General features: G+C 38.6%; 48 protein-coding genes (1 of these 48 running past the window's edge). 42 read left to right on the top strand and 6 right to left on the bottom strand.

Going from position 1 to position 57,671, the window contains the following annotated elements; translation table 11 throughout:
* A partial coding sequence (locus tag KHA95_RS07800) for a transposase (RefSeq protein ID WP_213136950.1) occupies nt 1–812 on the bottom strand: 812 nt, incomplete at its 3' end.
* Between the two features lie 674 nt (nt 813–1,486).
* Between KHA95_RS07800 and KHA95_RS07805 the strand changes: the two genes are divergently transcribed.
* Genes KHA95_RS07805 through KHA95_RS07815 form a run of 3 tightly spaced genes read left to right on the top strand, consistent with a single transcriptional unit; the run spans nt 1,487 to nt 3,347 of the window.
* Nucleotides 1,487–1,681 carry a PLD nuclease N-terminal domain-containing protein gene (locus KHA95_RS07805; protein ID WP_213136951.1) on the top strand — a complete coding sequence of 65 codons (195 nt, stop codon included), beginning with the start codon at nt 1,487–1,489 and terminating at the stop codon, nt 1,679–1,681.
* The gene (locus KHA95_RS07810) at nt 1,678–2,574 is read left to right on the top strand and encodes an ABC transporter ATP-binding protein (RefSeq protein WP_213136952.1); all 897 of its coding nucleotides are present in this window, start codon (nt 1,678–1,680) and stop codon (nt 2,572–2,574) included. Before KHA95_RS07805 ends, KHA95_RS07810 begins: the two co-directional genes overlap by 4 nt.
* Nucleotides 2,571–3,347, top strand: coding sequence for an ABC transporter permease (locus tag KHA95_RS07815; protein WP_213136953.1), 777 nt, complete (start codon nt 2,571–2,573; stop codon nt 3,345–3,347). The genes KHA95_RS07810 and KHA95_RS07815 overlap by 4 nt, the downstream gene beginning before the upstream one ends.
* A 190-nt stretch (nt 3,348–3,537) precedes the next feature.
* Here the strand turns inward: KHA95_RS07815 and KHA95_RS07820 are convergent, their stop codons facing one another.
* Nucleotides 3,538–4,740 carry an MFS transporter gene (locus KHA95_RS07820; RefSeq protein WP_213136954.1) on the bottom strand — a complete coding sequence of 401 codons (1,203 nt, stop codon included), beginning with the start codon at nt 4,738–4,740 and terminating at the stop codon, nt 3,538–3,540.
* Nucleotides 4,737–5,330 (bottom strand): TetR/AcrR family transcriptional regulator, encoded by a 594-nt coding sequence (locus KHA95_RS07825; protein ID WP_213136955.1) that lies wholly within the window; start codon nt 5,328–5,330, stop codon nt 4,737–4,739. The genes KHA95_RS07820 and KHA95_RS07825 overlap by 4 nt, the downstream gene beginning before the upstream one ends.
* Nucleotides 5,331–5,487: 157 nt before the next feature.
* Between KHA95_RS07825 and KHA95_RS07830 the strand changes: the two genes are divergently transcribed.
* The 20 genes from KHA95_RS07830 (at nt 5,488) to KHA95_RS07925 (ending at nt 27,485) form a co-directional block, all read left to right on the top strand.
* Nucleotides 5,488–5,754 carry a hypothetical protein gene (locus KHA95_RS07830; RefSeq protein ID WP_213136956.1) on the top strand — a complete coding sequence of 89 codons (267 nt, stop codon included), beginning with the start codon at nt 5,488–5,490 and terminating at the stop codon, nt 5,752–5,754.
* Nucleotides 5,755–5,786: 32 nt separating this feature from the next.
* Complete coding sequence (gene yidC / locus KHA95_RS07835; protein WP_213136957.1) at nt 5,787–6,548, top strand: membrane protein insertase YidC; 762 nt, start codon at nt 5,787–5,789, stop codon at nt 6,546–6,548.
* A 165-nt stretch (nt 6,549–6,713) separates the two neighbouring features.
* Nucleotides 6,714–7,937 carry an efflux RND transporter periplasmic adaptor subunit gene (locus tag KHA95_RS07840; protein ID WP_349305449.1) on the top strand — a complete coding sequence of 408 codons (1,224 nt, stop codon included), beginning with the start codon at nt 6,714–6,716 and terminating at the stop codon, nt 7,935–7,937.
* Nucleotides 7,921–8,601 (top strand): ABC transporter ATP-binding protein, encoded by a 681-nt coding sequence (locus KHA95_RS07845; RefSeq protein WP_213136958.1) that lies wholly within the window; start codon nt 7,921–7,923, stop codon nt 8,599–8,601. The genes KHA95_RS07840 and KHA95_RS07845 overlap by 17 nt, the downstream gene beginning before the upstream one ends.
* Nucleotides 8,598–9,806, top strand: a complete 1,209-nt coding sequence (locus KHA95_RS07850) for an ABC transporter permease (protein WP_213136959.1) — start codon at nt 8,598–8,600, stop codon at nt 9,804–9,806. The genes KHA95_RS07845 and KHA95_RS07850 overlap by 4 nt, the downstream gene beginning before the upstream one ends.
* Nucleotides 9,807–9,946: 140 nt before the next feature.
* Nucleotides 9,947–10,753 (top strand): GNAT family N-acetyltransferase, encoded by an 807-nt coding sequence (locus tag KHA95_RS07855; RefSeq protein ID WP_213136960.1) that lies wholly within the window; start codon nt 9,947–9,949, stop codon nt 10,751–10,753.
* Between the two features lie 13 nt (nt 10,754–10,766).
* On the top strand, nt 10,767–11,873 hold the full coding sequence (gene menC / locus KHA95_RS07860; protein ID WP_213136961.1) for an o-succinylbenzoate synthase: 1,107 nt from the start codon (nt 10,767–10,769) through the stop codon (nt 11,871–11,873).
* Nucleotides 11,874–12,020: 147 nt separating this feature from the next.
* Nucleotides 12,021–12,446 carry an RbsD/FucU family protein gene (locus KHA95_RS07865; RefSeq protein WP_213136962.1) on the top strand — a complete coding sequence of 142 codons (426 nt, stop codon included), beginning with the start codon at nt 12,021–12,023 and terminating at the stop codon, nt 12,444–12,446.
* 15 nt (nt 12,447–12,461) lie between these two features.
* Nucleotides 12,462–13,226 (top strand): DeoR/GlpR family DNA-binding transcription regulator, encoded by a 765-nt coding sequence (locus tag KHA95_RS07870; RefSeq protein ID WP_213136963.1) that lies wholly within the window; start codon nt 12,462–12,464, stop codon nt 13,224–13,226.
* 4 nt (nt 13,227–13,230) lie between these two features.
* On the top strand, nt 13,231–14,724 hold the full coding sequence (xylB, locus tag KHA95_RS07875) for a xylulokinase (protein WP_213136964.1): 1,494 nt from the start codon (nt 13,231–13,233) through the stop codon (nt 14,722–14,724).
* A 144-nt stretch (nt 14,725–14,868) separates the two neighbouring features.
* Nucleotides 14,869–16,374 carry a sugar ABC transporter ATP-binding protein gene (locus tag KHA95_RS07880; RefSeq protein ID WP_213136965.1) on the top strand — a complete coding sequence of 502 codons (1,506 nt, stop codon included), beginning with the start codon at nt 14,869–14,871 and terminating at the stop codon, nt 16,372–16,374.
* A gap of 11 nt (nt 16,375–16,385) precedes the next feature.
* A complete protein-coding gene (locus KHA95_RS07885; protein ID WP_213136966.1) occupies nt 16,386–17,378 on the top strand; it encodes an ABC transporter permease in 993 nt (330 codons plus the stop codon).
* 53 nt (nt 17,379–17,431) lie between these two features.
* A complete protein-coding gene (locus KHA95_RS07890; protein ID WP_213136967.1) occupies nt 17,432–18,412 on the top strand; it encodes an ABC transporter substrate-binding protein in 981 nt (326 codons plus the stop codon).
* Nucleotides 18,413–18,749: 337 nt separating this feature from the next.
* The gene (locus KHA95_RS07895) at nt 18,750–19,394 is read left to right on the top strand and encodes a class II aldolase/adducin family protein (protein ID WP_213136968.1); all 645 of its coding nucleotides are present in this window, start codon (nt 18,750–18,752) and stop codon (nt 19,392–19,394) included.
* 11 nt (nt 19,395–19,405) lie between these two features.
* A complete protein-coding gene (locus tag KHA95_RS07900) occupies nt 19,406–20,863 on the top strand; it encodes a rhamnulokinase (RefSeq protein WP_213136969.1) in 1,458 nt (485 codons plus the stop codon).
* Between the two features lie 3 nt (nt 20,864–20,866).
* On the top strand, nt 20,867–22,651 hold the full coding sequence (locus tag KHA95_RS07905) for an L-fucose isomerase (RefSeq protein WP_213136970.1): 1,785 nt from the start codon (nt 20,867–20,869) through the stop codon (nt 22,649–22,651).
* Nucleotides 22,652–22,714: 63 nt separating this feature from the next.
* Nucleotides 22,715–24,652 carry an aldehyde ferredoxin oxidoreductase family protein gene (locus KHA95_RS07910; protein ID WP_213136971.1) on the top strand — a complete coding sequence of 646 codons (1,938 nt, stop codon included), beginning with the start codon at nt 22,715–22,717 and terminating at the stop codon, nt 24,650–24,652.
* A gap of 48 nt (nt 24,653–24,700) precedes the next feature.
* Nucleotides 24,701–25,546, top strand: coding sequence for an amidohydrolase family protein (locus KHA95_RS07915; RefSeq protein ID WP_213136972.1), 846 nt, complete (start codon nt 24,701–24,703; stop codon nt 25,544–25,546).
* Nucleotides 25,543–26,475 carry an aldo/keto reductase gene (locus tag KHA95_RS07920; protein ID WP_213136973.1) on the top strand — a complete coding sequence of 311 codons (933 nt, stop codon included), beginning with the start codon at nt 25,543–25,545 and terminating at the stop codon, nt 26,473–26,475. Before KHA95_RS07915 ends, KHA95_RS07920 begins: the two co-directional genes overlap by 4 nt.
* On the top strand, nt 26,472–27,485 hold the full coding sequence (locus KHA95_RS07925; RefSeq protein WP_213136974.1) for a zinc-binding alcohol dehydrogenase family protein: 1,014 nt from the start codon (nt 26,472–26,474) through the stop codon (nt 27,483–27,485). The genes KHA95_RS07920 and KHA95_RS07925 overlap by 4 nt, the downstream gene beginning before the upstream one ends.
* 53 nt (nt 27,486–27,538) lie before the next feature.
* Here KHA95_RS07925 and ilvA read toward each other — a convergent pair whose 3' ends face one another.
* On the bottom strand, nt 27,539–28,807 hold the full coding sequence (gene ilvA, locus KHA95_RS07930) for a threonine ammonia-lyase IlvA (RefSeq protein WP_213136975.1): 1,269 nt from the start codon (nt 28,805–28,807) through the stop codon (nt 27,539–27,541).
* A gap of 154 nt (nt 28,808–28,961) precedes the next feature.
* On the opposite strand from ilvA, the gene KHA95_RS07935 reads away from it, so the two are divergent.
* The 18 genes from KHA95_RS07935 to KHA95_RS08020 all read left to right on the top strand — a co-directional run bounded on the left by KHA95_RS07935 (nt 28,962) and on the right by KHA95_RS08020 (nt 52,684).
* Nucleotides 28,962–29,657 (top strand): helix-turn-helix transcriptional regulator, encoded by a 696-nt coding sequence (locus KHA95_RS07935; protein WP_213136976.1) that lies wholly within the window; start codon nt 28,962–28,964, stop codon nt 29,655–29,657.
* Nucleotides 29,658–30,029: 372 nt separating this feature from the next.
* Nucleotides 30,030–31,403, top strand: coding sequence for an MFS transporter (locus KHA95_RS07940; protein ID WP_213136977.1), 1,374 nt, complete (start codon nt 30,030–30,032; stop codon nt 31,401–31,403).
* Nucleotides 31,404–31,422: 19 nt separating this feature from the next.
* Nucleotides 31,423–32,271 (top strand): creatininase family protein, encoded by an 849-nt coding sequence (locus KHA95_RS07945; protein ID WP_213136978.1) that lies wholly within the window; start codon nt 31,423–31,425, stop codon nt 32,269–32,271.
* Between the two features lie 143 nt (nt 32,272–32,414).
* Entirely contained in the window at nt 32,415–34,142 is a 1,728-nt protein-coding gene (locus KHA95_RS07950; RefSeq protein WP_213136979.1) for a sensor histidine kinase, read from the top strand.
* A gap of 14 nt (nt 34,143–34,156) precedes the next feature.
* Nucleotides 34,157–35,752, top strand: a complete 1,596-nt coding sequence (locus tag KHA95_RS07955; protein ID WP_213136980.1) for a response regulator — start codon at nt 34,157–34,159, stop codon at nt 35,750–35,752.
* A 225-nt stretch (nt 35,753–35,977) separates the two neighbouring features.
* Entirely contained in the window at nt 35,978–37,477 is a 1,500-nt protein-coding gene (locus tag KHA95_RS07960) for an ABC transporter substrate-binding protein (protein WP_213136981.1), read from the top strand.
* Nucleotides 37,478–37,856: 379 nt separating this feature from the next.
* Nucleotides 37,857–39,350 (top strand): ABC transporter substrate-binding protein, encoded by a 1,494-nt coding sequence (locus KHA95_RS07965; RefSeq protein WP_213136982.1) that lies wholly within the window; start codon nt 37,857–37,859, stop codon nt 39,348–39,350.
* 210 nt (nt 39,351–39,560) lie between these two features.
* On the top strand, nt 39,561–40,466 hold the full coding sequence (locus KHA95_RS07970; RefSeq protein WP_249316775.1) for an ABC transporter permease: 906 nt from the start codon (nt 39,561–39,563) through the stop codon (nt 40,464–40,466).
* Between the two features lie 16 nt (nt 40,467–40,482).
* Nucleotides 40,483–41,370: a carbohydrate ABC transporter permease gene (locus tag KHA95_RS07975; protein ID WP_213136983.1), complete on the top strand. Its 888-nt coding sequence runs from the start codon at nt 40,483–40,485 to the stop codon at nt 41,368–41,370.
* Nucleotides 41,371–41,409: 39 nt separating this feature from the next.
* Complete coding sequence (locus KHA95_RS07980) at nt 41,410–42,573, top strand: Gfo/Idh/MocA family protein (protein WP_213136984.1); 1,164 nt, start codon at nt 41,410–41,412, stop codon at nt 42,571–42,573.
* 14 nt (nt 42,574–42,587) lie between these two features.
* The gene (locus tag KHA95_RS07985) at nt 42,588–43,469 is read left to right on the top strand and encodes a sugar phosphate isomerase/epimerase family protein (RefSeq protein ID WP_213136985.1); all 882 of its coding nucleotides are present in this window, start codon (nt 42,588–42,590) and stop codon (nt 43,467–43,469) included.
* A 180-nt stretch (nt 43,470–43,649) separates the two neighbouring features.
* Nucleotides 43,650–45,053 (top strand): DHA2 family efflux MFS transporter permease subunit, encoded by a 1,404-nt coding sequence (locus KHA95_RS07990; protein WP_249316777.1) that lies wholly within the window; start codon nt 43,650–43,652, stop codon nt 45,051–45,053.
* A gap of 464 nt (nt 45,054–45,517) precedes the next feature.
* Nucleotides 45,518–46,759, top strand: a complete 1,242-nt coding sequence (locus KHA95_RS07995; protein ID WP_213136987.1) for a multidrug effflux MFS transporter — start codon at nt 45,518–45,520, stop codon at nt 46,757–46,759.
* Between the two features lie 245 nt (nt 46,760–47,004).
* The gene (locus KHA95_RS08000; RefSeq protein WP_349305459.1) at nt 47,005–48,141 is read left to right on the top strand and encodes an ROK family transcriptional regulator; all 1,137 of its coding nucleotides are present in this window, start codon (nt 47,005–47,007) and stop codon (nt 48,139–48,141) included.
* Nucleotides 48,142–48,566: 425 nt separating this feature from the next.
* Nucleotides 48,567–49,883, top strand: a complete 1,317-nt coding sequence (locus KHA95_RS08005; RefSeq protein WP_213136989.1) for an extracellular solute-binding protein — start codon at nt 48,567–48,569, stop codon at nt 49,881–49,883.
* 70 nt (nt 49,884–49,953) lie between these two features.
* Nucleotides 49,954–50,913 carry a carbohydrate ABC transporter permease gene (locus KHA95_RS08010; RefSeq protein WP_213136990.1) on the top strand — a complete coding sequence of 320 codons (960 nt, stop codon included), beginning with the start codon at nt 49,954–49,956 and terminating at the stop codon, nt 50,911–50,913.
* 12 nt (nt 50,914–50,925) lie between these two features.
* Nucleotides 50,926–51,750, top strand: coding sequence for a carbohydrate ABC transporter permease (locus KHA95_RS08015; RefSeq protein WP_213136991.1), 825 nt, complete (start codon nt 50,926–50,928; stop codon nt 51,748–51,750).
* 4 nt (nt 51,751–51,754) lie between these two features.
* Nucleotides 51,755–52,684 carry an amidohydrolase family protein gene (locus tag KHA95_RS08020; protein WP_213136992.1) on the top strand — a complete coding sequence of 310 codons (930 nt, stop codon included), beginning with the start codon at nt 51,755–51,757 and terminating at the stop codon, nt 52,682–52,684.
* Between the two features lie 157 nt (nt 52,685–52,841).
* Here KHA95_RS08020 and KHA95_RS08025 read toward each other — a convergent pair whose 3' ends face one another.
* Entirely contained in the window at nt 52,842–53,816 is a 975-nt protein-coding gene (locus KHA95_RS08025; RefSeq protein WP_213136993.1) for a nuclease-related domain-containing protein, read from the bottom strand.
* Nucleotides 53,817–53,996: 180 nt separating this feature from the next.
* The gene (gene argH / locus KHA95_RS08030; protein WP_213136994.1) at nt 53,997–55,502 is read right to left on the bottom strand and encodes an argininosuccinate lyase; all 1,506 of its coding nucleotides are present in this window, start codon (nt 55,500–55,502) and stop codon (nt 53,997–53,999) included.
* A gap of 279 nt (nt 55,503–55,781) precedes the next feature.
* Between argH and KHA95_RS08035 the strand changes: the two genes are divergently transcribed.
* On the top strand, nt 55,782–57,671 hold the 5' portion of the coding sequence (locus tag KHA95_RS08035; protein ID WP_213136995.1) for a PIG-L family deacetylase. Its footprint extends 612 nt past the window's final position; 1,890 of the gene's 2,502 nt are visible here — the first part of the coding sequence; the start codon lies at nt 55,782–55,784; its stop codon lies off the right edge, out of view.

A 57,671-nucleotide genomic window follows, 5' to 3' on the forward strand; every position in this document is an offset into this window, starting at 1 on the left:
ACGATTGGACGTCCTACCTGGTCGATGATTTTCTGGACTAGCGGTTCAAGCATATTACTATCGTGAACATTTCCTGGAGTGACGATGTTTGCGAGTACAAATCCCTTCTCGTCCGTAGCAGCGTGAAAAGAATAGGCAAATTGCTTTGTCCGTTCATCCTTAACGTAATAACCACTCTCAGGGTCCGTTGTCGATTCTTTAATCTCCTTGTACTCTTCTGTTTCAAACTTTTCCGGTGGGAATGGTTTCTTCCCGTTCTTTTCACGATCAAGGTTGAGCTCCTCCTGGAGCCTCTTCTCATAAGCTCGCGTCTCTTTACGAACAACCTTCTTCTCGAACTTTCTCTTATTCGCACTCGCTTTAACATGGGTCGAATCAATGAAGACATGATCTGGGCTGAGAAGCCCACGATTTGTCACTTCGTTTAGAACTTTATAGAAAATCTGCTCGAACAGATCAGTATCTGCAAATCGACGGACATAGTTTTTCCCAAACGTGGAGAAGTGAGGAACCTCGGTATGAAAGCCAAAGCCTAGAAACCAGCGATATGCCACGTTCGTTTCAATTTCCTTGATTGTCTGGCGCATGGAGCGGATGCCGAAGGTATACTGAATGAATGTCATCTTGATCAGCACTACAGGATCTATGCTGGGTCTACCGATGGTCGAGTAAAGATCTTCAACTAATGGATAGATGAAGGAGAAATCAATAGCCGCATCTAGTTTGCGAACTAGATGATTTTGAGGAACCAACTGCTCTATGGTCAGCATTTCCAACTGTTCGCGCTCATTGATTTGATTCTTCGTCATCATATCCATCACCTCCTATTTTTAATAAGAAATACCGTTGATTGGAGCGTAGGGCGGCGACTCCTGCGGGAACAGCGCGAGCTGAAGACCCTGGACTGAGCACAGCGAGGGAAGCGGCTGAAGCCGTGCCCGCGGAACGCGTCCGCCCGAAGCGGAAATCAACTTTCCTAGGTTACCACTATTTTAAAAGAAAAAAGACCGTAAGCAAACACCTAAATTTCTGTGTTTGTCTACAGTCTGAAACGCTCATTTAGAGCGTTTTTTTGTTTGGTAGGATTGATTAGAATTTTGAAAGAGCACTGTCAAATGTAAATAACCCTTCAATGTTTTTTTACAGATGCATACCTAGTTGATTAGGGTTAAAGGCGGCGGCCCCTCGATAATGCCTCGCATTCCTCGGTGTGGCGGGCGTGCAGGGAAGCTTATTCAATTGTCCTGCGGGAAGCGCGAGACAGGTAAAAACCTGCCTGTAAGGAACGAAGCCTAAAATCGCCGCCTCGTGTGGCAACGGCTTCGTGAACTTCCGAAGCGCTTCACCGCTCACCCACTGAAAAGTGAAGTGCTTGAAGCGCAAATGTATGTTATTTATTTCAACTATAAAGATAAAAAATATATAGAAAATAGTAAATGTATCTGTTATATTATATATATAACAGGTGTGAGGAAGGTGATATTTGATGATAACGATCAATTGGGGATTAATTGCACCAATTCTTGTTATTCAATTTATACTCATTGTCATTGCTTTCATTGATTTGAAAAGACAAATTCAGACGAATGGACCCAAATGGATGTGGGCGTTAATTATTTTATTTGGTAATTTGATAGGTCCTATTCTTTATTTTGTAATTGGAAGGAGAAAGGATCGATGAATGTACTTGAAATAACAAACCTTTCAAAGCTTTATAAAAATAAAAAGGCAGTCGAGAATATTGAGTTTGTTCTGAAAGAGAAGAAGTGTACTGCCTTGCTAGGTCCGAATGGGGCGGGCAAAACGACGACATTAAATATGATTGCTGGCTTACTTAGTCCAACAACGGGAGGCATTCGTTCACCACTTTTAAATGAAAAGCAAGATCTTCGGACGATGATCGGATTTCTCCCGCAGTATCCTTCTTTTTACGGTTGGATGTCTGGCAAGGAATATATGATGTTTGCTGGTGAAGTATGTGGCTTAACAAAAAAAGAAGCGGAAACGAGAACAGGCTCTCTTTTACAGCTTGTTGGTTTAGAAGAAGCAAAAAATCGAAGAATTAATCAATATTCAGGTGGAATGAAACAAAGACTGGGAATTGCCCAAGCGCTTATTCATAAGCCAAAACTTATTTTACTAGATGAACCCGTTTCCGCGCTTGATCCATTTGGAAGACGGGAAGTACTCGAACTAATGAAAAGGCTAAAAGAGGAGACGACGATTTTATTTTCCACTCACATTTTAAATGATGCAGAGGAAATAAGCGATTACGTTTTATTTATGAATGAAGGCAAACTCATCGAATCTGGCAGTTTAAAAGAGGTGAGGGATAGAAATACGGAGAAGATGTTTAAACTACAATTTTCCCAGAGTGCATCAACATTTGCACCCCTTTTCAGTCAATATGAAATAAATATATACGAAGATACAATGGTGATGAATATTCAAGATGACGAACGTGCGAAAAATGATGTCTTCCAAATCGTTCTTCGTGAGAATTTGCCACTGCTTAAATTTGAACAAAGCAATCCTTCATTAGAAGATATATTTATGAAAGTGGTGAAAAAATGAATCAATTTCTCATTCTTTTCAAAAAAGAAAGGTTGGAGGCCGTTCGGGATATTAAATGGATTTGGATGCCGCTCGTATTTATCATTTTGGGGATTATGGAGCCATTATCGGCATACTATACACCACAAATTATTGAGAAATTCGGTGGATTACCTGAAGGGGCAATCATTGAAATTCCACTGCCGGCGGCGGGAGAAGTACTTGTTCGGACAGCGGGTCAGCTGAATTTATTTGGCGTGCTTGTCATCGTTTTGGCGTTTATGGGAATTCTAGCCAGTGAAAGGAAATCAGGAACTGCCGCGATGGTTCTCGTAAAGCCCGTTTCATATTATGCGTTTGTTTTGGCAAAATGGCTTCATGGGGTCGTTCTCGTTTTCTGTTCTTACATGCTCGGCATGCTTGCGGCTTGGTATTATACGTATCAACTGTTTGAATGGGTTCCAGCATCAGACTTTTTTGCTGGAAGCCTTACATTCGGAATCTGGCTCATATTTATTTTTACACTTACTTTGTTTTTTAGCAGTTGTAGTTCAAAATCCGGAATAGCAGCTTTTGGATCATTGGGCACTGTTATTGTTTTATCGATGATATCTTCATTACTCCCTGAAAAGTTTAAATGGAGTCCGTTTGGATTAACCGGATATGCAAGTGAATTTTGGATGGGGCAATCAGCTTCTGGGAGAATATCGATTACGATGATTGTAACTGTTGCCTTGCTTGCTTTGTTAACAATGTTTTCAATACGTATTTTTAAAAGGAAAGAGCTTTGCTAGTAAAAGATAGTTCATTGCTAGGCAGCTCAACCTGAAGCTAGGACATAATGTAATCGATCAATTCCGTAGGTGAACAACGGAATACCTTTGCGAATATATTTTCCGAGCGCGTGCTTTGCAAAACATTTGAACAATCAGTATAGAAACATACGGTCCTTTGAGTGTTCCAAAGGACCGTGTGCTTTCCTAGTTATTCTGTTAAGCTTTCCACTAATTGATTTTCTTTCCATGTGAGTGTAATGCAAAGACCGATGAACAAAATAAAAGCAGCGAAAAGATAAGGATAGTGGATATTAACGTCAAATAGTATTCCGGCCATTATTGGTCCGACGACCGTACCTAAGCTCGTATAGGTTGAATTCATTCCAGCGACAAATCCTTGTTCTTTTCCACCAGCTTTTGATAAAAATGTCGTCAATGCTGGACGGAGTAAATCAAATGCAAGGAAGATGAAGCAAGCGATCGCTAGCACTGCCAAAAAGCTAGAGATTACGGTAGACGCGACCGCTAAAATGGCACTTATCACTAAGCATAATTGGATCAGCTTCTTTTCACCAAGCATATCTACGATTTTTCCAAACATAAATACTTGCACGACAACACCGAAGATCGAACTGATCGTAATAATGGTTGCAATATCCTTCGGCGTATATCCAAATTTATGATCAGAGAAAAGACTGAACATCGTTTCATATGCTGATAAACCGAAAGCTAATACGAATACGATCATAAAGGCAATAAAGTACCGCGGATGAAGTGATTTTTTTAAATCCCCAATAAAACTAGTTTGCTTCGTATTCGCGGAAATGTCTGCAAGCTCTTCTTTCGTTAATGGCTCTTTTAATATAAATATAGATGAAAGGCAGGATAGAAATGCAATGGCTGCTGCGAAAAAGAAGGGCATCCGTATCCCGTATTCTGCAATAAATCCGCCAATGCCAGGCCCAATAATGAAGCCGGTACTAATAGCGGCAGAAATATAGCCCATCGCTTTTGGCCGCTCCTGAATGCTTGTAATATCTGCAACATAGGCAGTTACACCAGGCATAATAAACGCGGCGCTAACTCCGCCTAAAATCCTTGAGAGATAAAGGATTGTTACGTTCGTGCCAATACCAAAAATAAGTTCTGAAAGACCAAAAAGAAATAAGCCGATAATAATGATTTTCTTTCTGCCGTAACGGTCAACCCATCGACCTGCGGATGGTGACATAATCAGTTGGGCTACTGCAAAAGCAGCAAAAAGATAGCCCATCGTACTTCCAGATAAATGCATCATATTCATAAAGGCAGGCATTACGGGAATAATCAGTCCGATTCCTAAAAACACAAGGAATAAATTGCTTAGAAGGATAATTAATACCATTTTTTGTTCTTTAATTGGTTTTTTCATATATTAGCCCCCTGATATGAAATACCTCTCCAAAACACTGCCCAAGAAGCGGCTAATTTGGTTTGCAATCGATTCTCATCGTTTCCATACACAAGCTCAAGTAATATGGAATCAACGACTCCCAAGAAGGCTAAGGTCGGCGTTATTGCCGTATCTCCAACGATTAAATGAGCATCGATCCAATCTTGAAATTTCGCTTCTAATATTGCTTGCATCTTTTCTTCAATATCCATCACTTCTTGTTCGATTACCTTTTCAAGATGAGCCGGTGGAAAAAAAGACATACGAAGCCAAAATTTTAATTGCTCATTTTTTTGAAAAAGATCGATGAGAAATTTTAGATATCCATACAACACTTCTTCAGGACGACTTGCTCCAACCTTACTGAAATATTGGCGATTTGAAGATAGGTCCATTTCTTTCGCATCATGCAAAACTTGCAGAAAAAGGTCATCTTTTCCTTTAAAATGTGCGTAAATCGATTGCTTTTTCATGCCAACTTCTTCAGCTATAAGTGAAAGGGATGCTCCTTCATATCCATGAATCGTAAAATATTTGAGAGCAGCTTCCTTAATTTCATTGCTTTTCAATCGTATCACCTCAAAAATTAACGAACGTTCGTCAGTTATCTTAACAAAATTAAAAAACATAATCAAGGAGAATATCCGAAAATTATAGAATACAATTTTACTTTTTCACAGAAATATCGTTATAATGTAATGAGACAATAGAAATTGGGTGTTACTTATGTTTGAACTAATTCTCCAAGATTCATATGCTGAATGGATTGTACCACTGACGCTTGCTGTTATTTGGATCCTTAGCTTACAGCTTTTTTCTTTGGGGCATCCTGTTTACACACGTAATAAATCGGATTTTGAACCTCAAATGGCAATCATAAGGATGCCTGAGCATGTGATAGAAAATCCTGATCGACTCGTTTATTTATTAATGAGAACGATTAAAAGAAAAGAAAGTCCAGATGATTCCGAAGGTCCTCATCTTTCTATTTAAAATTCAAATTTTAAAATAGAAAGGTGAATTCATTGAAGAAAAATACGATAATACTAACGATTCTTATCGCTGTTACAGCTCTCTTAGGTGGCTGTTCAGGCGTTGAAAATCAAACAGGACTTTTTTACAATACATTTGTTGCTCCATTTGCGTTTCTCATCCATGAAATAGGGCACTTTTTTGGAGACAATTTTGGATTAGCTATTATCTTTATTACGCTACTGATCCGCCTTGTACTGATGCCGTTTATGTTAAAAACATATAAACATCAGCAAGAAATGAAGGAAAAAATGGCGAAGATTAAACCGGAAATGGAAGAAATTAAAAAGCGTTCAAAAGAAGCAAATACACCTGAAGCACAAAAGCAAGCCCAACAGGAAATAATGGAATTGTATCAAAAGCATAACGTCAATCCATTTAATATGGGGTGCCTGCCTATGCTGATTCAAATGCCCATTTTAACGGGCCTGTACTTTGCCATTCGAAGCTCACAGGAAATTGCGACTCATTCATTTTTATGGTTTAATTTAGGGCACACAGATGTTGTCATGACGATCATTGCTGGCCTTGTCTATTTTGTGCAAGCGCAAGTATCGATGGTAACGATGCCTGAAGATCAGAAGAAGCAAATGCGTATTTTTATGTATATATCGCCCGTGATGATAATGTTTATTTCATTTTCTGCACCAGCGGCATTACCTTTATACTGGGCAGTTGGTGGGATCTTCCTCATTATTCAAACATGGATTGGCAGAAAATATTATCAACAAAAGCCCGTAGAGTCGAATGAATAAATAACAAAAGATAGCCTGAATTACCAGGCTGTCTTTTTTTGACGATTTTTATTTCCAAAAATGTGAAACTTTTGTCATATAAAATACGTTAATATATATAGATACGCAATTTTACTGGATAAATAGAATGAAAACTCAAAAAAAGGGAGTTTAGGGGGAAAAAACGTGAAAAAGGTTTGGATTTGGATTGGTTCAATTGTCGGTGTGTTGGTTATCGCAACATCAATCACTTTATGGGTGAAAAATAAAAATGCACAAATGACAAGCTTTGAGCCAGAAGAGATGGCGATCGTCGTGCAAAAAGCAGCAGAGAGAGAATTATCGGAATCAATTCTTGTTTCGGGAAAGATTGTTCCAGAAGGGGAACAAAAAGTCTATTTAGAGCCTGAAAAAGGAGACATTCTTGAATATAAAGTGGAAGAAAACCAAGAAGTGAAGGTTGGTGACCCACTATTTATCTATGATGCTACGAAGCTTGAAAAAGAATTTGGCCGTGCTGTCCGTGAAAGGGACCTGATTCAAAAAAGAGCAAATACAGAATTGAACCAAATGGCAGAATTGGATAAACGCATTGCCGCTGCAAAGAAAAAAGTAGGAAATCCGAAAGTCGATGAGGAAACGGGTGAGGTCATCGAGGAAGTGACACAAGAAGATGTCAATCAGTTGCTAAATGAAAAAATTCAAATGGAAATGCAATACGAAGGCACAAAGGCGGAAGTTTCAGCAACTCAAGATCAAATTAATGATATTGATGCGCAAATTAAAGAGATGACAGTCGCGAGTAAAATAGATGGAATCATCGTTAAGGTTGAAAAAAATGTAGCGAAAACTGAAACGGGATCAAATGAACCTGTTATACATATTATTTCAAGTGAGCCTTATAAAGTTATTGGTACAATGAGTGAGTTTGATGCGGTGAGAATTCAAGAAAACCAACCGGTTATTATCCGTCCAAAAGTATATAAAGAGCGTGAGTGGCAAGGTGTCGTTGAATCTGTCTCTCAATTTCCAAACGATGAAGGTGGCGGAGATGACTTTGCATACGGTGGCGGTGGTGGAAGTGTAACGATGTATCCATTTAAAGTGGCGATCACAGATGATACATCAGAACTTCGTCAAGGCTTCCATGTTTCGATGGAAATAAATATTAGTGGAGATGAGAAGTTTCTAACGATCCCACATACGGCCATCATAGATGAGGGCGGAATTGAAGTCGTCTACGTTTTAAATGAAGGGATTTTGGAGCGACGTGAAATTCAAACGGGAGCCATGAATGATGAGTTTATTGAAATTACTGAAGGTGTGAGCAATAACGAACTTGTTGTCATCTCCCCTTACGATGGATTGTTCGATGGAATGGAAGTGACCTCCTTTGATGAAGTTGAGTGAAATTACAAAAATTTACGGGAATGGGCAATTGAAAGTTCCTGTTTTGCATGGAATTGATTTGGAGATCGAAGATGGGGAATTCATTTCTATTATGGGACCATCTGGATCAGGAAAATCCACATTGATGAATATAATTGGATTTTTGGATTACCCGACAACAGGAACATATGAATTAAATGGTGAGGATGTTAGCTCCGTTAAGGAGAAAAGCTTAGCAAAATTACGAAACGAGCATATCGGCTTTGTTTTTCAACAATTTTTCTTACTGCCGAGGCTGAACGCTCTTAAGAACGTTGAATCTCCGCTCATTTACTCAGGGGTATCTAAGAAAGAAAGAGCGAGCAGAGCAAAAGAAATGCTCGCTAAAGTAGGATTGGAAGATCGAATGGGGCATTTGCCGAACCAGCTCTCAGGTGGACAGAAGCAAAGAGTGGCGATTGCACGGGCACTTGTGAACGATCCTTCGATTATTTTAGCGGACGAGCCAACAGGTGCACTCGATTCAAAAACGAGCGCACAAATATTAGATTTATTAGTGCAACTGAATAACGAGGGCAAGACGATCATCCTTGTCACACATGAGGAAGAGATCGCTGCCTATTCAAACCGAATTATTACGTTAAAAGATGGATTGATTATAGATGACCGGAGGAAGATGTCATGAATATATGGGAAAGTTTTAAAATTGCCCTCTCCTCCATTTGGAATCATAAAATCCGCTCGATTTTAACGATGCTTGGAATCATCATTGGTGTTGCAGCGGTCATTACGATTGTCGCAATTGGTCAAGGGGCAAAAACACAGTTAACGGAAGATTTATTTAGTACGGATGAAAATGTCATTCAACTATTTTATGAACCTTTGCCGAGTGAAGATGGTTCAGAAATAATGATGTGGAGTGAGCCGGAATTAACATCTTTAGATATTGACGTTCTTGCCGAGGTACCAGGCGTAAAAGCGGTGCTTGCAACGAATCAAGGCTGGGGAACGATGATATATAATGACAAACAGGGTGATTTGGATATTACCGGTGTTGGTCCAGAATATTTTTCAGCAAGAAATATTCAAGTTGTTGAAGGACGCGTAATAAATGAACGAGATAATGACGGTATGAACCGGGTAGTTATGATTGATACAGTTGCGCGAGATAAGTTTTTTAGCGGCACGGAAGAAGTGATTGGCGAAGTCATCGATTTGAGTGACAATCCATATAAAGTCATTGGTGTGTACGAATCGCCAATTCCTGAGCAATATCGTTGGAATGAAAGTGGAGAAATGCTCATGCCAAGAGCTGTCATCTCTATGATGTTTGGCAGTAGAGAAGTTGAGCAATTAGCTGTCATTGCCCAAGATGCCGATACACTTGTAGAAACAGGAATCTTGGCGGGTGAGAAGTTAACGGAAGCGAAAAATCTCGAAGATGGCATATATACGACATACGATATGGGAGACTACCAAGCGGAATATGAGCAGTTTTTAACGATTATTACGTTGTTTATTAGTAGTATTGCGGGGATTTCACTCTTAGTTGGTGGAATCGGCGTCATGAATATTATGCTCGTATCTGTCACTGAACGTACAAGAGAAATTGGACTTAGAAAAGCACTAGGTGCAACAAGAGGGAGAATCTTGTTACAGTTTCTAATCGAGTCAGTAACATTAACTTCCTTAGGAGGATTAATTGGAATTGGCTTTGCTGTATTAGGAAGCATCTTAGTTTCACAATTCTCACCAATAACGGCAATCATAAATCCGATTGTTGTCATCATTGGCGTTGGCTTTTCAGCATTTATTGGAATTATCTTTGGGATCTTGCCGGCAAACAAGGCGTCCAAACTTAGCCCAATTGATGCATTAAGATATGAATAAGGGAAAAAGCTTGTTCAATCGCTTTGATTGGGCAAGCTTTTTATTGTGAATATAAAGGAAAAGTAAATATTTTGTCATTTCATACTAAACATGAAAATATATCTGCGCTATACTTAAAGGAGAATTAGAGGTGAAGCAAAATGATTGAAAATATTGAAATACGCCAATTGCATTCAATTGATGAGATGAATCAGGTTCAGGCTTTGGAAGATCTTGTTTGGCGTGGAGATGCGATCCCATCACATCAAACATTAACAGCGATTAAAAATGGCGGATTGATGCTGGGAGCTTTTATACATGGCGAATTAATAGGCTTTAATTATAGTTTTCCGGGATTTGTCGATGGAAAGGTGTATTTATGTTCACATAATATGGGGATTCATCCAGAATATCGTGGTAAAGGAATTGGTGAAAAGTTAAAGGAGAGACAAAGAAAAACAGCGTTGCAAATGGGATATCATTTAATTACATGGACATATGACCCATTAGAAACGAGAAATGCATATTTGAATTTGTCGAAGCTGCGAGCGGTTTGCCATACATATGTGGAAAATTGTTATGGGGAAATTAATGATGGACTAAACAATGGTCTGCCAACTGATCGTTTTCAAGTCGAATGGTGGATTGATAGCGAATATATTAAGGGAAATACGGAACCAAAGCTGAGTCAATCTGCAATTATTCCCTGGGAAATGACAAGGGACTTTCCACAATTACCTGATTTCGACATCATTCCTATTGAACAATTGATTTATGTGCCTGTTCCAGCTGATTTTCAAGCGTTAAAAAAGATGGATCTTGAGTTGGCGATCGATTGGAGAATGAAAACAAGAAACATTTTTCAAACGTTATTTGATAAAGGATACACAGCCGTAGCCCTTGAAAGAGGCAAAAAAGAACCGGTCCACCATTATAAACTTTTAGACCGATCATTAATACATAAATGAAAAGGTGAAAAAATTGATCATTAAAGAAGTCATTGTGCGTCAATTAAAAATGAAGATGAAATTTGATTTTACAACGAGCTTTGGGACGCTTAAAGATAAAGAGTTTTTATTAGTTGAAGTAAAAGATGAAAATGGAAACAGCGGATGGGGAGAGTCAGGTGCTTTTCATGCTCCATGGTATAACGAAGAAACGATGAAAACGAATTGGCATATGCTTGAGGATTTTCTTATCCCCGCTTTGCTCAATCAAACAATTGAGCATCCAGATGAAGTATCAACACTATTTGCTGATTTTCGCAGAAATTATATGGCAAAGGCAGCAATTGAAACGGCCGTTTGGGACTTATATGCGCGTAACAAAGGTATCCCACTTGCTACTGCGCTTGGAGGAAAGAAAACAAAAATCGAAGTGGGTGTCAGCATCGGGATTCAGGAATCAGTAGACGACCTTCTCAAGATCATCGACCGTCATGTCAACGAAGGATATAAGCGGATGAAAGTGAAAATCATGCCAGGCTGGGATGTCGATGTCATTCGCCAAATTAGAAAACAATTTCCTAATGTCCCACTCATGGCGGATGCTAATTCTGCCTATACGTTAAAAGATATCGAACTTCTCAAAAAACTAGATGAATTTGATTTAATGATGATTGAACAGCCGCTAGCAGCCGATGATATTATTGACCATGCGAAATTACAAAAAGAAATTCGCACACCTGTCTGCTTAGATGAAAGCATCCATTCCTATGAGGATACACGCAAAGCGATCGAACTTGGAAGCTGTAAAATCATTAATATTAAAATTGGCCGAGTCGGTGGATTAACGGAGTCAAAACGAATTCATGATCTGTGCCAGAAGCATGATATCGCGGTATGGTGTGGTGGCATGCTTGAAGCCGGTGTTGGAAGAGCGCATAATATTGCGTTGACGACATTAGGAAACTTTATTTTACCGGGAGATACAGCGGGATCCTCTCGTTATTGGGAAAGAGACATTATCGAACCAGAAGTGGTTGTCGAGGATGGATATATTCATGTTCCCGATCGTCCGGGAATTGGCTATGAGCCGGATGTTGATTTCATTCAGAAACTAACTGTATATGGAAAAGCATTTTCATAAGAGGAGAGCAGTGAGGCCAAGTGCTTCACTGTTTTTATTTTATGACTGAATTTTCATTAGATAAGGATAAATTAGAATAGTGTGTTGTTTTATATTGGTATTTTTGATAAAGTAAAAATAAAACAACAGAAAACAAAGGAGAACAATATGCTTAAACATATTCCAAATAATATTTCGCCTGAATTGATGAAAGTATTGATGGAGATGGGACATGGTGATGAGATTGTGATCGCCGATGGGAATTTTCCTGCTGCGTCCCATACAGAGAGACTTGTTCGTTTAGATGGCCATTCAATTCCCCCTCTTTTGGAAAGCATATTAATGTATTTTCCTCTCGACACATTTGTTTTATGTCCAGTTACATATATGGCAACTCCAGAAGGGGATCCGACGCCGGAAATTTGGAACAAATATGAGGAAATTCTAATCGAATCTGGGGAAGAGAACATTGGAACAGTAGAAATCGATCGATTTGCCTTTTATGATCGAGCGAAAGAAGCATATGCTATTATTTCGACGAGCGAATCAGCTTTATACGCTAATGTTATTTTGAAAAAAGGTGTTGTTAGATAATGGGAGGTGGATGACATGCTTGTAGCTGTCAGAAGAAGAGAGATTCTAGCGACGGTAAAGGATAAAAAAACCGTTCGTGTATCCGATCTTAGTGATAAGTTCCATGTAACGGAAGAAACGATTCGGCGTGATTTAGAAAAGTTAGAATCCGAAGGAAAGCTTTTACGTACGCATGGTGGAGCAATGTCGCTTGAGGGAGAACAAGGAGATTTACCTCATGTCCAAAGGGAAATTATTCATAAAAAAGAAAAAACAGAAATTGGTCGAGAAGCGGTCAAACATATTGAAGAAAATGACATTATTTTTCTAGATGCGAGTTCCACAATTCAATGTGTGGCACGATATCTTCCAAATATCCCATTGACGGTCTTAACTAACTCAATTCCAATATGTGTAGAATTAGCAAAGCATTCCAATATTCGGCTTATCTGTACTGGTGGGACGTTTATGGAATCATCAATGTCATTTGTTGGCCCATTGACGTTAAAAACAATCGAACAATATCATGTGAAAAAATCATTTTTTTCTTGTAAAGGAATTCATTTAGATTGGGGAATTAGTGATTCAAACGAATTGCAGGCATTAGTAAAAAGCAAAATCATGGAACGATCTGAAGAAAAGTTTCTGCTTTTTGATCACTCGAAGCTTGAGAAGAAGGCGTTTGCTACCATTGGGAAAATAGCAGATGTGGATACAATGATTGTTGATTCACTTGCGGATGATGCCCTGCTCAAGATGTATGCAGATCAAGGTGTAAAAGTGATGAAAGCAAGGAGGTAATGAATTGATATTAGCTCATGACATTGGAACAAGTGGGTTAAAGTCAACTGTTTATACACCAGATGGGACATTGTTGGCATCTGTTACATCTTCCTATCCATTGTTTTACGGCAATGAATTTGAGGTGGAGCAGAATCCAAATGATTGGTGGAATGCCCTTTGTCATAACACACAAAACATTATTGAAAAAGTAAATAAAGATGATATAAAATGTGTCTCCTTTAGTGGACAAATGATGGGAGTAGTAGCGGTTGGGGAAAATGGCGAGGTACTTCGTAATTCAATCATCTGGGCGGACCAAAGGGCATATCGTGAATCAGAAAAGCTACTAGATCGTTTTTCTTCAGATTGGCTTTATAGGCTAACGGGAAACCCAACGACACCGTCATATTCTGCCCCAAAAATATGGTGGTTCAAAGAAAATGAACCTCATTTATATGAAAAAACAGTTTGTTTCTTACAGGCTAAGGATTTTCTCATTTTGAAACTAACAGGCGAATTTGTAACGGATTATTCCGATGCGAGCGGTACCGGAATGTTTGATTTGAATGAAAAAGTATGGATGAAGGAAATATTAGATTTTATGGGAATTCCTGAGGAAAAGCTTCCGATGGTTTGTGCTTCTACTGATTGCATTGGGACAATTACACATCAAGCGGCGATCGAATGTGGGCTTCTACCTGGTACGAAGGTAATTGCGGGTGGCGCTGACGGTAGTTGTGCTGCAATGGGCGCCGGGGTGATCGAAGATGAAGAATTATTTTCATACTTGGGTTCATCCGCTTGGGTAGCAAGTGCGTCAGCACAACCCATTTTTGAGCGAGAGCAGCGCACGTTTAATTTTATACATGTTGATAAAGAAAAGTTTATGCCGATCGGAACAATGCAATCCGCCGGTACATCATTTGAATGGATCCGTTCAATAACAGCTTCTAATCAACCTAATTCACTACAATGGATGAATGAACAAGCAGAGCGTTCACCAATTGGTTCGAATCGTCTATTTTTCCTTCCGTATTTAATCGGAGAACGATCCCCTATTTGGGACAAGCATGCGAAAGGTGCTTTTATTGGCTTAACTCCTCAACATGATGCCGGACATATGATTCGTGCTGTGATGGAAGGGGTCGCTCTAAATTTAACTTGGATATACAAATGTTTAGCAGAGCAAAAGACGTTTCGTGAATTATGGTTTTTCGGTGGAGGAGCAAACAGTAAACTATGGCAGCAAATGCTCGCAGATATGACGGGATTGCCATTAAAAGTTCCGCGCTTAAAGGATGAAATCACTGGAATGGGAGCTGCAATCGCCGGGGCTGTCGCGATTGGCGAATTATCCCAATTAGCAGATGCGAAATCATGGATTCAATTGGAGCAAATCATTGAACCGGATGAAAAGCATTTTTCCGTTTATCAGGAGAAATTAGCGGAAATGAAGCAACTCTATGTGGCATTAAAACCACACTTTCATCTCAAAGTGATGGATCAACATAGATGATATTAATTTTGCATATATATAAATTAAAATTTCTGAAAATGTGAAAAATTGCCTTGATTTAGTAAATTAACTTGTATATAATCAACATAAATCAAAATAAACAGAAGAAAAACAAAAGTGTATTTGTTGATAGGGGGACGAGAAATGAGTGATCCACTATTAATAATGAAAAACATCTCGAAATCATTTCCAGGGGTGAAAGCGCTATCGAGTGTTGATCTTGAGTTAAGACGTGGGGAAGTACTCGCCTTAGTCGGAGAGAATGGTGCTGGAAAATCCACACTTATGAAAATATTAACCGGTATCTATTTAAAGGATGAAGGCACAATCACATTTGAAGGGGGAGAGATTGAAATGACCTCCCCGAAGCAAGCTCAGGAAATAGGAATATCAATGATTCATCAGGAACTTAACTTAATGAAAGATTTAACCGTTGCCGAAAATATTTTCATTGGAAGAGAACCAAAAGGGATGTTTAACTTTTTCTTAAAAGATCAGGAGTTAAATGCGAGAACAAAGGAACTGTTTGATAACTTAAATATTGATCTGAATCCAAGAACGAAAGTAAAGGATTTAACCGTTGCAAAACAGCAAATGGTTGAAATCGCCAAAGCATTATCCTTTCATTCAAAAATCATCATTATGGACGAGCCAACAACTGCATTAACGGAAAACGAAACTGATGCGCTGTTTGAAACAATTAATGATCTACGCCGAAAAGGCGTCGGAATCATTTATATTTCCCATCGAATGGATGAACTAAAGAGAATTTCCGACAGAATTACGGTGATGCGTGATGGGACATACGTTGATACACTCAAAACGGCGGAAGTTGAAATGAGCAAAGTAATTCAACTGATGGTCGGACGTGAAGTCTATATTGAATCAAAGCCTTCTTTTTCAAATCAAAAAAGGGACGTCGTTCTTGAAGTGAAAAACGTATCGACGAAATCACATTTAAAAGATATTCATTTTGAACTGAAAAAAGGAGAAATCCTAGGGTTTGCTGGATTAATGGGGGCTGGGCGAACAGAGGTAGCACGTGTTTTATTTGGTGCTGACCCTATTGCGAGTGGAACAATTACACTCCACGGACGCACCGTAAAGCTTACAAATCCAACGACAGCGGTAAAAAACGGTATTGGTTATTTATCAGAAGATCGCAAGCAATTTGGACTGCTTGTCGATATGGATGTGAAATCGAATATGTCGATGACAACGATGAGAAATTATGCAAAGACCGGTATTTTTGTAAGCGATACCAAGATTAAAAAAGCAGCTAATGAATATGTCGATCGCCTTCAAATTAAAACGCCGTCGATCCATCAAAAAATCAAATTCCTCTCCGGAGGGAATCAACAAAAAGTCGTAATAGCGAAATGGTTACTTCGAGACTGTGATATTTTGATTTTTGATGAGCCGACACGAGGGATTGATGTCGGAGCAAAAGGAGAGATTTATAAATTACTAGATGAGCTTGCAGAAAGTGGGAAATCAATTATTATGATTTCCTCCGAATTACCAGAAGTACTGCGGATGAGCCATCGGATCATCGTCATGGCGGAAGGGCGAATTACGGGTGAATTAACAGCAGAAGAAGCTACACAGGAAAAGATAATGGAATATGCGACGAAAATTCATCAAGGGTAGGGGTGATGCAAATGAATCTAGAAACAGTTGTCCAGCCGAAAGGTGTAAAGGAGAAGAAATTATCGTCAGGGGCGATCCAACAGCTTCTAGCTTTTGGAAGTTTACTAGTATTAATTATTTTTTTCTCGCTCGCATCAAGTAGTTTTTTACAATATAACAACTTAATTGGAATTTTGCTGTCAACAGCGGTCATCGGGATTCTTGCGTTAGGAGCTACCTTTGTCATTATCACCGGAGGAATTGATCTTTCAGTAGGAACAGTAATGACATTATCATCTGTTATGACTGGCGTGTTCGTTGTTCAAGCAGGAACACCGATTTGGATTGGAATCATTGGTGGAGTACTAACAGGGGCAGCTTGTGGATTTTTATGTGGAATTGCGATAGCGAAATTAAATATTCCACCGTTCATTGCAACTCTTGCGATGATGATGGTTGCAAAAGGATTAGCGCTCGTCATATCAGGAGCAGCACCAATCTACTTCAGCGATCATCCAGCATTTACGAAGATTTCACTAGGATCGATCATTCCCGGAATCAATGTACCGAACGCCATTTTGATTTTCTTTATTATGGCGATTATTGGTGGGGTCATTTTATCAAAAACAATTCTTGGAAGATATAATTTTGCGATTGGTAGTAATGAAGAAGCAACAAAACTATCTGGAGTGAATGTGAACTTTTGGAAAATAACAATCTATACACTTGCGGGAGCTTTTACTGGAATTGCGGGTGTGTTAATGGCGTCGAGACTAAATTCTGCTCAACCAGCACTAGGACAAGGTTATGAACTTGAAGCGATCGCGGCGGTCGTCATCGGAGGCACATCATTAAGCGGGGGAAAAGGAACGATCGTAGGAACGGTGATCGGTGCGCTCATCATGAGTGTACTTACAAATGGATTGCGCATTATGTCAATTCCACAGGAATGGCAAACAGTTGTTGTTGGATTAGTCATTATATTAGCTGTATATGCCGACATGCTTCGAAAGAAAAAAGATTAGCGGTAGGACGTCTATATTAGACTAACTATATTTTAAAAAAAGGGGAGAAAAGGATGAAGAAAAAAGCTTGGATTTTAAGTGTTATTCTCGTCATGTCTCTGTTTTTAGCAGCATGTAATTCGGATGGTGAAAAAGCTTCGTCAAATGAAGGAGGAGGAGACGGCGATACGTATATTGCAATCGTATCAAAAGGTTTTCAGCATCAATTTTGGCAAGCGGTAAAACAAGGTGCCGAACAAGCGGCTGATGAATTTGATGTGAAGATTACGTTTGAAGGACCGGAAAGTGAATCACAAGTTGATAAACAAATTGATATGCTTCGAGCTGCTCTTGATAAAGGACCGGATGCAATTGGTTTTGCAGCGTTAGACTCAAAAGCATCTGGACCACTTTTGGATGAAGCAAAAAGCAATGACATACCTGTCATTGCATTCGATTCGGGGGTAGATAGTGATATTCCACTTTCAACCGCTTCAACTGATAATAAGGCAGCATCTGCACTTGCAGCAGAAAAAATGGCTGAAGCGATCGGGAAAAGCGGGAAAATTGCTATGGTTGTTCATGACCAAACATCTGTAACAGGTGTTGAGCGTCGAGACGGGTTTAAAGAAAAAATTGAATCAGACTACCCAGACATTGAAATTATTGATATTCAATACGGTGGTGGAGATCACTTGAAATCTACTGACTTAGCAAAAGCAATGATGCAAGCGCATCCAGATTTGAAAGGAATTTTTGGTTCAAATGAAGGTTCAGCAATCGGTGTTGTGAATGCGGTTCGTGAACTAAATAAGTCTGGTGATCTTGTCGTCGTTGGATTTGACTCTGGAAAAGCACAAATTGATGCAATTAAAGATGGTTTAATGATTGGAGCCGTGACGCAAAATCCAGTTGGAATTGGCTATGAAACGGTGAAAGCTGCCGTAGCTGCAATCAAAGGAGAGAGTGTAGAAAAAAACATTGATACAGGCTTCTATTGGTACGACAAAGATAATATGGATGAGGAAGATATTAAAGCGGCTCTTTATGAATAAGCACTAAAACAATAAGGGGCTAGGACATAACTAAAGTGATCAATTCCGTAGGCGAACGATGGAAATAGCTTAGCGTAGGAAATATATGTGAAATAATGCGGCAAGAAAGGCATCGTTGAGGCCGCGGTGTGTTTAAGGAACGAAGCCTAAATTCGCCACATCATGTGACAACGGCTTCGGACCAACATCCTGTTGGCCAGAGGTTCAACAGCCGCACGCGGAAAGCGAAGGTCTATTTCTGAAGCGAGTTATTTGCAGTTGCTAGTGTTCGGATTTTGATTTGATAAATAACTTTTGTCCTAGCCACTTATTTTAAAAGGCGAAAGGAGAATGAATCATGATACAAGTCATTCAAGAGTTAAAAAAATATGCAGCTCGCCTTGTTGATTCTGGGCTCGTTGTTGGTGCCGGAGGAAATCTGAGTATGCGTGATGGCGAATATATGTACATTTCTCCGAGCGGATTTGATTTAAAAGAAATCGAGGATGATCAATGGGTGAAAGTCCATATTGATACAGGGAAAATCATCGGGGATTTAAAACCTTCATCAGAAGTGCTTATGCATCTCGTATGTTTTCGAAAGAATCAGAACGTTAATGCTGTCTTGCACGCCCATCCAACTTATTCGGTTGGTGTATCATCATCTGGTAAAGATATTCCTCCAATATTTCCGGATTTCCCAGCAATGATTAAAAAAATTGGCTATTTGGATTACTTAATTCCAACCACTCATGTGTTAGCCGATGCGGTTGCTGGACTAGCGACTGATCATGATGTGGTCGTAATGAGAAATCATGGAGTATTAACGCTTGGAAGAACGATGAAGGAAGCTTTTTTCTTCATGCAGCTGACAGAAGAGTCAGCGAAGGTTTATACGATTGGTACAATCCATGGCGGGCTACGTATATTGAGCAATGAGGAATGCGATGATTTACGAAATCTTTCATCTGAAAAGTATCGTTCAAGCTTGCTACAAAATTAGGGGGGAGTGGAATGACTCATGTTCTCGCCTTTGATTTGGGTGCGTCAAATGGAAGGCTTACTGCCATAAGCTTTGATGGGGAAAAAATTAAACTAAAGGAAATACACCGCTTCCGTAATCAACCTGTGTATAAAGATGGACATTATTATTGGGATCATCATTTTTTGGAAAAAGAAATTATAAAAGGAATCAAACTTGCAACAAATACGATCGATCAGCCGATTGGCGGAATAGGGATTGACACATGGGGTGTTGATTTTGGGATTGTGGATGATGCGGGACTGCTCGTCTCAAATCCATTTTCCTATCGTGATCCTCATACAGAACCGTTTGTCGATAAAGCCCAAAAGCAATTAAGTGCTTTTGATCTTTTTAAAAAAACAGGAAATGAAGTTTCTTCAATTAATACACTCTTTCAATTAATGGCGATAGAATCGAAATGGCCCGAATTGTTAGAACAAGCAAAGTCGATATTAATGATGCCGAACTTGCTTCAATATGCTTTAACTGGGATTGCGGTCAATGAATATACAATTGCTTCGACTTCCCAGCTTCTTGGTAAAAAGAAAGAGTGGAATAAAGAGCTTCTCCAAATATTTTTTCAAAAGCCGCCCCCATTGGCAAATGTTCATATGCCCCATCAAATTATTGGGAATGTATCAACGAAACATCAACTGCCGAAAATTCCGGTTATTTTAACACCAGGACACGATACTGCCTGCGCTCTATCCGCATTGCCAATTCAGCAGGATGATGCAATTTTTATGAGCGTCGGCACGTGGACACTTATTGGGATGGAAGTGGAAAATCCAGTCATTACAGAGGCTGCTTTTCATAATGGTTTTACGAACGAAGGGACGAGCGAAGGAAATTATCGTTTTCAAAAAAATGCAACCGGATTTTGGATTTTACAACAATTACGTAAAGATTGGCAAAACAATGGACAAGCGCTTAATTATGAGCAAGAAAATGCCATGATCAAAACGGCCAAGAAAAGTCATACATACATCGATCCTGATGACTCGCTATTTTTCAATCCTTCATCAATGACAGTAGCAATTGAACAGTATTGCAAACGAACGAAGCAAACACCACCAACGAATCAACAAGAAATGCTGCGTTGCATCATTGAAAGCATGGCATTAAAATATGCAAAAACGATTGCCAATTTAGAAGAAATAACAAGGAAAAAAGCCGAAGTCATTCATATCGGCGGTGGTGGAAGTCAAAACGAAATCTTGTGCCAATTCCTTGCCAATGCCACAGGAAAGCGAGTCATAGCAGGACCCGTTGAAGCGAGCTCTATTGGAAATGGCTTATCACAACTTCGGGCAATTGGAGAAATTGCCTCGTTCAAAGAAGGCCGGGACCTTGTTGCAAGATCCTTCTGTAAAAAAGAGTATATGCCGCAGGATGAGAAGGACTGGATGGAGTCAAAAGATACATTAATACAACGAATGGGGGAATAAATGATGAAAGAGAAACGATACATCGGTAGCTTGCCGAAAATTGGAATCCGACCAGCGATTGATGGGAGACGTAGAGGAGTAAGGGAATCTTTAGAAGAAACGACGATGAAAATGGCGCAAAATGTTGCTGAATTACTATCGAAAGAACTTAAATATTACAACGGAGAACCTGTTGAATGTGTCATTGCTGACACTTGCATCGGCGGAGTGGTGGAAGCTGCAAACGCGGCAGAAAAATTTGCTCGGGAAGGTGTAGGCGTATCGATTACGGTTACACCTTGTTGGTGCTATGGCTCAGAGACGATGGATATGGATCCACATTTACCGAAGGCTGTGTGGGGATTCAACGGAACAGAACGTCCAGGAGCAGTATATTTGGCGGCAGTGCTCGCGGGACATAACCAAAAGGGTCTCCCAGCGTTTGGAATTTATGGAGAAGATGTTCAAGATGCAGGGGATGAGAATATTCCTGATGATGTAAGGAAAAAGCTCATTAGCTTCGCGAAAGCAGGATTGGCGGTTGCGATGATGAAAGGAAAGTCCTATCTGTCGATGGGATCTGTATCAATGGGAATCGCAGGTAGCATGGTTCAAGAAGACTTTTTCCAAGAATATTTTGGCATGAGAAATGAATACATTGATATGTCAGAATTTGTTCGACGTTTTGATCTCGAATTATATGATAAGGAGGAATATGGAAAAGCGTTAGCGTGGGTGAAGGAAAATCTTCGTGAAGGAGAGGATTTGAACAAAGAGGAATTTAAGCGTTCTGATCAACAGAAAGCGCAAGATTGGGAAACGTCGGTAAAAATGGCATTAATCACGCGTGACTTAATGGTTGGAAATGAAAAACTAGCTGAAATGGGCTATGAGGAAGAGGCGATGGGAAGAAATGCGCTCATTTCCGGTTTTCAAGGGCAGCGCCAGTGGACAGACCATTTTCCAAATGGTGACTTTATGGAAACGATTCTTAATTCATCCTTTGATTGGAACGGAAAGCGTGCACCGTATTTAGTAGCAACGGAAAATGACAGCCTAAACGGCGTGACGATGGCAATGGGACATCTCATAACGAATACCGCTCAAGTTTTCGCGGATGTAAGAACGTATTGGAGTCCAGATGCGGTCAAACGTGTCACAGGCAAGGAACTTACAGGTAGAGCGAAAGATGGTTTTATTCATCTATTAAACTCTGGTTCGGCCGCACTTGATGGAGCAGGCCAGCAGAAAAAAGATGGAAAACCAGCTATTAAGCCATATTGGGAGATTGCAGATGAAGAAGTAAAAGCGACTTTAGATGCTACATTATGGCGTCCAGCTTCAACGGAATATTTCCGCGGCGGAGGCTATTCGACTGATTTTAAAACAACAGGAGAAATGCCTGTAACAATTGCCCGTCTGAATTTAGTTAAAGGACTTGGACCGGTCCTTCAAATTGCCGAAGGTTTTACAGTAGACCCCGGGGATGAGATTCATGACACACTCGATTTACGAACAGATCCAACTTGGCCGACAACTTGGTTTGTCCCGAAATTGACAGGAAAAGGTGCGTTTAAGGATGTATATTCTGTTATGAATAATTGGGGAGCAAACCATTGCGTATTAAGCTACGGCCATATCGGCGCTGATTTGATTACGATGGCTTCCATGCTTAGAATTCCAGTCAATATGCATAATGTCGAGGAAGAAAGAATTTTCCGTCCAAGCGCATGGAATATGTTTGGGACAGATGATTTGGAAGCTGCTGATTATCGTGCATGTACAAATTTTGGGCCATTATACAAATAAACTTAGCAATGGTCACTTCGAGTAGAAGTGACCATTTTATACATAGCAGAAAGGATGATGTAATTGGCAGTTTATGGATATCATCAAAAGATTGCACATATTGATTTGGCAACGAGGACAACAAAGGTTGAGACAATGGATGAAAATTGGTATCGCATATATGCAGGTGGGGGATTATTAGGAACATATTTTATGCTTCGCGATACTCCTGCGAAAATTGATGCGTATGATCCTGAAAATCTCTTAATCTTCGCTTCAAGTATTATTGCGGGAAATGATGGGCCTGGGCTTGCAAGATTCAGTGTCATAACAAAATCGCCACTATCACAAGGAATTGGAGAAACAAGATGTGAAGGACCGTGGGCACAATCATTAAAAGGATCTGGTTTTGACGCAATCATCATCCATGGAAAATCGGAGACTCCTGTATATGTAATGATTGAAGATGGAAACATCGACGTTTTAGAAGCTTCCTTATTGTGGGGGAAAGATACGAATGAAACGACTAGCTTGTTGGAAGAAAGGCATGGAAAAGATGAGATTGAAGTTGCAACAATCGGCAAGGCCGGTGAAAATTTAGTTCGCTATGCAAGCATTGTGACTTCACGCTCCAATCAAGCGATGCGCCTCGGTGTTGGTGCAGTCATGGGATCAAAAAATGTAAAAGCAGTCGTAATAAAAGGAAAAAATTTACCGCCAATTTTCGATGAGCAACGGTTGAAGGAAGTGAAACAGGAGTTTGCGACAAACATGCTTACAAATGAGTTAAGCATGTGGCAGAAGGAAGCGCCCGGTTTCTCCGCTTGGGTTGATTTGGCTGACGACGATACCGCCTATTTAGGCGTTGAAAATTTTAAGAAAAACCTATTTCCTGCCCGTGAAAATTATAGCCGCGATCGGTTTTTACAATATTATGAAGGGAGCAAGGCTTGTCCGGGATGTCCGAATGACTGTATAAAATATTTAGTACCCAATGCCGACGTACCGAAAAAATCAACAGGAATCCATCAGGAAGTAACAGGAAGTTTAGGTCCCAATATTGGTAATGAAAATTTGCAGCTTATGCTTGAAATGAATGCGCTATGCAATTTATTAGGACTTGATCCCGTATCATTAGGATTTACAATTAGCTTTGTGATGGAATGCTACGAAAACGGGGTTCTAATGAATATAGATACAGATGGGATGGAGCTTCACTTTGGCAATGAAAAAGATATAGTCCAATTAATCAGTAATATTGCAACGAGAACCGGATTCGGGGACGTTCTTGCTGAAGGTTCGAAGAGGGCGGCGGAGAAGATTGGAGAGCGAGCAAAAGACTTTGCTTTGCATGTAAAAGGGATTGAGATGGTTTCATTTGAGCCAAGAAGCCAAACGAATTTAGGTCTTGGCTATGCAACTGCACCGATCGGTCCAAGATATGATATTTCTGAACATGATTGGGATTACGATGTGGAAGTTGGTTGGAGTCATACGATGGAAAGTTCGCGAACATTAGGCATTTTAGAACGAATTCCAATGCAATATGTTGGTCCAGATAAGGTAAAGAATTTTAAAGCGTTAAATAATGTGTGGAGCGCATGTGATGCGCTAAATTTATGCGTATTTGCCAGCGCACCGACTCGAGTATTTCCGCTAAATGGGATGGCAGAGCTCGTGGAAATTATTACAGGCTGGAAAACTAGTTCATATGAACTGATGAAGTGGGGAGCAAGAAGAAATCATTTGATGCGTATTTATAATATAAGGGAAGGAATGACGAAGGAAGATGATCGTCTTCCGGAGAGATTTTATAAAGAACCGTTAAAAATAGGCAGATTGGCCAGTTTGGTTTTAAATGAAGAAACATTTACAAATGCCATTGAAACGTACTATGAAATGATGGGCTATGATAAAAATGGTATTCCATTAAATGGAACGTTATACGACTTTGATTTAGAATGGACATTGCCAATTATAGAAAATGCACGAAAGGTAAAGGAGCTTACTTCAAAGGGATAGCCTAGGGCTGTTCTTTTTGGGAAAAGTTAATCCCAGGAGGTTAAGAAAATGCGAATTGATGCTCATCAACATTATTGGAAAATTAAACGTGGGGACTACGGTTGGATTACTCCCGATATAACAAAGTTGTATCGGGATTTTTTGCCCAATGACCTGGTATCTCATTTACATAAACATCAAATAGATCAAACAATATTAGTCCAAGCTGCACCTACAATTGAAGAGACATTATTCCTCCTTGAATTAAGTAATCAAACAGAATCTATCGCTGGAGTTGTTGGATGGCTAGATTTAGAGGCTGCCAATTTAAAAAACCAATTTGAAAAACTTAGAAGTCATCCTAAGTTAGTTGGTATTCGTTTAATGATTCAAGACCTAGAAGACGCAGGGACCGTGCTTCAATCAAATTATATCGATGCCTTAAAATATTTTGCGTTAGAGGATGTTCCAATTGATTTACTCGTTGTCCATCATCAGCTACCGATATTAAATCAGTTACTCGAAAAAGTACCAGGGCTGCGGGGAGTGATTGATCATATAGCTAAGCCGAGTATTTCCTCCCATGAAATGGAGCCGTGGAAAACAGAGATGAGTCATATTGCCAAGCATGACCATATTTATTGTAAACTTTCGGGGATGGTCACCGAGGCAGATCATAGTGCTTGGGAACAGAAAGATTTCGACCCATATGTACACCATATCTTAAATGAATTTGGTACAGATCGTGTAATGTTTGGAAGTGATTGGCCAGTGTGCTTATTAGCTGCCAGCTACGATGAAGTTGTGAATGTGTTGGAAAATGCTTTACCAGATACTTTGATGATCGATGAAAAAGAAAAGATCTTTGGCAGTAATGCTAGGCGATTTTATAAACTGGGAGATGGGGAGCTGTGAAATATAGAAAGCTTGGCAATACAGGGTTGGATGTATCAATTTTAAGTTATGGCGCGTCGTCATTAGGCTCTGTTTTTAGAGCAATTAATGAAAAAGAAGGAATTCGGACTGTTCATGAAGCAGTTGATCGAGGAATTAATATGATAGATGTTTCACCTTATTATGGATTGACGAAAGCTGAAACGGTACTTGGGAAAGCCTTGAAAGAACTCTCAAGAGATTCCTATTTTTTGTCTTCTAAAGCTGGCAGATACGGTGATAATACATTTGATTTTTCAAAGAGGAGCATCATAAAAAGTGCTGAAGAAAGTTTAAAGCGATTAAATACGGATTACTTAGACATTTTATTACTTCATGATATAGAGTTTGGGCACCAGGACGAGGTTATTGATGAAGGGATAGAAGCCTTGATTCAATTAAAAAGGCAAGGAAAGATCCGCTTTTTTGGCGTTTCTGCTCTACCTCTTTCTATTTTTGAAAAGATAATCGAGAAAACCGAATTAGACGTCATACTTTCCTATTGCCATTATTCATTGAATGATACATCTTTATTAAGCCTTTTACCTAAACTAGAACAAAATGGAATCGGACTTATCAATGCATCGCCACTTTCGATGGGGCTATTAAGCACGAATGGTCCGCCGACCTGGCATCCAGCTAATGAAAAGATTAAAGAAATCTGCAAAAAAGCATTACTCCATTGTAAAAACAAAGGCGAAAACCTTTCAAAATTAGCTATCCAATATGCTGTTCAAAACGAACGAATTCCGACCACACTTGTAGGTACAGCGAGCGCAGAGAATATAAAGAGAAATATTGATTGGGTGAATGAACCAATCAATAAAGAGTTATTGCAAGAGGTTTTAGAAATATTGGAACCGATTCATAATCAGACATGGCAAAGTGGGGCGGAGGAGAAATCTAAATGAAAAGTATTGTGTGCGTAAAACCAAATGAATTCGCAGTTAAAGAAATTAAGGCTCCTATTTTACAGCCAGGGAGGGCGATCGTGCGAATAAAAAGGATTGGAATATGTGGGACAGACTTGCATGCATATAGGGGAAACCAGCCCTATTTTACTTATCCGCGTATACTCGGACATGAGTTAGGAGGCATCGTTGAAGAGATCGGTGAGAATGCAGATGGAATTCGTTCAGGTGATCAAGTGGCCATTATTCCGTATCTTGAATGTGGGATATGTATAGCCTGCCGGAGGGGCAAAACAAACTGCTGTACGGAAATGAAAGTAATCGGTGTTCACCAAGATGGTGGGATGAGGGAAAAGATTTCAGTTCCAGTTAAAAATCTTGTGAAAACAGCGGGCTTGACGCTCGATGAAGCAGCAATGGCTGAACCGTTGGCGATCGGAGCACATGCAGTGAGGCGTTCTTTTTTAACGAAAAGAGAGACCATACTCGTTATTGGTGCGGGGCCTATTGGATTAGGTGTAATGGCTTTTGCTAAAGATCAAGGGGCAAATGTGATAGCGATGGATATTAATGAAGAAAGGTTGGGGTTTTGCAAAAGCTGGGCTAAGGTCGATGCCACTGTGAATGGATTACATAAACCGTTAGAAAGATTGGAAGAGCTGACAAATGGCGATTTACCCACGATTGTATTTGATGCGACAGGAAATGTGAAATCGATGACAAAGGCATTTCAATATGTTGCACATGGAGGATCTTTAGTTTATGTTGGGCTGGTCAAGGACGAGATCAGTTTCTCAGATCCAGAGTTTCATAAGAAAGAACTAACACTTTTGAGTAGTAGAAATGCAACGCGTGAAGATTTTGATTATGTGTTAGAGACTTTATCAGCGGGGGAAATTGATATTGACCGCTATATTACCCATAGGTGTCAATTTAATGAAATGATCGATCAATTTGAAGGCTGGCTTTTGCCAGAGTCAAAAGTGATTAAAGCGATAGTGGAGCTGTGAATCACTTATAAAAATGAAAGAAGAGGGCTCCCAATGGATGCCCTCTAAAAACGTCATATTAACAAATTAAACAATGTACTATCTTTATTCACTTCAGTATAGTCGAAGCCTTTTTCCCTCATGCGTTGAATCAGACCTCCATAGTCTTCTCGGTGTTTTAATTCAATGCCAACAAGACCCGGTCCGCTTTCCTTGTTGTTCTTCTTTGTATATTCAAAAGTAGTAATATCGTCTTCCGGTCCAAGTACGCCATCTAGAAATTCACGCAATGCTCCGGCACGTTGCGGGAAGTTAACGATAAAGTAATAGAGAAGTCCTTCGTAAATAAGTGATTTCTCTTTGATTTCCTGCATTCTGCCAATGTCATTATTTCCACCGCTAATGACACAAACAACTGATTTTCCTTTAATTTCTTCTTTATAAAAATCCAATGCAGCAATTGGCAATGCTCCCGCTGGCTCCGCAATAATTGCGTGCTCATTGTAAAGATCCAAAATCGTCGTACATACTTTACCTTCAGGAACGCCAATAATATCATTTACATATTTTTTACAAAGATTGTATGTTTGTTGGCCAACGCATTTTACTGCGGCTCCATCAACAAATTTATCGATCGTTTGGAGCGGAGTAACTTCCTTATTTTCAAAAGCTGCCTTCATACTTAATGCTCCTGAAGGTTCAACTCCTACCATTTTTGTATGTGGAGAAACATTTTTTATATATGTGCTTAAGCCCGCCATGAGCCCGCCACCGCCGATGCTCGCAAACACAAAGTCAACTGGTTCTTCAATGTCATTCATAATTTCAATCGCAACCGTACCTTGCCCAGCGATAACGCGATGATCATCAAATGGATGAATGAAAATTCGATCTTCCTTTTCGGCACAAACAGTTGCACTCGCAGCCGAGTCGTCAAATGTATCTCCAATTAGGACGATTTCAACTTGATCTTTTCCAAACATCTTCACCTGATCAATTTTTTGGCGGGGGGTCGTTTGTGGCATAAAGATTTTTCCATTAATCCCTAAATGAGCACAGGCAAATGCTACACCTTGAGCATGATTTCCTGCACTTGCACAAACAACGCCTTTTTGACGCGCTTCATTTTCTATTGTTTTGATTTTGTAATAAGCCCCACGTAATTTAAATGAACGTACGTGTTGTAAGTCTTCCCTTTTCACATACACGTTACAATTATATTTCTCAGATAATCGTTCGTTTTTTTGCAAAGGTGTATGTGCCACTACATCTTTTAAAGATTGATACGCAATCAGAATATCTTCTATATGCACGGTTTGTTCTTTCTCCTTTGTTTCTATCATGGCGTCCATCCACTTCCTCGCTTTATTATAAACATTTCTACATTATAACATGGAAATGAAAGAATGAACACACGAAGTATTCAAAATATTTAGAGGTGACTTATTCATACCTGCCATTATTTGCGTTATAATGCGAAAAAAGGAGGACGAATCCTTGGATAAACAAACAATTATTGAAGATGGTCACCGATTTAGAGATCGTTTGTTGCACGCTATTAAGAGTGGTGATCGAGCGAAAATGGACCATTTTATTGGGAAAATGGATCAAATGATGAAAGATGATTCGTTTGATTTACTAAAGAGAACTCCTGGGAATCGGTTGCGTTCTTATAAAAATTTTCTGTTATCGCATAATACACTTTACGGCCATTACGCCGGCAAAGGTGGATTAAGTGCTCCGCAATCCCACTATATGACAGAAAAATATGCGATTCTAATAGAGCATAGTGATACAATTTCACAGCTTGAACAACTTCATTTGAATATGTTACACGATTATTCCGATTCTACCATACGAATAAAAACCAATGAAAATACCTCCATTGTAGAAAAAGCGGAAAATTATATCGAAATGAATTTTGCCGAGGATATTTCAATTGAAGAAATTGCTCGAAACATTCATGTTCATCCATCCCATTTAATGCGTGTCTTTAAAAAGGAAAAAGGAATAACGATCAGTCATTTTCGAAGCAAAAGAAGGATAAAGGAAGCAAAGCAGCTGCTCACTTATTCAACTCTTTCAATGACTGAAATTGCAATGATTGTAGGTTTTAGCAGTCCACAATATTTTTCTAGAATTTTCAAGAGGGAGGAAGGAGTAACTCCACTTGAATTTAAAAGGAAGCACTAAGAGCCTTCTTGTTCGCAAATAAAGCGAGTAAGAATGCTCTTTTTGATGGAATGCAAGTTTAGTATAAAAAACTGCGATATTATTGCAAGTTTATTAAAATAAACGCCGGTATAATTATGATTAATCATTTGTATAGCGCTTACAAATAAGTTTGTTAAGTAACCAAACCATCTATTAACTGCGGGTGAAAACATTCCTAGGAGGAAGTTTGATGACACTAAATCCAGTTCTTTAAAAAATAAGATTCATAGAGGGGATAAAGTGCTCAGTTGGTTGTAAAGATATTGTTTTAATATATCGATAAACATTCGATAGTCTAAGAGCTGTTTAAGTGTATTCATTTTGGAATTTATAAATATCGGAGGATTATATATGATGAAAACACGAAAATTTGGTATTCGAGATCAAATTGGCTATATGTTAGGAGACGTCGGGGGTAGTTTTGTTAATTTGTACATAGGCGCATTTTTTCTAATATTTGCAACCTATGTTCTAGGTGTAAGCCCTTACTTTATGGGAACCTTATTTTTAGTTGCTCGCATATTCGATGCTTTTACAGATGTAATTATGGGAACCATTCCAGACCGTTGGAAAATAGGAAAAAGTGGGGATAAGTTTTTACCTTATATTAGTATCTCTAAATGGTTTTTGGCTGCTTCATTACTATTATCCTTCGCTGATGTATCAAATTTTTCTTCCACGATCATTCATATATGGGTCGTTGCTGTTTATCTCTTTTTTGGAATCGCCTACACAGCAGATTCGATCCCTTATGGGTCATTAGCAGCTGTTATTACGAATGATCCGATTGAACGAACGAAATTATCTCGAGCTCGTGCGATTGGTGGGATGATTGTTGGATTAGGTGCTTTATCGTTCGTTCCTATGTTTATTTATGATAAAGCTGGAAACATCATTCCAGAAGCCTTCTTCCATGTTGCAATTGTATTCAGTATTTTATCCCTTTTGTCATATACCTTATTAGTAAGACTAACAACGGAACGTATTCGCGATGATCAACCTGCTGGACAAAAAGCAGATTATAAATTCATGGACGCTCTAAAATCAGCGTTTAAAAATAGACCTTTAATGGGGATGATGGTTGCTTCAGTCGGTTCACTTATTATGATCAATGGTGTAGCTCAATTAGCGGCAATTGTTTTTGCAGAATATTATCATATGCCATCAGCGTTTGCAATCAACTCCTTTATTAGCATTTTCATTACAATGACATTATTTATCATTGTTCCTAAACTTGTAGAAAAGTTTAATAAAAGGAATTTGGTTATTGCTACTGCTGCATTTAGTTTAATTGCAGCAACACTATTAACCTTGGTTACGATTGAAAATGTGTATGTGTTCATGGTTTTATACAATATAGCGATGATTGGTTCGTCTGTTTTCGTTATGGTTGTTTGGGCGCTTGTGACAGATTGCTTGGATTATACGGAACTTCAAACAGGAAAACGCTATGATGGCACACTCTATTCAATCTATTCTTTCTCTAGAAAGGTAGGGATGGGGATTGGCTCCGCAATTGGTAGTTATGCACTTGGCTGGGTAGGCTTTGTTTCAGGGGCTAAATCACAATCATCAGAAGTAGCACAAGGCGTATTGAAAATGTACACAGGTATGCCGATCATTACATTCATTTTGATTTTAATTGGGGTCGGTTTGATTTTTAATTTAAACAAAGACAAGACAGAGGAGATGTATGTAACACTTAAAGGGAGAAGAGTATCTTAATAAAGTAGGAGGTTTTCATATGCGTACAAGATTTCTATCAAAATTAACAAATGGAGAAGTAGAAGAATATTTAACAAGAAACGATCTTATTTTTGTTCCAGTTGGGGTAACGGAAACACATGGCGCTCTCCCGCTTGATTCGGAAACCGTATTAGCTGAAGCAGTTACATTGAAAATGGCAGAAGAAACCGATGGTCTGGTCCTGCATAATTTACCATACTTCTTCGCAGGGGCCACACCAACTGGCAGAGGAACGGTCCAAATGAGCATTAAGGATGGAATGGCTTATTTAGATAAAATAGCTGAATCATTATTAAAGCAAGGATTTAGAAGGCAAGTATATTTTACTTCCCATGGTCCAGCATATTTAACCGTGAGTTCGATGGTAAGAGATTTTTTCGATCGTACAAAGGTGCCAGTATTATATATCGATATGATCATGGCAGTTGAATCAATCAAAGATTTAAGCTTTAATTTTATGGAGAAGTTTCACGAAATGACGATAGGCGCTTATTCAATTTTAGGAAGACTTGAGGATGTGCCGCTTAACGTTTCAGAGTCGAATTCAGTCACTTATGATGTAAACAAAATGATGAAGGCGATGCAAAATATTCCAGCTGCTCCTCTAGGGAAATTAGCATATCAATCAGGGGCGATTGGCTATTATTTCGATGAAGCGTCGACCCATATGGTTACTCCCTTATTAAAAACGGCGGAAGAACGCGAAGCATTGGCTGCAGCTGGGGTCGAGGCAATTAATGAAATTGTGAAAAAGTTGGATATGAATCGCGTTGTCCAATCACTAAAAGAAGTGGATGAGTATACGAAAAATGAAAGTATCCCTAAATATGGCGAGTGGCTTCTATGAAAAATATGTAAACGAAAGGGGTTCCTAAAGAGGAGCCTCTTTTCCCGTTTATAGATAAAAAAATCTAGACAATTTGATACTTCGTTTGCTAGTATGTCGCTATAACAATCGCATATAAAAAAGTCTATATAGGGGGTAAGAGATTGCGACGGATCAGTCCATTTTGGAATTCTTTAGTGTTTAAATTGTTTTTGAGTATATGTTTCATTATTGGTCCACTTATTGCTGTGTTGATTGTAAATAATCATTATGCTGTTGATGTAGTAAGAAACCAAGTATCACAATCTAATAAAAATATGTTGAATATTTATATGAGACAGATCGATCATGATTTAGATGGAGTAGGGGAGTATGTATTTCAAGTATCACAAGAGGGTGATTTATACTACCTCCAAGCAAATCGAGCAACCGATTACAATGATTATGTAGAGGCGAAGCTCCGCTTGTATCAATCGATTTCTCCACAGTCCAATTTTTATACAACGATAGATTCTGTTTTTATCTATTCCCGCCTATATAAAGATCTCATTTACACACAAAATTTTGGGGAAAGCTTTATCGAGAGACAAGCAACTTCAGAAGAAATAGCTAATTTACTAGGCGGAAATCCAGACAAATTTCTAAATGGTCAATGGCAAATGTGGGAAGGGAAGGATCGGGACTATTTGCTTTATCTTATAAAAAATGATGATGTCTATGTAGGTGCGTGGGTAGATTTGGAGACACTGATCTTTCCTTTTGAACATATCGATTTTGGAGAATCGGGGAGGGCCCTCCTAGCTACCTCTGACTTTAAGCCGATTACCCAAAAGAAATTTGTGCTGGACGAAGGGATTAACTTAAGATCTGACACAAATACATATGAAATTTCAGGAGACAATGATCGTTTCTTGGTGATGAGCGAACAGTCGAGAAAAGCTGATTTTCAACTTGTTGCTTTAATTCCTGAACATACGATTCTGGAAAAGTTACCATTTATACAAAGAATCTCAACTTTCATTTCTATCGGGGCGGTGTTGTTTTTGCTATTATTTATTTTTATTATGAGAAAGGTGTTTATTTTGCCGATTCATCGACTAGTCAGAGCGATGAAAAAACTACGTAAAGGTGACTTCGATATTCGGCTTCCAGATGCTAAGAGTTCATCGGAATTTGAATTGATGAATGAGTCATTCAACGAAATGAGTTCTAGAATACGCAATCTGAAAATTAATGTCTATGAAGAAAAGTTAAACCATCAGAAGGCTGAGTTGCATCATTTGCAACTGCAAATTAATCCGCATTTCTTTCTTAACTCATTAAATATTATTTATAATCTCGCAACAGTGAAAGACTTTCGTCTCATTCAGGAAATGTCAAGAAGTCTCGCGAACTATTTTCGTTTTATGTTTAAGAGCAATTCGTATTTCGTCACAGTTGAAGATGAAATCAAGCATACGGATAATTATTTGAATATTCAAGAACTTAGATTCCCCAATTCATTTTCATATGAATTGTTTGTTCAAGAAGAATTAAAAAAATGCAATATTCCCCCATTAATGATCCAAACATTAGTCGAAAATTCGATTAAGCATGCATTTAATATGGATGACCCGATCAACATTACGGTAGATGTTTGGCAAGAAATTGAGGAACCGGATATCATTCATATTCAAATTCAAGATACTGGCGAAGGATTTCCTCAAGAAGTATTAGCGAAATTAAAATGTAATAGACCATTAGTTAGTGAAGAAGGGGAACGGATCGGGATTTGGAATGTGAAACGAAGACTAAAGCTCTTGTATGGTGGAGCAGCAACCATTCGATTTTCGAATGAGCAAGGAAAAGGAGCAACAATCAGAATAGAGATTCCGGTTAAGGAACAATATTGAGAGGGGTATTTTCTATGAAACAATTTCATGTGCTCATTGTAGATGATGAAATTCATGCGATTCGTGGTGTTGAGGCGGGTGTTCAGTGGAAGAAACTTAATATTTCAACGATCCATACGGCTTATAACTTAAAACAGGCACAAAAGGTGTTTCAAAATCATCGAGTAGATCTCTTAATCTCTGATATAGATATGCCAAAAGGTACCGGCATCGATTTATTGAAATGGGTAAGAGAATATTATTCTGAAACAGAAACGATTTTTCTTAGTGCCCATGCAGACTTCTCGTATGCCAAACAGGCTCTACAATTAAATAGCTTTAATTATTTGCTGAAGCCCGTCGATTATTCCGAGCTTGAGGAAGTGATTCAAGAAGCATTACAAAAAATAACCAAGGATAAGCAATTGAATAAGGTGGGAGAATCATATTTTCAGTTACAAAAGACACATGAAAATATAATGATAGAACGTTTTTGGCTGAATTTGGTTAATCAAGCCATCCCATCAACAAAAGATAAAGTTAGGGAATATCTAGATATAAATAAAATTAATATAGATGATTCAATATACTATTTACCAATACTTATTCATGTTCAACGGTGGAAAGCTGGATTAACTGTTGAAGAAGAGAAAATGATGGAAGCTGCACTTAAAAATGCAATTCAAGAGGAAATTGCAAAAAATGATAGGGAAGCTGCATCTATTGAGTTAGGTTCCGGGTATATGCTGATCATTCTACCTAGAAGTGGAAATAACCATATGAACCGTTGCCAAAATTTCATATTAAAGTTTAGACAGTATTTTGATTGTGATCTTTGTTGCTATGTTGGAAAACAGGTGCGTATCTATGAATTATTGGAGATGATTCAATCATTAAAAGATTTAGATCGCGATAATGTAACAATGATCAACCAGGTCATCGAACTTAAGTCTGAAAAAAGGGGACAATCTACTATACCTCAGTTTCCTGTAACTGAGTGGTTAGAATTAATGAAAATAGGCTCAAAGGAAAAACTTATTGTTGAGATGAATGACTACATTGAGTCATTGAGATGCAAAGGACCTGTATTAACATCTCAATCTTTACAGTTATTTTATCAGGATTTTTTACAAATGCTTTTCTATGTTTTACAAATGAAAGGAATACAAGCGAACCAAGTATTCTCAAAAAACATCCTTACAGCTAATACAGAAAAGATTTTTACATCCATAAATAGCTTACAAGAATGGTTGAACTTAATTATTGATGTTGCGATGGATCAGCTTCACAAATCCCATGAAAGCAATTCAGTGGTGGATAAAGTAAAACAATTTATTAAAGAAAATATAGGTGTGCAGAAACTATCAAGAGAGGATATTGCTAATTATGTTTATTTAAATCCTGATTATTTAACAAGGGTCTTTAAAAAGGAGACTGGTTTGTCGCTATCGGATTATCTACAGCAGGAGAGAATAGAAACAGCGAAAGAATTGTTATTACATACGAATATGTCTGTTAGCGACATTGCACTTGAATCAGGCTATTCGAGTTTTTCTTATTTTTCGACGATCTTTAAGAAAGTAACCAGACATAGTCCAGTGGAGTTTCGTAGAGTCTATTCAGGAGAGTAAGCGCGCTGAATGCTATCTCGTAAGCAATAGTGTAAGTTTTCTTACGATATAGCATTCATTACCATAACAACTCCAACATTATTGAAACATTATTAGGAAAAGTCGAAATAATTAAAATGATATGTCGGTTTATTAGATGTAGTTATACATAAAGTTGATTATAGTTAATTACTAATAACGCTTTGTAAGCGCTATCATATATCGAAGAAAATAAGGGGGATTAGTATGGTTAAAAGGTTAAAATCACTAAAGTTGCTCTCGATTTTCGTACTCGCATTTATCGTAGCGTTGGCAGGTTGTGCTTCAGGGGAAAAAACGGCAAGCACAGGGGCAGAATCTAATGAGGATGATGAAGAGGTTGTCGAACTTACATTAGCCATGCTAACAGGTGGAAATGTTGATGATCTAAAATTGGTAGAAGAAGAAATTAATAAAATTACCCAAGAGAAAATTAGTGCTAGAGTAAATCTTTTGGGGATAGGCTATTCAGCATGGCAACAACAAACAAACCTAATGATGACAGGTAATGAAAAATTGGATCTAATTATAACGATGGGTGCCATGAATTTTGGTTCCCAAGCAGTAAAAGGCCAGATTATTCCATTAGATGACTTACTCGTATCACATGGTCAAGGGATTATAGATGTAGTACCAGAACATATGCTGGAAGCAACGAAAATTAACGGAATTAGTTATTCAGTTCCTAGTATTAAAGACTGGGCGATTGACTATGGCTTTATTATGAGAAAGGACCTTGTGGAAAAGTATAATATTGATCTTACCCAAATCAAGACTTATGAAGATCTAGGTCCTGTTTTTCAGACAATATTAGACAATGAACCAGGGATCTATCCAATGGCTAACACAAAGCTACAAACACCAGCTGGAAGGATATCTGAACAGTATTTTGACGGATTAGGGGACTCTTTAGGGGTGCTCTCTATGGAAGGTGATGGCGAGGTCGAGAATATGTTCGATCACTCTGATTATAAGAAGTCAATAGATTTAGTAAGAGAATGGTTCCTGGCGGGCTATATAATGAAAGATGCGGCTACTTCAGACGATGATTCTGCAAGTATTGTGAAATCAGGAAAAGGTTTTGGTTATTTTAGTCATATGAAACCAGGGTATGAGTCTCAAGAAAGTCGATTAACAGGTTATGAAATGGTTGCAGTAAGGTTTACTGAACCTCAATTAACAACTAGTAGAGCTACTACTTTTATGATGTCAATTCCTAAAAATAGTCAAACTCCCGAAAAGGCAATGGAGTTCATGAATCTTCTCTATACAGATGCAGAAATTATGAATTTGTTTGCTAATGGAATTGAGGGCAAACATTATATTGTGAAGGATGAAGGTGTTATTGCTTTGCCAGAAGGAGTAACCAAAAGTGGCTATACTTTTGGTGCATTCATGATTGGAAACAATTTCCTCACATATCCATGGGAAGCAAACGGTCCAGATTACTGGGATAAAATGGACAAATTTAATAGAAAGGCTAGACTTTCTCCAGCCTTCGGTTTTACTTTTAATCCAGATCCAGTTAAGACGGAAATTGCAGCAGCTACAAATGTCTTAAATCAATATCGAGCAGGTCTGGAAACGGGTACCTTAGATCCCGAAAAGAGTTTGCAAGAATTTAATGAAAAGTTAAAAGCAGCTGGTCTTGACAAAATTATTGCCGAGAAGCAAAAACAATTGGATGAGTGGCGAACTGCAAAATAAAAATTAGTGGCAAATTTAATGATTGATCTATTCATTAACGGTCAGCAAGACTCCCGCCTTTAACTTAGAAGTTTAGGTGGGAGCTGCTGCTCGTAGAAACCCGATTGTTGAAACTAACAATGGAGGACAAAAGAAAAAGCTATAAATATCTTATCAAACATACCTCACCATTTTATTATTAAAAAAACAACTTGATTTCATATTTCCTTTTATAGATGGTACAGAACAGTCTGAAAAGTTAAAGTGGAAAGTCGTTAGATTGAATGTGGTTAATCCTAGAGTTAGGTAACATTAATAGTACAAAATGGATCAGATAGCTTATGTAAAAAAAATGTTAACGCTTACCTTTAGTTAAGTTAACTACATAGGAGGATTTAGTATGGTAGAAAAATTAAAAACATTAAGGATGCTCCCGCTTCTTGCACTGGCATTTATTGTAGCACTAGCAGGTTGTGCTTCTGGAGGAAAAACGGCAAGTTCAGGAGGGAATTCCAGCAATGAAGAAAATGTCGAACTCACATTAGCCATGATGTTTTCAACGAATTCGGATGATATCAAATTGGTGGAAGGAGAAATCAATAAGATTACAAAAGAAAAAATTAATGCTACTGTGAATCTTTTACCAATTGGAGGCGCAGCATGGCAACAGCAAACAAACCTAATGATGACAGGTAATGAAAAATTGGATCTCCTTGTAACTTTTGGTGGTATGGGGTATGGAACACAAGCAGTAAAAGGTCAGATAATTCCTTTAGACGATTTACTTGTATCCCATGGTCAGGGGATTTTAGACGTAGTCCCTGAGCACATGCTTGAGGCAACAAAAATAAAAGGGATTACCTACGGGGTTCCGAGTATTAAAGACTGGGCGACAGATTATGGTTTTCTTATGAGAAAAGACCTCGTGGAAAAATATAATATTGATCTCTCTCAAGTGGAGACTTTCGAAGATCTTGGACCCGTCTTTCAAACAATTAAAGAAAATGAACCAAGCATGAATGTAATAGCAAACACAAAGCTAGTTACACCAGCTGGTAGAATATCGGACCATTACTTTGATACATTGGGAGACGCACTAGGTGTGGTTGCGATGAATGGTGACGGGAATGTCGAAAATATGTTTGAAAATCCTGATTATAAAGGATCTATCGAATTAGTAAGAGAATGGTTCCAAGCAGGATATATCATAAAGGATGCTGCTACCTCCGATGAAACAATGGAGAATATTGTTAAAGCTGGCAAGGGGTTTGGATTTTTCTCCCATATGAAACCGGGATATGAATCACAACAAAGTCGTTTAACAGGTTATGAAATGGTTGCAGTAAGATTAGCAGATGCGATTTTGCCTACTACTAGAGCAACCAGTATGATGATGTCGATTCCTAGAAATAGCAAATACCCTGAAAAGGCAATGGAATTAATGAATCTACTTTATACTGATGCGGATATTATGAATTTGATTGCGAATGGAATTGAGGGCAAACATTATATCGTGAAGGATGAAGGTGTCATTGCTAAGCCAGAAGGTCTTATTGAGAGTGGGTACACATTTGGAGCATGGCAAATTGGAAACAACTTCCTTACTAGTCCATGGGAGGAAAATGGCCCTGATTATTGGGAACAAATGAAGGAACATAATGAAAATGCAACTCTTTCACCAGTCTTTGGTTTTAATTTTGACCCAGACCCAGTTAAGACGGAAATTGCGGCAGCTACAAATGTATTAAATCAATATCGAGCGGGTCTCGAAACGGGTACATTAGACCCAGAAAAGAGTTTGCAAGAATTCAATGGAAAGTTAAAGGCGTCTGGTCTTGACAAAATAATAGCTGAAAAGCAAAAACAGTTGGATGAGTGGCGGTCAAAAAAGTAATAGAGTTGTATAAATAAAGAAAGCTAGAATAAATTCTACTTCTCTTTATGATACAAGGTATGAAGGTAAGAGTGTCTGTACTAATAGTTCATATGTAACTAAATATTACAGCTGTGACTTTATAACAATCAAGGGGGGATCGTCGTGACTCAAGTAGCAGTAAAACCATTAAATACAAAGTCTGTATCTCAATCAAAATTGCAAAAGAAGATGGCCAAATTTAAAAGGTACCTACCTCTCTTCATCATGATGACACCTGGATTGATTTATTTACTTATTAATAATTATCTACCGATGTTCGGGATGATCATTGCTTTTAAAGATATTAATTATGCTAAAGGAATATTAGGCAGTGACTGGGTTGGCTTCCAAAATTTCAAGTATTTGTTTAGCACACAGGATGCCTTCATTATTACGCGAAATACGATTTTGTATAACGGAGGATTTATTATAATTAATACAGTCGTGGCTTTGGCCTTGGCGATTATGCTTAATGAAATTAAAAGTAAATTTTTAGCGCGATTTTATCAAAGTGCCATTTTACTGCCATTTCTAATTTCAATGGTTATTGTTAGTTATTTAACTTATGCCTTTTTAAGCACAGATGTGGGTTTCTTCAACAAGACAATTCTTCCGATGCTAGGGTTGGAAGAGATTTCGTGGTACACGGAGGCGTATGTTTGGCCGTACATCTTGACAATTGTGAATACGTGGAAGGGTGTAGGATTTCTATGTGTTATTTATCTAGCATCTATAGTTGGGATTGACCCAGAGCTTTACGAAGCTGCTGAACTAGACGGGGCAACGAAATGGAATAAAATCTGGCATATTACACTCCCGACGATCATGCCAATTATTGTAATGATGACATTACTTGGAATTGGGCGTATTTTCTACTCCGACTTCGGACTATTCTTCCAAGTGCCAATGAATTCAGGTGCAATCTATGATACTACAAATGTAATTGATACGTATGTATATCGTGGACTAATGCAACTAGGCGATATAGGAATGTCAGCGGCCGCGGGTCTTTATCAATCAATTGTAGGGTTCATCCTTGTACTCTTGTCGAACTGGTTTGTTCGTAGAAAAAGCAAAGATAACGCATTATTTTAAAAGGAGTTGATTGATAATGGTTACATCTGATCGATTAACACAATGGGTTTCTCATATTTTTCTAATTTTTGTGACGGCGGCAAGTATCATTCCATTTATCATTCTACTATCATCTTCTTTTACATCTGAAGACGCGATTTTAAGAGATGGATATAACTTTATTCCAAAGGAATTTAGTTTTGCAGCCTATGAATATTTAATTAATGGTTCCAGTGAAATTTTTAGAGCGTATGGAATTACTGTATTCGTAACCGTTTTTGGAACGGTCGCAAGCTTAGCGATAACCGCGCTGCTCGCTTATGCGCTTTCAAGAAGAGATATTCCAATGCGTAACACTTTATCTTTTCTCGTATTCTTTACCCTATTGTTCAATGGCGGACTAGTTCCAACATATCTAGTGTATACACAAATGTTCGATGTTAAAAACACGATTTGGGCATTGATTGTTCCTGGATTATTAATGAATGGTTTTAATGTATTGTTAATGAGATCGTTTTTTATTACGTCCATCCCAGAGGCAATCCTCGAATCTGCTAGGATCGACGGTGCTGGGGAGTTTAAAACTTTCTTTTTAATTGTTCTCCCACTATCCTTGCCGATATTAGCGACGATTGGCTTGCTTCAAACGATTCATTATTGGAACGATTGGTTTAATGGGCTAATTTATATTACGGACCCGAAGATGTTCAGTATACAAAACATTTTGAACAGAATGATGTCTGATATTGAGTTTTTATCAAGTGGTGCCTTAGATACGAATGCAAGTGAAGCAATGGCTCAAATTCCTAGCACTGCAGTACGAATGGCAATTGCAGTTATTGGGGTAATCCCTATTTTGATAGCGTATCCATTCTTTCAAAAATATTTGGTCAAAGGGATTGCGCTTGGTGCTGTGAAAGGATAAATGTATTTTTCAAAACTATAATTGGAGGGAGAAATGATTATGAAAGATGTTAGATTAGGCATTATCGGATTAGGAGCAGAAGGTGGAATATATGGAAGATTAATTAAAGAAGGTAAAGTGAAAAACATGGTTATTGGGGCAATTTGTGATATTGATCCAGCTAAAAAGATACTGGCAGCAGAAAATTATCCGGACATCCCTTTTTATGATAACTATATTGATATGCTTGAAAGCGGTGATATCGATGCAGTAGTAACGACTGTTCCCCATTATTTGCACCCAGAAATGGGAATTGAAGCATTGAAGAGAGACATTCATGCATTGGTTGAGAAACCGGCGGGTGTTTATACGAAACAGGTGAAAGAGTTAAATGAATTTGCAGCAGCAAAACCTGAATTAACATTTGCTATTTTCTTTAATCAAAGAACGAATCCGCTCTACCAGAAATTGAAGGAACTGATTGACGGTGGTGAGATTGGAGAAATTCGCCGGACGAATTGGATTATTACAACATGGTGGAGACCACAAGGATACTATGATCAAAGTGAATGGAGGGCAACATGGAAAGGTGAAGGTGGAGGGGTACTTGTGAATCAAGCTCCACATCAATTAGATTTGCTTCAGTGGATTTGTGGTATGCCAAAGAAGGTATATTCCAACGTGAAATATGGCTACCAACGAAATATCGCCGTGGAAGACGACGTAACGGCTATACTTGATTATGGAAATGGAGCTACGGGGGTATTTATTACAGCTACCCATGATGTTGTCGGAACAGACCGTTTTGAAATATTGGGGGATAAAGGAAAAATTGTTGTAGATGATAGTAAGAAAATTACTATTAAACGCCTGCATAAATCTGAGTCTGAAATGAGCTCATCAATGAGCATGCAAGATGTGATGAAAATTTTCATGAGCGAAGGAGCGTCAGATATTTACAGTGAAGAAGTAATCGAATTTAACAGTGTATGGGGTGCCCAGCACATATCCGTTTTAGAAAACTTCGCTGCCAATGTTTTAGATGGTACACCTTTAATTGCACCTGGAAGTGATGGTATTAACGGAGTAACATTAGCCAATGCAATCCATCTGTCCAGTTGGTTAGGAAAAGAAGTAGAGATTCCAGTTGATGGGGATCTTTATTTAGCTGAATTAAATAAAAAGATTGAAGAAGAAAAGAAAAATCCAGTTACAATAATATAGGAGGATTGATTTATATGAATAAAACTAAAATTGGTGTTCAAATGATGATGCTAAAAGGGAAAGTAGAAGAACTAGGTGTCTATGAAACAATGAAAAAGATTGGTGAGCTCGGTTATCGTTCAGTAGAAATCTCACAAGTTCCAATGACTCCAGAAAATGTATCTGAGTTTAAAAGAGCAAGTGAAGACTTTGATATTGAAATCGCCGCCACGTCCGCTGCCCTTGAGCCAATGATGCCTGGTATGGGGGGCGAAACATTAACAACTGATTTTGACAAAATTGTTAGCGATTGCAAAGCCCTTAAATGCAACTTCATCCGTATTGGCATGCTGCCATTCACCGCAATAGGTGATAAAGATAAAATCATGGATTTTATCCAAAAAGCTGAAGCAATGGCGGAAAAATTAGCTGATCATAGGATCGAACTTTATTATCATAACCACCATATCGAATTTCAGAAATATGATGGGGAGTATTTAATCGATTTGATGAGGGCCGGTACATCTAAGATTGGTTTTGAACTAGATGTTCACTGGATTCAACGCGGTGGCGAAGACCCAGTGAAAGTGATTAATAATTTCAAAGACCGCATCTCTTTAATACACTTGAAAGATTACCGAATCGGACAAATCGATATGAGTGCTTTGCAAGGTGGAGACATAAGTAAATTCACCCAGGCTTTCAGCAATGTGATCGAATTTGCGGAAGTTGGTGAAGGAAGCTTAGATATTAAAGCTATTATTGAAGCAGGGAAAGAAAGTGGATCAAAGTATTTCTTGATTGAACAGGACGATACATACGGTCGCGACCCGTTTGATTGCTTGAAAACTTCTGCCGATAATTTGAAAGAACTTGGCTATGGGGATTGGTTTAAAGTATTAAATAAACAAGCGTAGCATTCACTATATACAGTGCAAATCAATTTATTGGTTTGCACTGTATATTATTATAGTAATTAAATCGTATCGCTATCACGTACTAGATAGAACCACTCTGATGTTATGGTAGAAAGGGGTGTTAGTTTGCGCAGGCATTCAATAAAAATAGAAAATCAAAAAATACGACCGGTGCCAGTCATGATAACTCTAATGATTGGTGTATTTATTGGTCTATTCAATCAAACAGCCTTAAACATGGCTTTAACAAATATTATGAGTGATTTTCAGATTGAAGCTTCTGATGTGCAATGGTTAACGACTGCCTATCTACTCGTTCTTGGTATATTAGTTCCTGTATCAGCTGTTCTAATTCAATGGTTTACAACAAGGGAAATATTTATCACATCACTTGTATTTTCTATCATAGGAACAACGATCGCAGGTTTGTCGTTAAATTTTGAGATTCTTATACTAGCCCGTGTAGTTCAAGCGGTCGGGGCGGGGCTACTCATGCCACTAATGACAAATGTTATATTGGTCCTATATCCGCCAGAGAGACGTGGAACCATTATGGGAATCATGGTGCTTGTTATTATGGTTGCTCCAGCTATTGGTCCCACATTATCAGGTTTAATTTTAGATCGTCTGGGCTGGCAGGGGATATTCTGGATTTGTCTGCCGTTACTCGTCATTTCATTCGCCTTTGGTTTTGTTTATATGCAAAATGTTTCCACCATTACGAAACCGAAAATTGATATCCCTTCCATTTTCTTATCCACGATTGGATTTGGCGGAATTGTATTTGGATTTAGCAGTGCAGGTAAAAGCATTGATGCATGGGGGCAGCCAATCGTATTTATGTCAATCATCGTGGGAATAACCGCCCTTGTATTATTTTCGCTGCGTCAATTTAAATTGGAAGAACCAATGTTGGATTTGCGTGTATTTAAGTTTCCTATGTTTTCACTAGGTGTAATACTGGTCTTTTTATGTATGTTGCAAATTTTATCCGTATCTATTTTACTGCCTATGTATTTAAAAGGTGGTTTGTTCTTATCTGCATTTATCGCTGGTCTTTTGTTATTGCCAGGTGGGGTTTTCAATGGAATCACATCACTTATTTCTGGACGTTTATTTGATAAACATGGACCGAAGTATCTAGTCATAGTAGGTTTCACAATCGTTAGCATCATGACGCTTTTATTTTCACGTATATCAATAACGACTTCGGCAGCGATCATTGTCGTTTTACATAGTTGCACGCTCATGGGAGCTGCGATGATCATGAATCCGGCACAAACGAATGGATTAAATCAATTACCAAAACAACTTTACCCGTACGGAGCTGCCGTTATGGGCACCCTTCAACAAATTGCTGGTGCAATTGGAGCTGCGATAGCGATTGGGATGATGGTAGCTGGCCGAACTAAAAATATATCAGTGATGACGGAACCAGAGGCATTGACAGCAGGTATTCAAAATGCTTTTTTCTTTGCTTTCATGGTTTCCATTGCTGGTTTACTTTTGGCCCTTTTTATAAAAAAGGTAGAGAATTCGTCGCAAAAAATATCTAAGTTGAAAGAGCGGTCAATTTCATCTTAAATTTGATCTACATTTACTTTGAAACAGGTGTTTCTACATTTGGCACAATCTATGAAAGTTATGTACGGTAAGATGTCAAAGTAATGTAACTATGAAATCGGGGGATGGGCTGCATTATTCGAATTGTGGAATTATTGTTTGATTTAAGGTGTTGGAGGGACAAGTTAATTTTTATAGCCATAAGCCATTTTGTTGTTATATTCATGAGTCGTCCTAAATTCATTCGCAGGGAGGGAGAGTATTTTGACATCTGATCAACGTAAATAGATGATCAGATTAATGATAAATATGTTTATTGCGATAGGTAGTTTTGGAATCATCATGGTAAATAGTAGATCGTATGGATGCGAACTTGAACATGAAAGGGCATGATTATTCTATTTTAATAGTTTGTAAGCACAACAAATTAAGGTATAATATGAATATTCAAACATAATGCTATTGGCTGTAAAGGGAGGAGTAAATTGAAGGGAATTTCAAAGGGGAATAATCGATTCGATTTTCGTAGATTATGGTTGGCCGTTGTATTAGGTTCTTTTGTGGCGATTGGACCATTATCTATGGATATGTATTTGCCAGCATTACCGGTTTTAACAGCAGATATTGGCGGGACTACATCGTTAGTACAACTGAGTATTACTGCTTGTTTATTAGGAATGGCGATGGGGCAATTACTAATTGGGGCAATCAGTGATCAAAAGGGAAGGAAACGTCCTTTAATTATATCATTGGCGGTTTACAGTATTTCTTCATTATTATGTGCGTTTGCGCCTTCGATCGAGATCTTATTGTTATTAAGATTTGTCCAAGGTGTTTCAGGGGCGGGTGGGATCGTCATAGCACGGGCGATTGTCCGTGATCTTTTTTCAGGGGTAGAGTTGACGAGATTTTTTGCCTTATTAATGCTCGTCAATGGGGCGGCTCCAATATTATCGCCAGTTATTGGTGGTGTGATCTTAAACTTTACTTCATGGCGCGGCGTCTTTATCATCCTTTGTATACTAGGTGCTTTAATGGTAGCGGCGGCATGCTTTGGTGTGAAAGAATCATTGTCACCTAGTAATCGCAGCTCAGGTGGAATAAAAAATACTTTCATCGTTTTTCGTCATTTGTTAGGAGATCGTATGTTTATGGGGTATGCGTTGGCGCAAGGATTTGTATCAGCAGCCATGTTCGGATATATAGCTGGCTCACCTTTCGTCATTCAAAATATATACGGGGCTTCTCCACAAATGTTTAGCTTTATTTTTGCGTTGAATGGAGTGGGAATTATTATAGCTTCCCAAGTCACAGGCAGGCTTGCGGGGAAAGTGAAAGAAGAGAAGATGCTGATTATCGGTCTTTGTATGGCGTTGCTCGGTGGAATTTCTCTAATCGCTATGATTGTCTTTCAAGCGGGCCTTATTAGTGTATTAATTCCATTGTTTTTTGTCGTTTCAAGTGTAGGAATTGTTGGGACGACAACCTTTGCATTGGCGATGCAAAACCAAAGAAAGTCAGCAGGGAGTGCAGCGGCTCTGCTAGGACTGATTCCGTTTTTACTAGGTTCAATCACTGCCCCATTGACAGGAATAGGGGGAGAGCAGTCAGCAATTCCAATGGGAATTGTCATTGTAGGCTGTCAAATGTTTGCAATGTTGGCATACTTTTTAATGACACAGCGACGCTCTGTAAAAAAGGGATTAGTGAAAAGCGCAAATTTTTAAGACAAAAAGGCATCAATTCATTCGATGTTCATCGGGTTTTTTGATGCCTATTTTTGTGTTGTTCATTTTTTGTGAAAACATTGACAATTCTGAATAAAAATAGTATTATTTTTCCAAATAGTAAGTAAAGTAAACTAACCAAAAAAGTTGCTCTATTCTCTTAATTTTTTAAAAGGAGGAGAACAGTCATTATCGGGAACATCCAAGCGAATCCCCAATACTTAAAATGGATTAATAAAAAAAATATATTACATTATATTAAAACAAACGAAGGAAAATCCCGGGCGGATATTGCAAAGGCATTATCGATCAGTAAACCGACGATTTCTAAACTTGTTGATGAGTTATTGGAAGAAGGCTGGATTAAAGAAAGGGAAAGTACGCGAGCAAGTTCATTAGGTGGAAGAAAACCATTCCATATCTATTTTAATCATAATGCGAAATTTATTGTTGGGGTTGATATTGGAGGAACAACAGTTGAAATCGCTGTCATGAATTTAGATGGGAAAGTGAAAGGTAAAACCTCATTTGATACACAGAGCCATTTATCACCTACATTTGTTCAAGCTCTTTCCAACTATATGATGACTCTCATTACAACGAGTGGTTTAGAGGTGGAGCAAATCATTGGCGCAGGTGTTGGCGTACCGGGAATTACCGCTGTCGATGATGGGATTGTGTTTGATGCACCAAGTCTTGGCTGGAAGCAATATCCATTGAAGGAAAAGTTGGAAAAGCTGCTTCCTTTTCCTGTATATATTGACAATGACGTGAATGTTGCGGTGCTTGGTGAAAAATGGAAGGGAGCCGGTAAAACGAAAGATAATGTATTATTAATCACACTTGGTACAGGTGTTGGCTGCGGAATGATCATTAATGGACGGCTTTACCGGGGCTCTTCTTTTGCAGCAGGAGAGATTGGTTATGTAATTACAGATAAAAATGCTGCCGAAAAAGCGTATAAGTCTGTATTTTCCGGTTATGGATTTTTAGATAGCCATGTCGGTGGTCCATCGATAACGGAAAGAATGTTAAATCGCCTTGGCGATCATGAGTTAGATGAGAAAAATTGGACAGCGGAAGCAATATTTCAATTAGCTAAAAATGGGGATAAGCTCGCGTTAGAAGTTGTCAATGATGCACTTTCACATCTTGCGTTTGCATTAATTAATGTTATTGCTATTGTGAATCCTGAATGTGTCGTACTAGGCGGTGGGATATCAAAGTCGATCGATTATTTCTTGCCGAATATTCTTGCCACCATTGATAAGCATGTACCAATGAATACAGAGATTACGATTACTCAACTTGAGGATGTATCGTTATTAGGAGCGGCATTTTTACTGCTAAGCGAGCATGATTCTATTTTAAAAGTGGAATAAGCATGAACGATTTATGTGAAATAAAGTATCAAACATCTTTAGCTAAGACTTGCAAGGGAAGAGCCCCGCAACGACATTTACAGCAACGAAGCTTCTGCGGCAACGATTTCGGAACCAACAGTCTGCCGGCCGTTACGGATGGAAATGCAACAACTATGTTTAACAGGACGTATCTGCACTAGATAACCCACATAAAATGGCAACTTGCGCATATGTTAGAAACGGCATTTTGAAATTCTACTGAGAATTTACAAGTGATGGAAAACTATCATACGCAATGGAGTTATTCGTTAAGTAACAAAGGGGGTGATGTAAGTACAGCGATGTCCTGTTTTATCGTTTCTTAGGAAATACTCTCCTTGTGAAAAGAGAAATGATTGGAGAAATTAATTTTTTTAAGATGAATAAAAAAGGGAGGCATTATCGTGAGAAAAGTATTTTTAAAGATGATATCGGCTTTTGCTATCATTTCGCTGCTTTTATTAGCTGGATGTAGCGGCGGTGGCGGTGAAAAAGCAGGAACTGATTCAAAGAATGGAAAAGATGAAATAACGAAAATCACATATTGGCAATATACATTCCCTGCTAAAGTAGAGGAAATAGCCGAGTTAATCAAAAAATTTGAAGCGGAAAATCCAGATATTAAAGTAGAAGCACAAGATTTTCCATATGATCAGTATAATGACAAGATTACTGCTGCCATGCATGCGAATAAAGCACCAGATATTATTAATATATATTATGGCTGGATTCCTAACTTTGTAAAATTAGGATATATCCAACCGATTCCTGAGGATTTCATGAGTACGCAAGAAATAGAAGATTACTATGTTCCAATGATTCAATCATCGAAAATTGATGATAAATATTATACGTTGCCAATCGCTGTGCGTTCCCTTGCGCTATTTTGGAATAAAGAGCTTTTTGAAGAGGCTGGCTTAGATCCGGAGCAGCCGCCAAAAACATGGGATGAATTTATGGATTATGCGATTAAAACAACAAAACGTGATTCCGATGACCGTTATGAACAAGCCGGATTTGCTTGGAATATTTCTGCTCAAGGGCAACACGTTATTCCGCAAGTTTTGCTTCGTCAGTGGGGAGTCGACCCGTACAGTGAAGATCAACGAACTGTGCAGTGGAACTCGAAACCAGAAGGTGCGGAAGCATTTAAGTTTTGGATGGATATGACGACGGAGCATAAAATTGGTGCGGCAGACTTTATGGATACGCCTGTAACAAGTTTTAGTTCAGGAAGAACGGCGATGAACATCGATGGCTCCTTTAATATTTCTGCCTATAAAGAAAATAATGATTTTGAATGGGGAGTGACGACATTACCAGTTCGCGAAATCGGAGGTCTTGAGTCAAACTTTGGATCTTATTGGACAAATGCGATTACGAAAGATGTCAGTGGAAAGCAATTAGAAGCAAGTCAAAGATTTTTAGAATTCCTTATTTCTGAAGAAACGCAAAAAAGCTGGTTAGAAAATGTTGGTGAATTGCCAGCCGCCGCAGCACTTGCCGATGATAAGGAAATTACAGATGATCCCATTTACGGACCATTTGTAAAAGGTCTAGAAAAAGCCCACGCTACTCCATTTGTTAACGAGGAAAAAGAAAGAGAAGCTGTTATTAATGCGGTCGACCGAATTATTTTAGAAAAAGAGGATGTTGAAAAATCATTAAATACACTCGTGGAGCAACTACAAGAAATTCGTGACGAATTTTATAATAAGTAAATGAATGGAAAAACTGAACGCTTAATTTATTTTAAAATTGAGCGTTCAGATTATTGGAAGGGGGATGCGAATGGAACAGAAAAATCCAGGTATAGTAAACCGGATACCGACGGGACCTAATAAGCCCCGTTTTGCTAATCGAATATCAGTAAAATTAAAAACGAGGCAAGCATTAGTTGCGTATGCATTCTTGGCCATCCCTTTACTATTCTTTATAGGTATAAGAATTTTTCCGACGTTATACGCTTTTTCTATGTCATTTTCCATCCAAGGAACTCCCGGATTTACTTTTGAAAACTATACGAAGTTGTGGCATGATACTGTATTTTGGCGATCCGTCCTAAATACATTTTTATATTTTATTATCACGGTTCCATTAACACTTGCGATCGGCTTGACGGTAGCTCTAGCTATCGAAAGTGTACAGCGCTTTCGCTGGTTTTATCGAATCATGTTCTTTTTACCTTATATGACTTCGATTGTAGCGGTGAGCTGGGTTTGGAGACTGATATATGACCCGCATTCTGGTGTATTAAATCAGTTGTTGAAGTGGCTACATATTCCCCAACAAGATTGGCTTACCAACCCAAAGCTTGCACTTACATCGATTAGCGCCATGTTAATTTGGCAATTAGCAGGGTTTTTCATGCTCATTTTTATGGCTGGACTACAAGGGATTCCAAGAACTTTTTATGAGGCGGCAACGATTGATGGAGCAAATCGCTGGAAAATGTTCTGGAGAATTACGTTTCCTTTATTAAATCCTACCATCGTTTTTTTGACTGTTATTGGTGCAATCCAAACACTTCAAGTTTTTACCCAAATTGTAAACTTGACCGGAGGAAGTTCGGGATCTACATTGGGTGGGCCATTAAATAGCACATCAAGTATTGCGATTTATATGTATAAGCAAGGGTTCAGAGAATACAACTTGGAGTACGCATCAGCGATTACGGTTGTGCTATTTATTATGATCTTAGTTGTGACGTTGGTGCAATTAAAAGTATTAAATAAGGAATATGAATTATAGAGGGGGGATCGTATGACTAAACGACTTTCTGCATCCAGAATACTTATCCACATCTTATTATTGGTTGGTGTTGTATTTGTTTCTTTTCCATTTATATGGATGATCGTTTCCTCTTTTAAAAGTTTGCCAGATTTCTATAAATTAAATTTTTTGCCTAAAAAAATCGACTTTTCCGGCTACAAGTATATTTTTGAAAAAACGGAATACCTCCGTTGGTATGGGAATAGTTTTGTGATCGCAGTGACCGTAACGATTACGAACCTGCTATTTTGTTCATTAATCGGCTATACATTTGCTAAGTATAAATTTCCTGGAGCAAAGATCGCCTTCATTCTAATCCTTAGTACGATGATGATTCCAACAGAAATGTTAGTTATTCCATGGTTTGTATTAAGCAGTAAACTTGAATGGGTTGATACGTATTGGGGAATTATGTTCCCCGGAATAATCGAGGCATTTGGTGTTTTCTTGATGCGACAATTTATGACAACGATTCCGAACGATACGTTAGATGCAGCGCGGATTGATGGGATGGGAGAGTTTAAAATATGGTGGCGTGTTGCGATGCCACAAGTGAAACCTGCCCTTTCTGCATTAGGGATCCTCACTTTTTTAGGGAACTGGAATGCGTATTTATGGCCGGTGATTGTTACAACGACGAGTGATATGCGTACACTTCCTGTCGGTATTTCTTTATACGGCACATCAGATGCAGGAGGCATTCAATGGAATACGATTATGGGGATGAGTACATTAGCTGTCGTCCCGATGATTATCATCTTTTTAATCTTCCAGGCACGGATCATTGAAGGTATTCAGTTGACGGGAGGTAAATAATGAAATGATCCAAAACGTCATTGATTTTCATGCCCATTTTCCTGTGGAGAAGGAGCCTTTTATTGAACAGCGCAAAATGCATCCGAAAGTAATGGAATACCAAAATGAACTGCGAAAAGATTGGAGGAGGCAATTTAAATTTGAAAGTGTTGAAGGCGAACATCCGGGTAACGAAAAACAAGCTGAAAGATGGCGAGATGAGCTTGAGAAAAATGATGTACAAAAAATTGTTTTTGTTACAGGTGGAGGAAATGAGGTGCTCGCTAACCTTGTGAAAAATAATCAAGATCAGTTTATTGGTTTTGCCCATCACGATTTATCAGAAGATGGCGCACTCGAAAAACTCAAATACGCGATTGAAGAACTTGGTCTTTCCGGTTATAAATGGTTCGGTCCACTCATGCGTAAACCGTTTGATGCGCCAGAATTAAAACCGTTTTGGACGTATATGAATGATCATAAATTGCCTTGTCTCATTCATTTTGGTATTTTAGGCGGTCCAGGTGGAATTGTGTCACATCCATATATTAATCCGCTTACTATTCACAATGTTGTCCAAACATATGTGGACATCCCGTTCGTATTTCCACATTTTGGCGCAGGCTATTGGCAAGAACTACTTCATCTAGCTTGGGCAAGTCCAAACGTTCATGTTGATTCCAGTGGATCGAATGATTGGGTAAGGTGGATGCCCTATCAACTGACGTTAGAAGACTTATTTAAAAAGGCTTATGAAACAATCGGGCCAGCACGAATGATCTTTGGGACTGATTCTAATCATTTCCCGAGAGGCTTTGCGAAACGTTATCTTGATTTACAAGAAGCTGTCTGTCATAACATCGGCATGTGCAAAGACGATATGCAATTATTTTTCGGTGGAAACGCGGCCCGATTATTAAATTTAGAAAATCCTAAACGAATTATAATTAGATGAACTTTATGAAGGGTCCTGGAAAAGGGGCCTTTTTTCATGCCTAGATTTAGTAAGGAACGAGAATTGCGTGGTTTTTTAATTAATTGCGTGACTTTCGGGTGGAATTGCGTATCTTTTCGATTAATTGCGCAAGTTCGTGGGCGAATTGCGTATCTTCTTACTTTTTCATTGATGAAAGGTCATACACCCTTCCCTTCGTACTCCCTATATGACGGAGATTCATCGAATTTAATATATTTGTTGCAATATTACGTGAAGGTATTTGTAAAAAATGACGTAGCTCCTTGTTCGTGATCGTAGGTTTTATAAGTAGAGAGTAGTCTAAGAGAGAGTCTCTGTAAGCAGTACTCGAGGAAAACGTACAAGAAGGACAGACCCATTTCCCGTAGTATCTAGTCATTGGAAGAAAAGAACAGGAAGGACAGTGGACCCCAGTTAAAATTTCCTCCGGGCGAATGTTTAAGTGATGTAAAATATCAAAGGTTTCTGGTGTATGTTGCTTTAGCAGCCTATTTGTGAGTCGTTTCATTTCATTCTTTGTAAAATGCTCCACATGATGCCTTTTTCGAAACTCTTCTATTTTGGAAATTATGTGTGTACTGTGGGTAATATGTTGATAATTTTGCGGATTACCAGTCGTTTCAATGATTGTCGAAGGGTTACTAACAATGATCAGTGGATAAATTGGGGATTGTGGAAATTTATTTTTTTCCAGCCATATTTTAAATTGGGAGCGCTGACGCATGATTTGTGAAGTTGGATCTTCATAGGCTTTTATTTTTCCATTGGAGTGCGTTTGAATGAATTGATTGAAATGATGGTCAAATTGAATCGTGCCTCCATGATTTTTCACATCAATGAGTGTAAAGAAGTAAGAGCAGTGAATGAGCGCATCAATTTGAAAGAAAGTGCCAACGTGGTTCGGAAGGCGTAGATCGTGGAAAATATTATACTCTTTTTCTGGTAAAAAAGATAAATAATATTGAAGGGACTGTTCTCCTCGATATCCTGAGCGGCGACTATACAATTCATGGTCAACTTGCTCCCTTTTAGGATGGATTTTCGGAAAGCGCCTTGATAATGCTTCAAAACTGTTTAATCTAACTGGACTCGTTAATGGTTTTCTAATCAATTTGTCATCTCCATTTCATAATGAACATTATTTCATGTTATTTATTCGAGAAAAGTGAGAAGAATCCTTCTACATCTTGTCTAAAGTGAATAATTGCGTCTCTTATCGATTAATTGCGCCACTTTTGAATGGAATTGCGTATCTTTCACCATTAATTGCGCCACCTCCAAAACAGCCGACTCATTTCGAGTCGGCTTTAAATGTAAATTCAAGCAGTTCTTTTCGGCAACGGGATAGAGCAGTAACCAAGTTTGCATGTTCCTCAATGGCATGGCCTAATAATTCTTTTCTCTCTCTAATCATTCTTTCCACTTCTTTTGGATTTGGACCGCCGCGATGACCCCTGATCGAAACGAAGTATTCGGGAGAGATAATTTTTTTCCATTCTTCGTCCGACAGCTTCACTTCAACGAATTCATTGATGACGGAATTAATATCCTGCACGTCCCAGTCGTATAATTCCTTACCTTCATAAATCGTCTGCTTCGATATTTTACTAGCGATCGTGTGTGCTCTACGAAAAGAAATTGAATAATCTCGCGCTAACGTATCGGCAAGCTCTGTAATCGTAATACTTGATTTTTTCGCCATTCCTTTCATTTTTTCCTTATCAACTTGGAGTGTGGCTAGTACAGCATACATTAGTTTCATGACGCGATTGGCGTTATCAAAAGCACGATATATATGTGGCTGTAAATCGTCTTCCGTATCAACGATATCCCCAAATGGTGTATTATGAATCATGCTAATCGCGGCCAAAGCTTCGCCATATGCGCTGCTAGCTAAAGAACGTGAATGTTCAATTGAGACGGGATTGCGCTTTTGCGGCATAATGCTGCTAATTTGAACATATGGATCTGCAACTTTAAAATAGCCGAATTCCCTCGTTACGTATCGTAAAAAATCTTGAATCCATCTACCTGTATTAACCATGCAAGTCATAACCGCAGTGGAAGTTTCAAGCAAATAGTCGGCCCCGCCAATACAGTCGTACGAGTTCTCAAGCAGCCGATCAAACCCTAATAACCCACACATCCGCTCGCGGCTAATCGGAAATCCGGTTGTTGTCAAAGCAGCCGCCCCCATTGGCGATTGATTGACAGTATAATAGGAAGCCCAAAGTCTTTTTATATCCCTTTGCAGAACATCATAAATAGCTAAAAGATAATGGCCAAGCGTTGTCGGCTGAGCCGGCTGTGTATGGGTATAACCAGTCATATACGTTTCCGAATGCCTCTCTGCTTGCGTTAATAAAATTTCACTTAACAGATAGGAATTTTCCAGCAACTCTAATAGATGTTTTCTTAAAACTAAGCGATACATTGCAATACCCATATCATTTCTACTGCGGCCAATATGGATCTTCCCGGCCAATTCATCCCCGATTTCTTCACCAATTTTTGCTTCCATCATGAAAAATAAATCTTCGTATTCAGGTTGATAGCTAAGGGATTGCTTCTCTGTTTTCGCAATCTTATTAATCCCGCCAAGCATTGTTCGCGCTTCTTCCTTAGAAATGATGTTTTGCTCAGCGAGCATGATGACATGGGCGCGGTGAATATCGAACATCACTTCGAAAAGATAGTCGCGCTGATCATTGAACACAGGCATCAAGAGCTCTACTGCATATGTTTTTCCAGGAAAAGAAATACCTTCACTTTTAAGAAAATCATCCATTTTATTCATGCTTTTCATCTCCGTTCGTTAGTAAAGGCTCCTAATTAATTAAAATATACAGCATTAAGACGATACCTTCAACAACAAATCTAAAAATTCTAAAGGTTCAATAAAATAGGTATTAACACTCATGTGAAAATAAGGAATTTCGCATGATTTACACGTTCAATCCATTTATGGTATTTATTAGATGTGTAGGTTAGTTAAACTAATTAACCTACACGCCTGAAAGGAGGGAATGAAGAAGCTTTCTCAAGTAAAACCTAAATAATGAAAGGGGTTACGTTGATGAGGAAATTACGGCTAGTGTTTCTTTCCTTTTTATTAGCAATTTCACTCGTGCCGATTGGTTTTACTGCTGAAAAGGAAAAAGCAAATGTTGAACTTTGGAATGTGGTTAAGCCATTGGAGACGACTGTTACATTTGTGAATACGGGTGCACATCCAGATGATGAACGAAGCGATTTTTTAGCTTATTTATCAAGAGGGCTTGGTGTGAAAACTGCAAGCTTAATTGCTAATCGCGGGGAAGGCGGGCAAAATGAAATTGGCCTTGAGCTTGGCAACGGATTAGGAATTATTCGTTCGAGGGAAATGGTCGAAGCAGCTAAAATTACAAATGTAAAAGCTTATCATCTAAGTGAAGAGTTATCAGATGCAATTTATGATTTCGGCTTTTCCAAGACAACTGAAGAAACATTGGGAAAATGGGGAGAAGAAGTAACGTATGAGCGTCTGATCCGCTTTATCCGTATGTATCAGCCAGATATTGTCATGCCATCATTCCGTGATGTCGACTCTCAGCATGGCCACCACCGCACAATAACTGTACTTAGTGAACGAGCATTTCAAGATGCAGCCGATCCCAACGTATTCCCACATCAATTAAAGGAAGGACTCTCCGTATGGCAGACGAAGAAGCTTTATTTACCAGCTGAATCTGCTTCAACCGCAACGACATCGATTGAAATTGGGATGTATGACCCGATATATGAAATGTCTTATCCACAACTTGGTGAACAATCCCGCTATATGCATAAAAGTCAAGGAATGGGCAATGATATCCCGGTTGCTCCTAGACAAGTCCATTTAGAGTTAAGTAAAAGTACTGTTGATACGAAAGGAAGCAATGATTTATTTGCTGGAATTCCATATAACTTTGCTGAATGGGCAGATGTTTTCTCGAAAAATCAAAATGATTTAAAAGTCCATTTTACAAAAATACAAAAAGAACTGGATGGCATTGTAGCTGCATATCCGAATCAAAAAGCAGTTTTTTCTAAAAGCCAGTCAGCCTTAAAAAATATCCGCAATGTAACAAAAAAGGTTGAGAAATCAAAGCTTGATCGGGCTTTAAAGCATGATTTGCTTCATAAGCTATCGATTAAAGAAGAACAATTACAAGCGGCAAGCTTTGTGGCGGCCGATCTTGATATTAAGGTGGAAGCCGATTCTCCAATTTTAACGCAAGGTCAAAAAACAAAAGTTTCGATTACACTTGTTAATAATGGCAAGGAGAAGTTAGATAAGGTCGAAGCGCAACTTATCGTTCCGAAGGGTTGGAAGGCTAGCAAGAAAAGCAAAGCAAAACAGTTAAAGCCGAGAGAAAGCGCAAAACTAGTATATGACGTGTCTGTCCCTAAAAAAGCAGACTTTTACGATGCATATGAAGAGCCTGTTATTCAAGTGCAACTCTCATATGAGAATTCAGGTTCGCAGGTTCAACATATCGAACAATTAAACGAGACAATTGCCGTTCTTCCAGACGTTGGACTGACATTGCATCCTGAAGATATGGTCGTTAATACAGCGAATATCCAGGAAGAAATGCCTGTGCAAGTAAAGGTGAAAAACTTCTTTACAGGGAAACATAGAGCGAAAGTAACGCTTGCTGTACCGGAAGGCTGGACGGTTTCACCAAAAGAAATAGCGGTCGATTTTTCGAAGCAGCTAGAGGAAAAAGAACTCAACTTTACGGTAAGCCCGCCTGCTCATATAACGGAAGGTAATTTTACCATTGGGGCGGAAGCAATCGCCAACGGCCGTACATTTCAATCAACGGTCCAAGAAATTCATTATAATCATATTGGGACGTTCTATTATTTATATCCATCGCAAATCAATGGTGCCGCGTTTGAATTGCTAAGCGACCCTGATTTGAAAATTGGTTATATTGAG

Source organism: Bacillus sp. FJAT-50079, assembly GCF_018343515.1.
GTDB lineage: Bacteria > Bacillota > Bacilli > Bacillales > Bacillaceae_C > Lederbergia.

Bases quoted from the DNA above. Each gene is read 5' to 3' on its own strand.
- KHA95_RS07905 (WP_213136970.1), top strand. From the start codon at position 20,867: ATGAAAGAGAAACGATACATCGGTAGCTTGCCGAAAATTGGAATCCGA.
- KHA95_RS07980 (WP_213136984.1), top strand. From the start codon at position 41,410: ATGAAAGATGTTAGATTAGGCATTATCGGATTAGGAGCAGAAGGTGGA.
- KHA95_RS07955 (WP_213136980.1), top strand. From the start codon at position 34,157: ATGAAACAATTTCATGTGCTCATTGTAGATGATGAAATTCATGCGATT.
- argH (WP_213136994.1), bottom strand. From the start codon at position 55,502: ATGAATAAAATGGATGATTTTCTTAAAAGTGAAGGTATTTCTTTTCCT.
- KHA95_RS07940 (WP_213136977.1), top strand. From the start codon at position 30,030: ATGATGAAAACACGAAAATTTGGTATTCGAGATCAAATTGGCTATATG.
- KHA95_RS07970 (WP_249316775.1), top strand. From the start codon at position 39,561: ATGGCCAAATTTAAAAGGTACCTACCTCTCTTCATCATGATGACACCT.
- KHA95_RS07885 (WP_213136966.1), top strand. From the start codon at position 16,386: ATGAATCTAGAAACAGTTGTCCAGCCGAAAGGTGTAAAGGAGAAGAAA.
- KHA95_RS07850 (WP_213136959.1), top strand. From the start codon at position 8,598: ATGAATATATGGGAAAGTTTTAAAATTGCCCTCTCCTCCATTTGGAAT.
- KHA95_RS07815 (WP_213136953.1), top strand. From the start codon at position 2,571: ATGAATCAATTTCTCATTCTTTTCAAAAAAGAAAGGTTGGAGGCCGTT.
- KHA95_RS08020 (WP_213136992.1), top strand. From the start codon at position 51,755: ATGATCCAAAACGTCATTGATTTTCATGCCCATTTTCCTGTGGAGAAG.
- ilvA (WP_213136975.1), bottom strand. From the start codon at position 28,807: ATGATAGAAACAAAGGAGAAAGAACAAACCGTGCATATAGAAGATATT.
- KHA95_RS07960 (WP_213136981.1), top strand. From the start codon at position 35,978: ATGGTTAAAAGGTTAAAATCACTAAAGTTGCTCTCGATTTTCGTACTC.
- KHA95_RS07870 (WP_213136963.1), top strand. From the start codon at position 12,462: ATGCTTGTAGCTGTCAGAAGAAGAGAGATTCTAGCGACGGTAAAGGAT.
- KHA95_RS07915 (WP_213136972.1), top strand. From the start codon at position 24,701: ATGCGAATTGATGCTCATCAACATTATTGGAAAATTAAACGTGGGGAC.
- KHA95_RS07965 (WP_213136982.1), top strand. From the start codon at position 37,857: ATGGTAGAAAAATTAAAAACATTAAGGATGCTCCCGCTTCTTGCACTG.
- KHA95_RS07985 (WP_213136985.1), top strand. From the start codon at position 42,588: ATGAATAAAACTAAAATTGGTGTTCAAATGATGATGCTAAAAGGGAAA.
- KHA95_RS07820 (WP_213136954.1), bottom strand. From the start codon at position 4,740: ATGAAAAAACCAATTAAAGAACAAAAAATGGTATTAATTATCCTTCTA.
- KHA95_RS07990 (WP_249316777.1), top strand. From the start codon at position 43,650: ATGATAACTCTAATGATTGGTGTATTTATTGGTCTATTCAATCAAACA.
- KHA95_RS07975 (WP_213136983.1), top strand. From the start codon at position 40,483: ATGGTTACATCTGATCGATTAACACAATGGGTTTCTCATATTTTTCTA.
- KHA95_RS07855 (WP_213136960.1), top strand. From the start codon at position 9,947: ATGATTGAAAATATTGAAATACGCCAATTGCATTCAATTGATGAGATG.
- KHA95_RS07895 (WP_213136968.1), top strand. From the start codon at position 18,750: ATGATACAAGTCATTCAAGAGTTAAAAAAATATGCAGCTCGCCTTGTT.
- KHA95_RS07830 (WP_213136956.1), top strand. From the start codon at position 5,488: ATGTTTGAACTAATTCTCCAAGATTCATATGCTGAATGGATTGTACCA.
- KHA95_RS07865 (WP_213136962.1), top strand. From the start codon at position 12,021: ATGCTTAAACATATTCCAAATAATATTTCGCCTGAATTGATGAAAGTA.
- KHA95_RS07810 (WP_213136952.1), top strand. From the start codon at position 1,678: ATGAATGTACTTGAAATAACAAACCTTTCAAAGCTTTATAAAAATAAA.
- KHA95_RS07890 (WP_213136967.1), top strand. From the start codon at position 17,432: ATGAAGAAAAAAGCTTGGATTTTAAGTGTTATTCTCGTCATGTCTCTG.
- KHA95_RS07805 (WP_213136951.1), top strand. From the start codon at position 1,487: ATGATAACGATCAATTGGGGATTAATTGCACCAATTCTTGTTATTCAA.
- KHA95_RS08015 (WP_213136991.1), top strand. From the start codon at position 50,926: ATGACTAAACGACTTTCTGCATCCAGAATACTTATCCACATCTTATTA.
- KHA95_RS08010 (WP_213136990.1), top strand. From the start codon at position 49,954: ATGGAACAGAAAAATCCAGGTATAGTAAACCGGATACCGACGGGACCT.
- KHA95_RS07880 (WP_213136965.1), top strand. From the start codon at position 14,869: ATGAGTGATCCACTATTAATAATGAAAAACATCTCGAAATCATTTCCA.
- KHA95_RS07925 (WP_213136974.1), top strand. From the start codon at position 26,472: ATGAAAAGTATTGTGTGCGTAAAACCAAATGAATTCGCAGTTAAAGAA.
- KHA95_RS07900 (WP_213136969.1), top strand. From the start codon at position 19,406: ATGACTCATGTTCTCGCCTTTGATTTGGGTGCGTCAAATGGAAGGCTT.
- KHA95_RS07945 (WP_213136978.1), top strand. From the start codon at position 31,423: ATGCGTACAAGATTTCTATCAAAATTAACAAATGGAGAAGTAGAAGAA.